General features: G+C 44.2%; 46 protein-coding genes and 4 riboswitches (2 of these 50 cut by a window edge). Of the genes, 34 read left to right on the forward strand and 12 right to left on the reverse strand.

From position 1 onward, the window contains the following. On the forward strand, positions 1 to 395 hold the 3' portion of the coding sequence (katG, locus tag FQV26_RS00320) for a catalase/peroxidase HPI (protein WP_146555389.1). Its footprint begins 1,852 nt before the window's first position; 395 of the gene's 2,247 nt are visible here — the last part of the coding sequence; the start codon falls outside the window, past its left edge; the stop codon is at positions 393 to 395. 76 nt (positions 396 to 471) lie between these two features. Here katG and solA read toward each other — a convergent pair whose 3' ends face one another. Beyond that, positions 472 to 1,614: an N-methyl-L-tryptophan oxidase gene (gene solA / locus FQV26_RS00325; RefSeq protein WP_146555390.1), complete on the reverse strand. Its 1,143-nt coding sequence runs from the start codon at positions 1,612 to 1,614 to the stop codon at positions 472 to 474. A gap of 280 nt (positions 1,615 to 1,894) precedes the next feature. Then, positions 1,895 to 1,999: riboswitch (SAM riboswitch) on the forward strand. Positions 2,000 to 2,258: 259 nt separating this feature from the next. Between solA and FQV26_RS00330 the strand changes: the two genes are divergently transcribed. From FQV26_RS00330 to FQV26_RS00395, 14 genes are all read left to right on the forward strand, one after another. Further along, complete coding sequence (locus FQV26_RS00330) at positions 2,259 to 3,074, forward strand: transporter substrate-binding domain-containing protein (protein ID WP_146555391.1); 816 nt, start codon at positions 2,259 to 2,261, stop codon at positions 3,072 to 3,074. Positions 3,075 to 3,095: 21 nt separating this feature from the next. After that, on the forward strand, positions 3,096 to 3,818 hold the full coding sequence (locus FQV26_RS00335; protein WP_146555392.1) for an amino acid ABC transporter permease: 723 nt from the start codon (positions 3,096 to 3,098) through the stop codon (positions 3,816 to 3,818). Then, the gene (locus FQV26_RS00340) at positions 3,815 to 4,555 is read left to right on the forward strand and encodes an amino acid ABC transporter ATP-binding protein (protein ID WP_146555393.1); all 741 of its coding nucleotides are present in this window, start codon (positions 3,815 to 3,817) and stop codon (positions 4,553 to 4,555) included. Before FQV26_RS00335 ends, FQV26_RS00340 begins: the two co-directional genes overlap by 4 nt. A gap of 42 nt (positions 4,556 to 4,597) precedes the next feature. Further along, positions 4,598 to 5,530, forward strand: a complete 933-nt coding sequence (gene mmuM, locus FQV26_RS00345; protein ID WP_146555394.1) for a homocysteine S-methyltransferase — start codon at positions 4,598 to 4,600, stop codon at positions 5,528 to 5,530. A gap of 122 nt (positions 5,531 to 5,652) precedes the next feature. Then, positions 5,653 to 6,438 carry a nucleotidyltransferase domain-containing protein gene (locus tag FQV26_RS00350; RefSeq protein WP_146555395.1) on the forward strand — a complete coding sequence of 262 codons (786 nt, stop codon included), beginning with the start codon at positions 5,653 to 5,655 and terminating at the stop codon, positions 6,436 to 6,438. Between the two features lie 96 nt (positions 6,439 to 6,534). Further along, a complete protein-coding gene (locus FQV26_RS00355; RefSeq protein ID WP_146555396.1) occupies positions 6,535 to 7,035 on the forward strand; it encodes an LURP-one-related/scramblase family protein in 501 nt (166 codons plus the stop codon). A gap of 239 nt (positions 7,036 to 7,274) precedes the next feature. After that, complete coding sequence (locus FQV26_RS00360; protein ID WP_146555397.1) at positions 7,275 to 7,853, forward strand: VanZ family protein; 579 nt, start codon at positions 7,275 to 7,277, stop codon at positions 7,851 to 7,853. Positions 7,854 to 7,881: 28 nt separating this feature from the next. Beyond that, positions 7,882 to 8,574 (forward strand): response regulator transcription factor, encoded by a 693-nt coding sequence (locus FQV26_RS00365; RefSeq protein WP_146555398.1) that lies wholly within the window; start codon positions 7,882 to 7,884, stop codon positions 8,572 to 8,574. After that, a complete protein-coding gene (locus tag FQV26_RS00370; protein WP_146555399.1) occupies positions 8,558 to 9,667 on the forward strand; it encodes a sensor histidine kinase in 1,110 nt (369 codons plus the stop codon). The genes FQV26_RS00365 and FQV26_RS00370 overlap by 17 nt, the downstream gene beginning before the upstream one ends. 394 nt (positions 9,668 to 10,061) lie before the next feature. Continuing rightward, positions 10,062 to 11,981 (forward strand): PTS mannitol transporter subunit IICBA, encoded by a 1,920-nt coding sequence (locus tag FQV26_RS00375; RefSeq protein WP_146555400.1) that lies wholly within the window; start codon positions 10,062 to 10,064, stop codon positions 11,979 to 11,981. Positions 11,982 to 12,077: 96 nt separating this feature from the next. Then, positions 12,078 to 14,162, forward strand: coding sequence for a BglG family transcription antiterminator (locus FQV26_RS00380; RefSeq protein WP_146555401.1), 2,085 nt, complete (start codon positions 12,078 to 12,080; stop codon positions 14,160 to 14,162). A 6-nt stretch (positions 14,163 to 14,168) separates the two neighbouring features. Beyond that, positions 14,169 to 15,317: a mannitol-1-phosphate 5-dehydrogenase gene (locus FQV26_RS00385; protein WP_146555402.1), complete on the forward strand. Its 1,149-nt coding sequence runs from the start codon at positions 14,169 to 14,171 to the stop codon at positions 15,315 to 15,317. Between the two features lie 278 nt (positions 15,318 to 15,595). Next, on the forward strand, positions 15,596 to 17,095 hold the full coding sequence (locus tag FQV26_RS00390; RefSeq protein WP_146555403.1) for a malate:quinone oxidoreductase: 1,500 nt from the start codon (positions 15,596 to 15,598) through the stop codon (positions 17,093 to 17,095). A 211-nt stretch (positions 17,096 to 17,306) separates the two neighbouring features. Then, positions 17,307 to 17,948: an O-methyltransferase gene (locus FQV26_RS00395; protein ID WP_146555404.1), complete on the forward strand. Its 642-nt coding sequence runs from the start codon at positions 17,307 to 17,309 to the stop codon at positions 17,946 to 17,948. Between the two features lie 57 nt (positions 17,949 to 18,005). Here the strand turns inward: FQV26_RS00395 and FQV26_RS00400 are convergent, their stop codons facing one another. From FQV26_RS00400 to glcT, 3 genes are all read right to left on the reverse strand, one after another. Further along, positions 18,006 to 18,548 carry an ECF transporter S component gene (locus tag FQV26_RS00400; protein ID WP_146555405.1) on the reverse strand — a complete coding sequence of 181 codons (543 nt, stop codon included), beginning with the start codon at positions 18,546 to 18,548 and terminating at the stop codon, positions 18,006 to 18,008. A 382-nt stretch (positions 18,549 to 18,930) separates the two neighbouring features. After that, positions 18,931 to 20,967, reverse strand: a complete 2,037-nt coding sequence (ptsG, locus tag FQV26_RS00405) for a glucose-specific PTS transporter subunit IIBC (protein WP_146555406.1) — start codon at positions 20,965 to 20,967, stop codon at positions 18,931 to 18,933. Positions 20,968 to 21,130: 163 nt separating this feature from the next. Continuing rightward, a complete protein-coding gene (glcT, locus tag FQV26_RS00410; RefSeq protein WP_146555407.1) occupies positions 21,131 to 21,973 on the reverse strand; it encodes a glucose PTS transporter transcription antiterminator GlcT in 843 nt (280 codons plus the stop codon). Positions 21,974 to 22,226: 253 nt separating this feature from the next. Between glcT and FQV26_RS00415 the strand changes: the two genes are divergently transcribed. Then, entirely contained in the window at positions 22,227 to 23,108 is an 882-nt protein-coding gene (locus FQV26_RS00415) for a Cof-type HAD-IIB family hydrolase (RefSeq protein ID WP_146555408.1), read from the forward strand. Positions 23,109 to 23,515: 407 nt separating this feature from the next. Then, the gene (cls, locus tag FQV26_RS00420) at positions 23,516 to 24,931 is read left to right on the forward strand and encodes a cardiolipin synthase (RefSeq protein ID WP_315898427.1); all 1,416 of its coding nucleotides are present in this window, start codon (positions 23,516 to 23,518) and stop codon (positions 24,929 to 24,931) included. Between the two features lie 97 nt (positions 24,932 to 25,028). Here cls and FQV26_RS00425 read toward each other — a convergent pair whose 3' ends face one another. After that, positions 25,029 to 26,288, reverse strand: a complete 1,260-nt coding sequence (locus FQV26_RS00425; protein WP_146555410.1) for a YeeE/YedE family protein — start codon at positions 26,286 to 26,288, stop codon at positions 25,029 to 25,031. A 280-nt stretch (positions 26,289 to 26,568) separates the two neighbouring features. On the opposite strand from FQV26_RS00425, the gene mnmH reads away from it, so the two are divergent. From mnmH to FQV26_RS00480, 11 genes are all read left to right on the forward strand, one after another. Beyond that, positions 26,569 to 27,618 carry a tRNA 2-selenouridine(34) synthase MnmH gene (mnmH, locus tag FQV26_RS00430; protein WP_146555411.1) on the forward strand — a complete coding sequence of 350 codons (1,050 nt, stop codon included), beginning with the start codon at positions 26,569 to 26,571 and terminating at the stop codon, positions 27,616 to 27,618. A gap of 190 nt (positions 27,619 to 27,808) precedes the next feature. Continuing rightward, the gene (locus FQV26_RS00435; RefSeq protein WP_146555412.1) at positions 27,809 to 30,964 is read left to right on the forward strand and encodes a DEAD/DEAH box helicase; all 3,156 of its coding nucleotides are present in this window, start codon (positions 27,809 to 27,811) and stop codon (positions 30,962 to 30,964) included. A gap of 90 nt (positions 30,965 to 31,054) precedes the next feature. Beyond that, on the forward strand, positions 31,055 to 31,669 hold the full coding sequence (locus tag FQV26_RS00440; RefSeq protein WP_146555413.1) for an NUDIX hydrolase: 615 nt from the start codon (positions 31,055 to 31,057) through the stop codon (positions 31,667 to 31,669). Between the two features lie 146 nt (positions 31,670 to 31,815). Further along, the gene (locus FQV26_RS00445; protein WP_146555414.1) at positions 31,816 to 32,889 is read left to right on the forward strand and encodes a branched-chain amino acid aminotransferase; all 1,074 of its coding nucleotides are present in this window, start codon (positions 31,816 to 31,818) and stop codon (positions 32,887 to 32,889) included. Positions 32,890 to 33,141: 252 nt separating this feature from the next. After that, positions 33,142 to 34,347, forward strand: coding sequence for a multidrug effflux MFS transporter (locus tag FQV26_RS00450; protein ID WP_146555415.1), 1,206 nt, complete (start codon positions 33,142 to 33,144; stop codon positions 34,345 to 34,347). Positions 34,348 to 34,496: 149 nt separating this feature from the next. Then, a complete protein-coding gene (locus FQV26_RS00455; protein ID WP_146555416.1) occupies positions 34,497 to 35,924 on the forward strand; it encodes an alkaline phosphatase in 1,428 nt (475 codons plus the stop codon). 37 nt (positions 35,925 to 35,961) lie between these two features. Continuing rightward, complete coding sequence (locus tag FQV26_RS00460; protein WP_146555417.1) at positions 35,962 to 36,606, forward strand: hypothetical protein; 645 nt, start codon at positions 35,962 to 35,964, stop codon at positions 36,604 to 36,606. A gap of 263 nt (positions 36,607 to 36,869) precedes the next feature. Then, positions 36,870 to 37,883 carry a hypothetical protein gene (locus FQV26_RS00465; protein WP_146555418.1) on the forward strand — a complete coding sequence of 338 codons (1,014 nt, stop codon included), beginning with the start codon at positions 36,870 to 36,872 and terminating at the stop codon, positions 37,881 to 37,883. Positions 37,884 to 38,149: 266 nt separating this feature from the next. Then, a complete protein-coding gene (locus FQV26_RS00470; protein ID WP_146555419.1) occupies positions 38,150 to 39,586 on the forward strand; it encodes a carbon starvation CstA family protein in 1,437 nt (478 codons plus the stop codon). A gap of 792 nt (positions 39,587 to 40,378) precedes the next feature. Further along, on the forward strand, positions 40,379 to 41,149 hold the full coding sequence (gene proB / locus FQV26_RS00475; protein ID WP_146555420.1) for a glutamate 5-kinase: 771 nt from the start codon (positions 40,379 to 40,381) through the stop codon (positions 41,147 to 41,149). A 28-nt stretch (positions 41,150 to 41,177) separates the two neighbouring features. Beyond that, positions 41,178 to 42,455 carry a glutamate-5-semialdehyde dehydrogenase gene (locus tag FQV26_RS00480; protein ID WP_146555421.1) on the forward strand — a complete coding sequence of 426 codons (1,278 nt, stop codon included), beginning with the start codon at positions 41,178 to 41,180 and terminating at the stop codon, positions 42,453 to 42,455. Positions 42,456 to 42,506: 51 nt separating this feature from the next. Here FQV26_RS00480 and FQV26_RS00485 read toward each other — a convergent pair whose 3' ends face one another. Continuing rightward, on the reverse strand, positions 42,507 to 42,920 hold the full coding sequence (locus FQV26_RS00485; RefSeq protein WP_146555422.1) for a DUF4395 domain-containing protein: 414 nt from the start codon (positions 42,918 to 42,920) through the stop codon (positions 42,507 to 42,509). Positions 42,921 to 43,014: 94 nt separating this feature from the next. Next, positions 43,015 to 44,373, reverse strand: a complete 1,359-nt coding sequence (mgtE, locus tag FQV26_RS00490) for a magnesium transporter (RefSeq protein ID WP_146555423.1) — start codon at positions 44,371 to 44,373, stop codon at positions 43,015 to 43,017. A 124-nt stretch (positions 44,374 to 44,497) separates the two neighbouring features. Beyond that, positions 44,498 to 44,585, forward strand: a riboswitch (cyclic di-GMP riboswitch). A gap of 45 nt (positions 44,586 to 44,630) precedes the next feature. On the opposite strand from mgtE, the gene FQV26_RS00495 reads away from it, so the two are divergent. The 4 genes from FQV26_RS00495 (at position 44,631) to FQV26_RS00510 (ending at position 48,766) form a co-directional block, all read left to right on the forward strand. Continuing rightward, positions 44,631 to 45,500, forward strand: a complete 870-nt coding sequence (locus FQV26_RS00495) for an amidase (RefSeq protein ID WP_146555424.1) — start codon at positions 44,631 to 44,633, stop codon at positions 45,498 to 45,500. A gap of 253 nt (positions 45,501 to 45,753) precedes the next feature. Further along, entirely contained in the window at positions 45,754 to 46,797 is a 1,044-nt protein-coding gene (locus tag FQV26_RS00500; protein ID WP_146555425.1) for a hypothetical protein, read from the forward strand. Then, entirely contained in the window at positions 46,794 to 48,233 is a 1,440-nt protein-coding gene (locus FQV26_RS00505) for a glycosyltransferase family 2 protein (RefSeq protein WP_146555426.1), read from the forward strand. The genes FQV26_RS00500 and FQV26_RS00505 overlap by 4 nt, the downstream gene beginning before the upstream one ends. Positions 48,234 to 48,310: 77 nt before the next feature. After that, on the forward strand, positions 48,311 to 48,766 hold the full coding sequence (locus FQV26_RS00510; RefSeq protein WP_146555427.1) for a hypothetical protein: 456 nt from the start codon (positions 48,311 to 48,313) through the stop codon (positions 48,764 to 48,766). A gap of 93 nt (positions 48,767 to 48,859) precedes the next feature. On the opposite strand, the gene FQV26_RS00515 is transcribed toward FQV26_RS00510, so the two are convergent. The 5 genes from FQV26_RS00515 to mtnW form a co-directional block, all read right to left on the reverse strand. Further along, positions 48,860 to 52,084, reverse strand: coding sequence for a hypothetical protein (locus FQV26_RS00515; protein ID WP_146555428.1), 3,225 nt, complete (start codon positions 52,082 to 52,084; stop codon positions 48,860 to 48,862). Positions 52,085 to 52,218: 134 nt separating this feature from the next. Beyond that, on the reverse strand, positions 52,219 to 52,755 hold the full coding sequence (locus tag FQV26_RS00520; protein WP_146555429.1) for a 1,2-dihydroxy-3-keto-5-methylthiopentene dioxygenase: 537 nt from the start codon (positions 52,753 to 52,755) through the stop codon (positions 52,219 to 52,221). A gap of 15 nt (positions 52,756 to 52,770) precedes the next feature. Further along, the gene (locus FQV26_RS00525) at positions 52,771 to 53,385 is read right to left on the reverse strand and encodes a methylthioribulose 1-phosphate dehydratase (RefSeq protein ID WP_146555430.1); all 615 of its coding nucleotides are present in this window, start codon (positions 53,383 to 53,385) and stop codon (positions 52,771 to 52,773) included. After that, entirely contained in the window at positions 53,382 to 54,047 is a 666-nt protein-coding gene (locus tag FQV26_RS00530; protein ID WP_146555431.1) for a 2-hydroxy-3-keto-5-methylthiopentenyl-1-phosphate phosphatase, read from the reverse strand. Before FQV26_RS00530 ends, FQV26_RS00525 begins: the two co-directional genes overlap by 4 nt. A gap of 5 nt (positions 54,048 to 54,052) precedes the next feature. Next, entirely contained in the window at positions 54,053 to 55,267 is a 1,215-nt protein-coding gene (mtnW, locus tag FQV26_RS00535) for a 2,3-diketo-5-methylthiopentyl-1-phosphate enolase (RefSeq protein ID WP_146555432.1), read from the reverse strand. Positions 55,268 to 55,340: 73 nt separating this feature from the next. Beyond that, positions 55,341 to 55,450, reverse strand: a riboswitch (SAM riboswitch). 211 nt (positions 55,451 to 55,661) lie between these two features. Further along, positions 55,662 to 55,815, forward strand: a riboswitch (SAM riboswitch). 75 nt (positions 55,816 to 55,890) lie between these two features. Here mtnW and mtnK point away from each other — a divergent pair. Both mtnK and mtnA read left to right on the forward strand, forming a co-directional pair. Continuing rightward, complete coding sequence (gene mtnK / locus FQV26_RS00540) at positions 55,891 to 57,081, forward strand: S-methyl-5-thioribose kinase (RefSeq protein ID WP_146555433.1); 1,191 nt, start codon at positions 55,891 to 55,893, stop codon at positions 57,079 to 57,081. Continuing rightward, on the forward strand, positions 57,078 to 57,671 hold the 5' portion of the coding sequence (gene mtnA, locus FQV26_RS00545; RefSeq protein ID WP_146555434.1) for an S-methyl-5-thioribose-1-phosphate isomerase. It continues 468 nt past the right edge of the window; 594 of the gene's 1,062 nt are visible here — the first part of the coding sequence; the start codon lies at positions 57,078 to 57,080; its stop codon lies beyond the right edge, outside the window. Before mtnK ends, mtnA begins: the two co-directional genes overlap by 4 nt.

Consider the following 57,671-nt stretch of genomic DNA (forward strand, 5'->3'; position numbering starts at 1 on the left):
TGCTGGATAAAGCGAACTTGCTTGGCTTAACAGCGCCGGAAATGACTGTACTAGTCGGCGGCATGCGTGCATTCGGCGCAAACCATGAAGGAGCTACAGAAGGAATCTTCACGGACAAAGTCGGTGTGCTGACGAATGATTTCTTCGTCAATTTATTGGATATGAACATCGAATGGACGCCGGTCGAGTTCAACAAATACGAAGGCAAAGACCGTGCGACAGGCGAAGTCGTTCGTACAGCAACACGTTTTGACTTAGTATTCGGCTCGAATGCGATCCTTCGTGCAATCGTCGAAGTATATGCACAAGATGACAACAAAGAGAAATTCGTTCGTGATTTCATCAAAGCATGGAACAAAGTGATGAATGCCGATCGTTTTAATTTAGTAAATTAATAAGAAAAATCCTGGTCAGCTTATTATGCTGACCAGGATTTTTCTATGGCATGAAGTTGGATGATCTCACTGTAGCCTATAAGCCGAATCTCTTGAGAGAGAAGATGGAAATATCAAATTCGCTCTCTCCTGTTACAGCCATTTGGCTCAACACTTCTCCCATCACACTTCCGAACTTAAAGCCGTGTCCAGAAAAGCCGCAGGCAAAAATGACCTGACTGTTTTCTGGATGAAAATCGATGATAAAATCATTGTCACTTGAAAGTGTATATAAGCAAGTTTTCCCCTGCTTCAATGAGCCGTTAGCACGTGGCATATAGAGTTCGAGGCCTTGTCTCAAGTCCCCTTCATCCGTATCGTATAAGCCGAAATTCTGCGTCAGCAGGCCAGGTTCAATGGCATGTCCACCGTCTGATCTGCCGATTTTTATCCCTGAACCGTCAATGCTCGGAAACCCGTAATATTTCTTGCCGCTGTCTTCCGCATAGAAGGACGGGAAGTTGGCAGCGTCGTAAAGTTCGGAAGGTGACTCAAACCAACCGACCGCTTTACGGGTCGGCTGAATAGGCAGGTTTAAATCAGGCAACAGCTTTGCTGCCCAGGCACCTGCAGTGACGATTATTTTCTTGGCGTAAAATGTCGTATGCTCAGTTGAGATTTTTATCCCTTTCTCGTTGTTGGAATCAATGTGCTGCACAGGTGTGTTTGTTACAAGATGTGCGCCATGCTCAACCGCTTTTTCTTTATATGCCCGGATAGCATTTTCGCTGTAGATGATTCCCGATTCCTTTTCAAAACAGCCGACAAAGTGCTCCGGCACAGAAAATCCGGGCCATCTTTCGTTGATTTCATTGCCGCTCATTATCTCTAACGGAAGGTCATGCTTTTCAGCAGCAACTATCGTTTCTTGTAGAAAAGGAGATTCTTTTGGGCCAAAGCCGACAATACCGGTTTTTTCGAAAATTTTGTAGCCGGTTTGCTGTTGCAGCTCTTCCCACAGTTGCTGGGCGCGCTTCACTAACGTAACGTATTGCCTGCCTTCGCCATAGGCATGGCGGATCAAGCGGGTGTCCCCGTGGTGGCTGCCGCTGCTATGCGGGGGATCGAAGGCATCAATCAATACCGTCTTTATCTCTTGTTGAGCCAGAAAAGCGCCGGCAGCCATTCCCATTGTTCCGGCACCAATTATTGCGACATCATAAACAGCATTTTTTGTCATTTTTTTCGCTCCGATCCTCGTTTACATAAAGCCGATCTTAATGGCCCAGTTAAAATACTAATGAATTATTAATTGATGGTATGGAAGATTTGCAAGATTGTCAATCGTTCATGAAGCGTGATGCATATTAGGACAGTTGCGCAAATGAATTTTGAAGGCATTCTGTTTGAAATCCTTAAATTTCAACCAAAATTAATTGTGTAATTCTGATTTTATAAAAAAATGTGTTTGACAGGAGAGGCAATGTCAAATACTATCGTTAATATGAAAAAAATTAAATAACTTATCAAGAGAGACTGAGGGACAGGCCCTGTGAAGTCCAGCAACCATCATTTTTATGAGAGGTGCTAATTCCTGCAGAGTGTTTTATTCTGAGAGATAAGAATTCGACTAAAACCTCTTTCCCATCGAAAGAGGATTTTTTTATATCTAAAGGGAAATTATGTTATCACTTAAATCGGAATTTGAAAGAAAGGGGATTCGCCATCATCTGAATAAAATTGAACTGAAGTTCTGTAGATTGATTTGCATAGCAGTTGAAACAGCGCAGGACTTTTCTTTTGTTTATTCAGCAAGAAAGACCATCCGTCATTGCTTTATACATAAATGGACTTGCGACTCTCTATCTAAAAAGGAGCTTGAAAATGAAAAGAAAAAATTATTTAGTGGGATCATGGGTTTTATCATTAGGGGTAATTGCAGCATTAAGCGGCTGTTCATCAGAAGAAGCAACAGGTGCTGCAGGTGACCAGGTAGTAATGGTCGGAACACAGAATGATTACCCGCCTTTTGCCTATGCAGATGACACTAATGAATTGACAGGATACGACGTCGAAGTTGTAAAAGCAATCGATGAAAAATTAGAGGGCTACACATTCGAATTTGTTGCCGTTCCTTGGGACAGCATGTTTCTGGCACTGGAGTCCAACAAGATCCAAGCAATAGCAGATCAAGTGGCGAAAACACCGGAGCGCCAGGAAAAGTATTTGTTTACTGATGAATCTTATTTTGCAGCTGAAACGGTGATTGCTGTGAAAACCGGCAGAGAAGACATACAGACCGTGGAAGATTTAGAAGGGAAGACAGTCGGTGCTTTGGCGGGAGATTCTTATACCTTGTTGCTGGAGGAATATAACGAAACAGCAGACACGCCGATTGAATTGAAATACAGCGAAAGCGGCAATCCGTCAGAGATTTTGCAGGACGTACAAAATGGCCGTGTCGATGCTTACGTAAATGATCCGATTATGATGAATGCGGTGCTGGAAAAAAATGATTTAGGCGTCGAAATTGTGGGACAGCCTTTGGTCAATGATGATATGGGCATTGTATTGAAAAATGGAGATAAGGGCGAAGAGCTGAAAGCATTAATCGACCCTATATTGGAAGAGCTTAAGCAAGACGGTACTTTAGGTGAACTGTCGATCAAATGGACTGGCGGAGACTATATCCCCGAATAGGTTTGTGGAAGGAAAGAAAAAATGGAAAATCTACTGGACATTAATTTTTTAATAGAAAGCTTTCCTGCTATTATCTCACGGCTTCCCATTACCATTGGGATAGCTGTAGGCTCATTGATCTTGAGTTTAGTGATCGGGGTTTTCACAGCATTGATCAAAATATACAAGGTTCCGGTATTAAGTATGGTTTCATCTCTCTACATTTCGTTTGTCAGAGGAACTCCTTTACTGGTTCAAATCTACCTCGTATTTTATGGCATCCCTAAGATCATTTATTATCTGCAGATTGAATACGGCTGGCTGTTATCAGCAGACGTCAACAGCATCCCGCCGGAAGTATATGCCTTGCTGGCATTTTCCATCAATTTGGGTGCATATCTGTCAGAGACAATCCGGTCTGCCATCGAATCGGTTGATCGTGGACAATTCGAAGCTGCAAAAGCGATCGGGATGAAGCCAACGCAAATGATGCTCCAAATTATTTTCCCGCAGGCTTTGGCAGTAGCTATACCGAACCTTGGGAATATGTTCATCAGTACAATTAAAGACACGTCTCTTGTTTTCATTATTGGCGTTGTGGATATTATGGGACAAGCCAAAATTCTTGGCTCCCGCGGCTTGGCATTCTTTGAAGTGTATATTGCGGTATCCATTGTCTACTGGATACTGTGCATTGTAGTAGAAAGATTGCTGGTCACAATTGAGAAGCGGGCGCGCAGATATGAAAGAGGGATTGCTTCATGATCAAACTGGAAAATATTCATAAATATTATGATAAGCAACATGTGCTGAAAGGCATTAGCCTCAATGTCAACAAAGGCGAGGTGGTTTCTATTCTGGGACCAAGCGGCTCCGGCAAATCAACCCTTTTGCGCTGCATCAATTTTCTCGAACAGCCGACCAGTGGAATCGTTGAAATCGGCGGCAAAAGAGTAGACGTTGAATCAGCCAGCAAGTCGGATATTTTTGCTTTGAGAACTTCGACCGGGATGGTTTTTCAACAATATAACCTGTTTAAGAATTTAACCGTGCTGCAAAATGTAATGATCGGTTTGACCAGCGTCAAGCAACTGAAAAAGGACGAAGCCAAAAAGAAAAGCCTGGAAATTCTTGAGCGGGTGGGATTATCGAATCGGTTAAGCCATTATCCGGCTCAATTATCGGGCGGGCAGCAGCAACGGGTCGGAATCGCTCGGGCACTGGCTCTCAACCCGGAAGTTTTGCTGTTCGATGAACCGACTTCATCTCTAGATCCTGAGCTGGTAGATGAAGTTTTAGCGACAATCAGAAGTGTAGCAGATACGGGGAAAACGATGTTTATTGTGACCCATGAGCTTAATTTTGCGCGTGAAATCTCTGACCGCGTCATTTTCATGGAAGACGGGGTTGTTATCGAAGAGGGAACGGCTGAGCAGCTTTTCAATCACCCTAAAGTGGAAAGAACAAAGCAATTTTTAAGCAAAGCGACCCGAAACAGTTAATAGATGATGAGATGAGCTTGGATTTGGAAAGGATGTTTTGGAATGAACCCGATTGAAGAGATTTTGAACCGTTTTCCTATCGTCATTCTTGACGGGGCAATGGCTACAGAACTTGAGAGTTACGGCTGCGATTTGAATGATCGTCTATGGTCTGCAAAAATTCTGATGGAAAATCCGGAATTGATCAAAAAAGTGCATCTGGATTACTTCCAGGCAGGCGCCGATTGTGCAATCACTGCGAGCTACCAGGCGACGATCGAAGGGTATAAAGAAAGAGGGCTTACAGAAGAGGAAGCCGTTGAGTTGATCGGGAAATCTGTTCAACTGGCAGCAGAGGCGCGTGATGAATTTTGGGCACAGTTGGACGATAAATCGCACAGACCGAAACCATTGGTTGCCGCCTCTGTCGGGCCATATGGCGCTTTTCTTTCGGATGGCTCTGAATATCGCGGAGATTACTCGTTAAGTGAAGATGACCTCATTGCCTTTCATAAAGAGCGGATCGGGGTTCTGGTCAGAGCAGGTGCAGACATTCTGGCGTGTGAAACCATTCCATGCCTTAAAGAAGCGAAAGCAATCGTCAAGGTGTTAGAAGAATTTCCAGAAGTCTATGCCTGGTTCAGTTTCAGCGCGAAGGATGAGCACCAAATAAGCGACGGAGAAAAAATCTCGAACTGTGCGGAGTGGCTGGATGAACAACCGCAAGCAGCAGCAATCGGCGTCAATTGTTCAGCACCTCATATTATCGAATCATTGATTAAAGAAGTAAAAAGCCGAACGGCCAAACCAATCATTGTTTATCCGAATTCAGGCGAAGAATACGATCCGACAAGCAAGACATGGGGAGAAGGGTCTTCAGCGAATCAGTTCACCTCAAATACACGACGGTGGCACGAAGCAGGTGCCCAGATCATCGGAGGATGCTGCAGAACCACCCCAGAGGACATTACAGCCATCGCAGCATGGGCACGTTGATATAAGAGCATTCAGAGAGATCAGCAGCCTTAGGGAAGGCCTGATCTTTTTTTATTGATGAAGTTTCAATTTTTCCTAATAACCGATAAAATTAACTGCAAAGCTTGTAAAGGGGAATGGCCATGAATGAAATCATCCGAAAGAAATTGTTGGACATAGAAGAAAAATTCCATGTGAAGATTTTGTATGCTGTGGAATCCGGAAGTCGGGCATGGGGATTTCCTTCAAAAGACAGTGATTACGATGTCAGGTTTATTTATATTCAATCACCGGAATGGTACCTCTCGATCGATCCTCAAGGCATTGGGGCAAAGAGGGACGTCATTGAAGAACCCATCAACGATTTGCTGGATATCAGCGGCTGGGAAATCACGAAAGCCCTGCGCCTTTTCAGAAAAAGCAATCCGCCGCTTTTGGAATGGCTGCGAAGCGACATCATTTATTATCAAAAATACTCTTTTGTCGATAAAATACGTTCTTTGGAGTCAGATGTATTTTATCCGAATTCGATGATGTACCATTATTTGAATATGGCAAAAAACAATTACCGCGAGTACCTGCAAGGCCCGGAAGTGAAAATCAAAAAATATTTTTATGTCATTCGGCCAATTCTGGCATGCAATTGGATCGAGAAATACAACACGACACCGCCAATCAGCTTCAATGAATTGTTGGAAGACATCATCCCCAAAGGCGAATTGAAAAATGAAGTGGAACATCTTTTAAAACGGAAACTAAGAGGAGAAGAGTTGGATCTTGAATCCCGTATTGCCATCATCAATGATTTTATAGAAAACGAAATGGAACGGCTTGAGGCATATGTCAAATCGCTTGAAGCCGAAGCGAAGGATCCGACAACACTATTGGATCATTTATTCAGAGAGACCTTGCAGGAAACTTGGACATGATGTGCTGAGCTTAGCCGCAGAAGGAACAAGCGGATTTACATTCAACTGATTTTATTCTATTCCGATTCTCACTTTCGTATAAAGGAGACGATAACGATGAAACAGCTCTACATAAAGCAACGGGTATTCAGTTTAAGCGGCAAATTTACAGTGAAGGATCAGGAGCAGAATGACGTTTATTATGTGGAAGGCAGCTTCATGCAAATTCCCAAGACCTTCTCCATCATGAATATAAAGAGAGATGAAGTTGCGCTCATTACCAAAAAGACCTTCAGTTTCCTGCCGAAGTTTTTTGTTGAAGTCAATGGCCAGGAGCGCTTGACGATCAAAAAGGAATTTTCCATATTCAAGGCACGCTATACGATTGACGGCACCGGCATCGAAATCCGTGGAAACTGGTGGGATATGAATTTTCAACTGTTGCAGCACGGAGAAGTTATCGGCCAGGTGAGCAAAGTTTGGTTCAGCTGGGGCGACAGTTACAAAGTGGAGATTCTGGATGAAGAGATGGAGGCAGTCGTCATTGCCGTTGTTGTGGCAATTGACTGCGTGAAAGCCGATCAGGCGGCAGCTGCTTCTTCTGGGGGCTCTGTGTAGTTTATAGTTGGCTGGCGAAATTGAGTTTCATCTATTAAAAAAATATCCTAAAAAGAAGCAATTCCTTGGCCATTGTATGGCTGCCGGAATTGCTTCTTTTTGATTGATCCATATTTAAAAATCATTTCTCTTTTCTTAAGAAAAACTTTAAACATGTTGCTTATACTTTACTTATCCCTGGAAGAAAGGCTTACTGTCCCAAAAATTAAAAGAAATAATGATTATTAGGAGGAAGAAAAATGAATGATTCAATCATCTTTACCATCAATTCTACTTATATCCTGTTGCCGGCGTTTTTACTTTTTCTCATCTACTTGCTTGTTGCCACCTTTTTAAAAAAGAACTACGCTTTAGGCCAATTTACGCTCATGCTGTCTTTCGCCGTTTATTTTTTAACGATGATGCATTTGGTCTTTTTCCCAATTGAAGTAAATCTCGGTGAATATCGAAACCAGACCCCGTGGTACAAATCCACTAACTTTATACCGGTCTTGACGATCGATGTGAAGACCTTTGTGTTGAACATCATCATGCTGATGCCATTTGGCATGTATTTGCCTTTTTTGAGCCGGAAAATCCGGTCTGTTAAACAGGCATCCCGGCTCGGGTTTTATGTTAGCTTATCTTTTGAGCTCACTCAATTAGTTATCCGAATTTTGCTCGGAAGTGGGAGAAGTACCGATATCAATGATTTGATTGCGAATACATTAGGGGCTGTGATAGGGTTTCTACTAATAAGGCAAATATTAAGAATTTCGCAGGCTCAAACTGTTTTTCACAAATTCAGCTTGGAAAAAAGGGCCGGACTGAATCGGTAGGCTAGATGATAAAGAGGAGGAAGCAAGCGTGAGTCAAACTGTTTTAATTGTTGACGATGACCGTGATATTGCAAGGCTGGCAGAGATCTATTTGCGGAATGAAGGGTATGATGTTCTGCAGGCACAGGATGGATTAGAGGCATTGGCAGTCATCGGACAGGCTTCTATAGATTTGATTGTTCTGGATGTGATGATGCCGCGTATGGACGGTTTAGAGTTTTGCCGGCAGGTGCGGGCAACCAGCCAGGTGCCGATTCTCATGCTCAGTGCCAAAGTGCAGGACATGGACAAAATCACCGGACTGATGACAGGTGCGGATGATTATATGACCAAACCGTTTAATCCTCTGGAATTGAATGCTCGTGTAAAAGGATTGCTGCGGCGAGCCAGCTACATTCCACTAGACAAGGAACAAGGGAGCATCCAGATCAATTCCTGGGAAATCGACAAAAAGGGCCACAGGGTCAGTGTACATGGCAAGGAAATCAAATTGACTTCCAGCGAATTTGATATCTTTTATTTATTGGCTAAAAACCAAGGCACCGTTTTTAGTTCAGAAGAAATTTTCAAGCGTCTGTGGCAGGAAGACAGTATGGGATCAAATAAAACAGTTATGGTGCACATAAAGAATCTTCGGGATAAGATGCACGCAGCCAGTCCTGGGGAAGCTCTGATTCAAACTGTTTGGGGAGTAGGCTACAAAATTGAAAAAAGTCATTAAGTTTCTTCCATTATGGAAATTGCTTCTGTATATCGTCCTGGCAGTCTTACTGACGGCCGTAACCGCTCAAGTCCTTATTTTTGCGCTGTATTTTCTGGAAACCCAATCTTCCCGCCTCGAAGATTTTATCGAGCTGAGCAGCTCTTTTGGTTTGATGCCTGTCATCCTATTATGTTTTCTGCCATTCGCTCTATTCTTATACTTTTTTTATCTTTTTGAGCGGCAAAGATATATGGAAAGTCGGATCAAGAACATGATGAAAGAAATGGAAAACATCGCAAAAGGGCAATTTGATCATGAACTGACAATTGAAGATGAAGGTGTGATAGGGGAATTAGCGGGAAAAGTGAATCGGATCATTCTGCAACTAGAAGAAGCGAAAGCCGAGCAAAAAAAGGCCGCTGAGATCAAGAACGATTTGATCACCAATGTCGCCCATGACCTTCGTTCACCCTTAACTTCAATTGTCGGCTATTTGGATTTGATCAACGAAGACCGGTATAAAAGTGAAGTAGAGCTCAGGTATTATATCCAGATCATCCATCAGAAATCTCATAAGTTGAACCAATTGCTGAATGATTTATTCGAGTATACATTAGTACAGAATAAAGAAGCGCTGGTCAATGAAGTGCCGATCAACCTTGAGGAAATGCTAAACCAATTGGCCGTTCAGTTCCAGTTCCAGCTGAAAGAGGCAGGAATGGAGGTGCGTCATCAATTTTCGTTGACTGACGTTCCAGTTGTAATAGGGGAAGGGACCAAGCTGGCCAGAGTATTTGAAAACCTCATTCAAAACGCCATCCGGTATGGCAAAGAAGGGAAGTATATTGACCTCTCGGTAAAAGAATCGGAAAAACACATCGAAATCGAAATCGCTAACTACGGTCAAGCCATTCCAAGCGTTGATTTGCCTTACCTATTTGAACGGTTCTATAGAGTCGAAAAATCACGCTCCCAGTATACGGGCGGTTCAGGATTGGGCCTAGCTATCGTAAAAAGCATTGTGGAATTGCATGGCGGACAAATCGAAGCAGAAAGCTCATTAGGCCGAACCGCTTTTGTGGTAACACTCCCTAAAAAAAGCCTTGAGTAGGAGGGATTTCAATGCATATTTTCAAGGGGAAGAATGGCACGGCTTTAGCCCTATTATAGGGTTGTGCTCCATTCAGTTCCGACTGCATTCTTTTCCCTGATCTCTCCCAAAATAGCAGTAAAAACAATAAATAAGGCTGTCCTTTCGTCATGCTTTCTGGCGAATGGACGGTCTTTTTCTGTAAAACAACAGCCTTGTCACGACGAGCCCGACAAAGTTGACTTTCCTTGTTGTTGAATGCGCTTCCATTAGAAGCTTAAGATAAAGAGACATCAGAGAGATATGAAGCAAAACAGAAGAGGCCTCCTTCAGGCAGTGAAGCTGGTTTGCGGAATAGCGACATTGAAAATCTTATATATAGCTTAACAAATTATATTCCAAAGGAGAGGATCACATGAACGAATCAACAATGAAGGTGCGGATACAAAAGTTCGGCAACTTTCTGAGCTCCATGGTTTTACCGAATATCGGTGCATTTATTGCATGGGGATTGATTACAGCACTATTCATCCCAACTGGATTTATCCCGAATGAAAATCTTGCATCGCTAGTGGGGCCAATGGTTACCTATATGCTGCCGCTTCTGATCGGTTACACAGGAGGCCGGCTGATTTACGACCAGCGGGGTGGAGTCGTCGGAACCATCGCGACAATGGGTGTCATTATCGGGGCTCCCGATACCCCAATGTTCTTGGGTGCCATGATTATGGGACCGCTCGGAGCTTACGTCATCAAGAAATTTGATCAACTGATCGAAGGGAAAGTGCGGACCGGTTTTGAAATGCTGGTCAATAACTTTTCTGCTGGTATTTTAGGTGGAGCATTAGCAATTTTTGCGTTTTTGGGTATCGGACCAGCTGTCAGCGGGTTTACATCGGTTCTGGTTTCAGGCGTAGACTGGTTATTGGCTGCTGGATTATTGCCATTGACCAGCATTTTGATTGAACCTGCTAAGATTCTCTTCTTGAACAACGCCATCAATCACGGCGTACTGACGCCAATCGGTTTGGAGCAGGTACAGCAAGCAGGCAAATCGATCCTGTTCCTGCTGGAAGCAAATCCAGGACCAGGGCTTGGTGTGCTGCTAGGCTTTATGCTGTTTGGAAAAGGCATTGCGAAGCAATCAGCTCCAGGCGCAGCGATCATTCACTTCCTCGGAGGAATTCATGAAATTTATTTCCCTTATGTCCTGATGAAGCCGATGTTATTGCTGGCTGTCATTTTCGGGGGGATGAGCGGGGTCTTTACGCTTGTCTTAATGGGTGGCGGACTGGTTGCTCCTGCATCACCGGGAAGCATCTTGGCAATTGCTGCTGTTACACCGCCTGAAGGAATGGCTTACGTGGCCAACTTTGCTGCAGTCTTTGTGGCAACGGCCGTGTCATTCGTCATTTCAGCAGTGGTATTAAAATCAAGTAAACAAACGGATGAAGATATGGAAGAAGCAACGAAGAAAATGGAACAAATGAAAGGGAAAAAGAGTTCTATTTCCCGGGAAATAACATCACCAGCAGGAACTGCAAGCGGCGTATTCCCGGCGAATGTTCAAAAAATCGTTTTTGCCTGCGATGCGGGTATGGGCTCAAGTGCAATGGGTGCTTCTCTTCTCCGGAAGAAAGTTAAGGAAGCAGGACTGGATGTTACGGTAACAAATACCGCAATCAGTACGATTCCATCCGATTCCCAAATCGTTATCACACAGGAAAAATTAACGCCGCGTGCCGAAAACAAAGTGCCGGATGCTTACCATATTTCGGTTGATAACTTCTTATCAAGTCCGGAATACGATAAGTTGATTGGCCGTTTGCAAAATGGGGTGACGGGTGAACAACATGAGCTTGTCGAAGAAAGCGAAGCAGTCGTCCCTCAAGCTCCCCATGCAGAAGACGACCAGATGCTGCTGGAGGAAAACGTCTTTATCGGACAAAAATTCCGCACAAAAGAAGAGGCAATCCGATTTGCAGGACAGGCATTGGTCAAAGGCGGATATGTCGAAGAGTCTTATGTGGATGAAATGATAAAACGGGAAGAAATTACCACCACCTACATGGGCAATAATGTCGCAATCCCACACGGAACGGAAAAAGCGAAAAAATCGGTTCTGAAATCGGGCTTTACTGTTGTTCAGGTGCCGAATGGAGTAGACTTTAATGGAGAAAGTGCAAAAATGATCTTTGGTATTGCCGGCAAGGATGGCACACATTTGGACATCCTTTCAGGAATCGCCATGATATGCTCTGAACAGGACAATGTAGACCAGCTGATCAATGCAAAATCTGCTAAGGAATTAGTGGCCATACTTAACAGCAATTAAATAAGCAGCAACAGAAAGGCGGGGATTCCTGCCTTTTTGTTCTATTTACATTTCCTTGTCCTAATGAAGGCATTAAAAGTGAAATGGGTGAAATGAATGTTTATCACGTTTAGAGAAAAGTCCATTATCGAGTTAATCGTCAGAACTTCCGGAAAGCATACCGTTCACTCGTTGTCTTCTTATCTGGATGTCAGTGCCCGGACCATCCAACGGGATTTGAAATCAGTGGGAAAGATGCTCAAGCAGTTCGAATTGACAGTTGAGCGTACAGCAAATGAAGGGCTTTTTATTGCGGGGAAAAACGAGCAAGTTTATCGATTGATACAGAATTTGACCACTGTCACGCCAGCAGATGAAACGCCGGAAGAAAGAAAGTTAAAGCTGCTGGTTATTTTATTGCACGATGGTCCTTTTTTTAAAAAGCAGGTGCTTGCGGGTCAATTGGGAATCAGCACTGCAACTTTGACAACTTATTTAGATGATTTGACCGAGTGGCTGCGAAAATATTCAATTGATTTGTCCAGAACAAGAGGTGTCGGCGTAGAAGTGGATGGCGGGGAAGCCAATAAACGGTATGCGCTGGGCAGTTATATTCTGGCTTATTTCTATGAAGAGATAATCGAGAGTTTGTATTTTCTCCAACAGGGAAAAAATCAAGAAGAGGCAATTCTTGGCTATTTTTCACCGCAGTACCTGGCAATGATTGATCAATTGATCGATCAAAAAATAAACAAAGAACAAACCAGATTGGCAGATAGTGATTATATCGGATTGGTCGTCTACAGTTGCCTGACCCTGCAGCGTACAGAAGCGGGATTTCTATTGGAAGAATCTTATGCGGCCAGTGCTACTGGCAGCGAATACCGGTTGATGGAGAATATTTGCAGCGAGTTGCAGGAGCAGCTTTCGGTTCAGCTGACTTCGGCAGACGTGCATTTTTTATCGGTGATTCTGAAAGCTTCGAAAGTGCAGACGGCTGACTTGGTTTATTATGACAGTGTGCTGCTGGGACGTTTGATCAAAAACCTGATCCGTGACGTTTCTGCGCAACTGCATGTAGACCTGAGCGGTGATTTTTCACTTTATCAGGGACTGCTTGCGCACATGGGTCCTTCCATTTTCCGTTTGCATCAAAAACTCGAATCTTTTAATCCGTTGACGGATGAAATCAAACGGAAATACCCGGTGTTGTTCATGGCGGTAAAACAGGGATTGGAAAATGAGTTCAAGGAGCTGGACTTTTCAGCGGATGAGACGGCTTTTATTGTATTGCATTTTGGCTCAGCTTTGCTGATGAACGAAGAAAAGGTGCAAATCGATGCGGTTGTCATTTGCCCGACCGGTATCGGAACTTCCAAGATGCTGGCGAGCCGAATTCAAAAAGAGCTGCCTGAAATCAATTCAGTAGAAATTCTATCGATCAATGAATTTCAAGCAGCGCATTTTCAAGACTACGATCTGGTCATTTCAACGATCAGGCTCCCCGTCACAGAAGTCGATTACATTATGGTGAGTCCGCTGCTCAGCGACAGAGATATCGGATATATCGAAAGCTATCTGCAAAATAACGTTGAGAAAATCATCAGCAAAAAGCAATACTTGAATCCTGAAAATCCCCGCGAAGCTGCAGCTGCAGCCGATCGGCCCAATATACAAAACGTACTGCGGGAAATAAAAGAAGTGCAGGGCAGTATGGACGCAATTTTGACTCACTTCAAGGTAATCAACAAGCACCTTGCCACGGATCATTGGGAAGTTTTGCAGGAAGTGATTGAACAGGCGAATAGAGATGGGCTTGTTTCGGATGTGGCTGCCGCTTTGCATGAACTGAAAGAGCGTGAGAAGAAAGGCGGGTTGGGAATTCCCGATACCAATATGGCTCTCTTCCATTGCCGGGACGAGTCTGTTCAAGAGCTGCTGTTCCAGGTAATTCATGTGGATAGCCCTCTTATGGTGAAAGGCATGGATGGCAAAAGGATGCAGATGAAAAATCTGCTGCTGATGCTGGCGCCGGTTACACTGACTGCCAGGGAGCAGGAAATTCTCAGTTTGATCAGCACCAGCTTGATTGAAAGTGATGTATCCATGATGATTTTTTCGTCTTCCAACGAGAAAGTGATCCGGCAGAAATTAGAAGATATTTTCTTTGACTATCTACAAAATAATTTGATAAAGGAATGATGATCAGTGAAACAAACCATTCATTTTGGAGCAGGAAACATTGGCAGAGGGTTTATCGGAGCTTTATTTTCCGAATCGGGTTACCACGTAAAATTTGTGGACGTTGCAGAACAGGTCATCAATAAACTGAATGAAGAGAAAACCTATCAAGTGAAATTAGCTCAGCCAGAAGAAGAAACCATTACAATTGAAAACGTTTCAGGCATCAATAATAGGACGCATGAAAATGAGGTCATCGACGCCATTCAACAGGCGACTTATTTAACCACGGCAATCGGCCCGAATATTTTGCCGAGAATCGCGCCGCTAATTGCCCGAGGCCTGGCTAAACGGGTAACTGCCACAGACGAAAAGCTGTATGTTATCGCTTGTGAAAATCAGATTGGAGCGACCGATATTCTGAAGCAGCATATACTGGATAACCTTGACGAAAATACAAAAAGCCAGCTGGAAGGAAAAATTTATTTCTTTAATTCAGCGGTCGACCGCATTGTTCCCATCCAAGATCAAAGTTCGCTTGATGTACTGGTTGAGCCATACTTTGAGTGGGTTGTGGAGACGACAGAAGACATCCCGCCGGTGACCGGCATGAAAATGGTCGAAGACTTGGCACCTTTCATTGAGCGCAAATTGTTCACAGTGAACACGGGGCATGCAGTCATCGCCTATTTGGGGTATCTGGCAGGAAAATCGACGATCGATGAAACTTTGGGTGATGAAGAGATTGTTGACCAGGTCAGAGAGACGCTGAAGGAGACCGGCGCTTATTTGGTCAAAGAATATGGACTCGACGAAGAAGAGCATCTGACGTATATCAATAAGAACATTGAGCGTTTCAAAAATGCTTATCTGAATGACGGTGTTACAAGAGTGGGACGTGCCCCTATCCGCAAATTGGGCCCCGAAGACCGATTGATCCGTCCAGCAACCCAGGCGCAAAAAGCAGGATTGCCTTACACCAACCTCGCTAAGGCAATTGCAGCGGCGCTATCGTTCGATTTCCCAGAAGACGAAGAAGCGATGGAAATCCAGGAGATGATTCGAAAAGGCGGTCCTGCAGCTGTTCTGAAGACAGTCAGCAATCTGCCTGAAGACAGTGATATTACAGTCGAAGTGATTCGCCAGTATGAGGCTTTGCAAAGCCAGAAAAGCTGATTGAAATGAAGAAGGAACTGAAGTTAAGGAGCAGACACTGTTGAAAAAGTGTCTGCTTTTTTCGCGTGTTCATTCCGCAAATAGGCGTCTTTCTTTTGCAGCGGCTCCAAGTGAGGTATAATGGACAGGCAAAAGCAGATAGGTACACTTAGGAAATATGATATAATTATTAAATTGAGGCAGAAACGGTGCGTTTTCGGTTGAACCTGGCTTTTTGTATTATTTGATCAGGAGCAAGCTGCACCTATTTGCAAATATACGGGATAAGGAAGGTTATAATGGACAACCAACAGAAAAGAAGAAACGTCATCTTAATCGGTGCCGGCGTCATGAGCGCGACTTTAGGATCTATGTTGAAAGAGCTGGCACCAGACTGGAACATTAAAGTGTTTGAAAAACTTGAAAAAGCAGGATCCGAGAGTTCCAACGAATGGAACAATGCGGGAACTGGACACGCTGCACTTTGCGAGCTTAACTATACACCGCAGCAGCCTGATGGCTCTGTTGATATCAAAAAAGCGATCAGCATCAACGAACAATTCCAGCTTTCAAGACAGTTCTGGTCTTTCCTTGTTGAAAATAAACGCATCAGCAATCCACAGGATTTTATCATGTCGATTCCCCATATGAGTATGGTACAAGGAGAAGACAATGTCCGATTCTTGAACAAGCGGTTTGAAGCCTTGTCGACAAGTCCTTTATTCAAGGGAATGGAATATACGACGGATCCTGCAAAATTGAAACAATGGATTCCACTTATCATGGAAGGCCGTACTTCAACTGACGCGATTGCGGCTACAAAAATCGATTCCGGGACTGACGTTAACTTCGGTGCGTTAACGGAAATGATGTTTGATCACTTGAAAGAACAGCAAGTGGAGATGAATTACAAACATGCAGTCAAAGACATTAAACGCAGCAGCGACGGCATGTGGGAAGTAAAAGTGCAGGATTTGGAAAACGATAAAATCGAATACCACAGCGCTGACTTTGTTTTCATCGGCGGCGGCGGCGGAAGCTTGCCGTTACTGCAAAAAACAGGGATTCCAGAATCCAAGCACATCGGCGGATTCCCGGTAAGTGGGATGTTCCTGGTCTGCAACGATCCTGAAATCGTCGAGAAGCATCATGCAAAAGTATACGGAAAAGCGAAAGTCGGAGCTCCTCCGATGTCAGTGCCGCATTTGGACACGCGCTTTATCGACAATAAGAAATCGTTATTGTTCGGACCATTTGCTGGATTTTCTCCGAAGTTCCTGAAAACCGGATCGAATATGGATTTGATCGGATCTGTAAAACCGAACAATGTCTTCACGATGCTTGCTGCGGGAGCAAAAGAAATGTCATTGACGAAATACCTTGTCCAACAGGTCTTGCTGTCCAATGAAAAACGCGTGGAAGAATTGCGCGAATTTATCCCGACAGCCAAACTTGAGGACTGGGATGTAGTTGTAGCGGGCCAGCGTGTGCAGGTCATCAAAGATACAGATAAAGGCAAAGGAACATTGCAGTTCGGCACAGAAGTGGTTACAGCTGCCGACGGTTCGATTGCTGCCTTGCTGGGGGCTTCTCCAGGTGCATCTACGGCTGTTCATGCGATGCTCGAAATCTTCAAAAAATGCTTCCCGGGTGAAGTAGGCGGCTGGGAACCGAAAATCAAAGAAATGATTCCGTCTTACGGAGTTTCATTGTCTGAAAACCCAGAGCTTTTTGAAGAAATTCACGCTTCAACAGCAAAAACACTTCAATTGGACGAAAAAAGCCCAGTAGGAATATAAACGCCGTAAAGTATTTAATTTATTCAGAGCTCTTCTCATTGATTCCGATGAGAAGGGCTTTTTTTATTGACAGGACTGTATAAGCTTGTATACAGTCTGAACAAAGGATTTTAGAAGCAACCAGAAGGATCAGCCGACAGAGAAAAAGACAGTTGCCGGGATAGCCGTGAATGAAAAAGCCCTGCCAAGTGACGAAAAGGAGTTGTTGAAGATGAAGAAAACCAATAACTATATCGATGCTGTATTTACAGATGAGGATCCGCTGTTGAAAGAGGTCATCTCTTCCATTGAAGAAAATGGCATGCCTTCGATTTCAGTTTCTCCCTCATCAGGCAAGTTTTTAACGATGCTGGTATCGATCTCAAGCGCCTCCAATGTATTGGAGATTGGGGCTCTTGGAGGCTATAGCGGTATTTGTCTGGCCAGAGGATTCGCCGGTAAAGAAGAGAAATTAATTTCTCTTGAGCTCGAAGAGAAGTATGCAGAACTGGCACACAGCAATTTAACAAAAGCAGGTTTCGGCGATCAAGTTTCCTACATGACCGGAGAGGCTTTAGAGAGTCTGAAAAAGCTGAAAGATGAAAATCGAAAGTTTGATTTTTTCTTTATCGATGCAGACAAAGAGAACTATGAGAACTATTTGAACGACTGTCTCAAGCTGGCAGAACCCGGTGCCTTGATTGTGGCGGACAATGTACTTGCACGGGGAACAGTAGCCGATGATGCGGCCGGAGTCAGCCGCCATACAGACGTGATGAAAGCATTTAATCTACTCGTGGCTAATCATCCTCAACTGGAGTCTTTGTTGATTCCGATTGGGGATGGACTGACTTTATCAAAAGTAAAAAAATGAAAAAGAAGCATGTCTGACGTTCAGACATGCTTCTTTTTGGGTAAATCTATAGAAATTTTATTTGAAAAACGGTGTTTTTTTCAAGGCGATGGCAACTGGAATTGCGATAATCAATCCAACGGTGTTTTGAACGAGATTGCCGGGAATCGAAGCGGCCGGAATGATCCAGCTGCTGAAGATGATGGCTTCTCCGATGTAGTAGATAGCAACCATAAAAGGAATCGAAATAACGGCTGCTAAAATATTGAACGCTGTGCTGCCGCCTTTTCTGCCGCCTGACCAGGCGATCTTTCCAACCAGGTAACCCTGCAAACCACGTGCCACTATGGTGATCGGCGCCCACAAGGTCCAGCCGGAAACTAAATCAAACAGGCCCATACCGACTGCTCCTGCAATCAGCCCTTTCTTAGGGCCGAATAGAATCGCGATAATGAAAAGCATAGCTGTGCCGAGGTGGACAAGCCCGCCATTTGCAGCAATCGGAAGACGGATATTCAACAATAAAGTAGCAACAAAGACAAGTGCAATGGCCATGGAAGTTAAAATCAAATCAAAAGTGCGGGAATTAGCCGCAGGTGAGTAGCTGGTTGTTTTTTGCATCGTCGGTAACCTTCCTATCTGTTCTTTTTCAGATAAGATTAGCAGAGGTGTGGACTAGTTAAAAGCGTCAATTCCGAACAAAACTTAGGGGTCAGTTTGACTTTTTCGTTTTTACAAGCCACTTAAAACAAGTGAGATTGAAAAAACACTTCAAGCGGACAATTTTGGATATACAAGATGTGGGCCGTATAGTAGCACCACAGGACGTAACTGGTTTCCGGAAATTCTATAGAAATTTTGTTTTTTCTTCATACCAGAAGTAGCAATTCAAGGTCCATAACTTCACCTGTCACTGTCTTCTTACTAAATTATTTATAAAGCAAAGCCCGGCTGTATATGGAAAGTTCCATATGCAGCCGGGCTATTAGTTGAGATCTTTAAATCAAACTACAGGTTCTCCATGAACAATTTCCATGATGTTTCTATCCGTAGCTTTGACAGCGCCGGCTTTGCTGAGTTTGATTGCTTGTCCTTCTTCAAGGTTCGTGAATACGACAGGCGTAATGATTGATGCCGCATGTTCAGCAATGTAATCCAAGTCCATTTCCATGAGAAGCTGTCCTTGTTCTACCAGATCGCCTTGTTCAATATGTGAAGTAAAGCCTTCGCCTTTCAGATGGACCGTATCAATACCGATATGGATCAGTATTTCCGTCCCGTTATCAGCCGCGATGCCAATGGCATGTTTGGTAGGGAAGACTGTCACAACTTTTCCGTTTACTGGAGAAAAGACTTTTCCTTCTGTCGGTTTGATTGCAAAACCGTCGCCAACCATTTTGCCGGAGAATACCTGATCAGGTACTTCTGAAATCGGCAGGAGTTCACCGGTAATCGGGCTATTGAATTCCAATGGCGTAGCTGCTGCACCAGAATTTTCAGTTGGGGCCGCTGTTTTTTCAGCTGGTCGTGGTGCTTTTCCATTGATAATGTCCTGCATTTGTCCACGCAGGCTATCCGATACAGGTCCGAAAATGGCTTGGATGTTATTGCCGACTTCCATGACACCAGAAGCGCCAAGTTTTTTCAATCTGTTTTTATCGACATTGCCTTTATCGGCAACGCTGACACGCAAGCGTGTAATACAAGCATCAAGATGCGTAATGTTTTCTTGTCCGCCCATAGCTGCAAGAATTTCGTATGGCAAGTCGCCGACTTCACCTGTTTCTTCGTCGCCTTCTTCATCTGCTTCACGCCCAGGCGTCATCAAATTGAATTTCTGAATAGCAAAACGGAAACCGAAGTAGTAGATGACCGAGAAGACAAGACCGACCACAATGACCCAGAACCATTCAGTTCTGCCAGGCAGTACCCCGAAGAGCAGGAAATCAATCAGTCCACCGGAGAATGTCATCCCGATTTTGACATTAAGTATGTGCATTGTCATGAACGACAGACCTGCGAAAACCGCATGGATACCGAACAATACAGGAGCTACAAACAAGAAAGAGAACTCAAGAGGTTCTGTGATTCCCGTAAGGAACGAAGTCAAAGCACCTGAAAGCATGATGCCTCCGACAATTTTCTTTTTCTCCGGGCGTGCACAATGGTAGATCGCAAGTGCCGCAGCCGGAAGGCCAAACATCATGAATGGGAATTTACCGGTCATGAATGTTCCAGCAGTAAAGTCAACACCATCCTGCAATTGAGCGAAGAAGATGCGTTGGTCACCGCGGACGATTTCGCCTGCCGCGTTTGTATATTGGCCGAATTCAAACCAAAACGGCGAGTAGAAGATATGATGCAGACCGAAAGGAATCAATGAACGTTCAATGGTTCCGAATACAAATGCTGCAAGCGTACGGTTCGTTTCCAACATGAAGTGGGAAAGTGCATTTAAACCGGTTTGCGCAAATGGCCAAACCATGAACATAACAATTCCAAGAAAAACAGCAGAGAATGCAGTGACGATTGGAACGAAACGCTTTCCTGCAAAGAAGCCTAAAAACTGCGGCAACTGGATGTTGAAGAATTTATTGTACATAAAGGCAGCTAGTACACCGACGATAATACCGCCGAATACACCTGTTTGAAGCGTCGGAATTCCCAATACATTGGCGTATGCCGGGTCAGTGGTCATCTCAAGGGTAATTCCACCGAACGCTTTCATCGTGACGTTCATGATCAAGTAACCGATGATTGCAGCGAGGCCCGCTACTCCATCACCACCGGCAAGACCGATTGCGACACCTACAGCAAACAGTAAGGGCAAGTTATCGAAAATAACGCCGCCGGCTTCCGCCATAACGAATAATAATGACTGAATCCAGTCAGCTCCCATAAACGGAACCGCTTCCAAAAATGATTCTTGTGCAAAACTTGTACCGAAAGCCAATAGAATACCGGCAGCAGGTAAGAGTGCAACCGGCAGCATAAGTGCTTTACCGACTTTTTGCAAAGTACCGAACAGATTGAATGACATGTAATTTCCTCCTAGGTAGTTCGAATATGAAACAGGCCAATTGAAGACACAAAAAAGGCATGAGCAAGAAAAGGAAAAAGTCGATAAAAGGACAGTTTTGTCCTGTTGGTCAACTTTTGCATCTTTTCATACTCATGCCTGATCGAATCAGTAACACGTATGGTCAGAATTTATGTGTCAAGCGCTGCAGATGAATGGTCAAATACATGACTTCTGCTTCATCTACGGGCTTATTCAATTGGTTTTGCATGACTTTAATGAGCTTCCAAGCAAGATTATAGCACACGGGATATTCACTTTTCAACATAGCCGCCAATTTATTTTCTTCTCCCAGCGGAGCTCCTTTATCGGCGCGGTCGATGGCGCGGTGAAGGTGCTGAATGAGGCGGTGGTAATCGATATTGTCTTTTTCCAATTGGATGTCCAGGTTGTCTTCAATGATTTTCACCATTTTTGAAAGCAAGGCATGGTACCGGTTGATATCGCGCAGAGATTTATCGGTAACAGCACTATGGACATGGAGGGCGATAAAGCCCACTTCGCCTTCCGGAAATGAAACCCCGGTCCGCTCCTCTACTTTTTGGACGACATCTTTGGCTACCAGGTATTCTTTCGGATACAGCGATTCGATTTCAAATAAAAAAGGATTGGAAAATTGAATTCCTTTTTTAGCCCGGTTAATGGCAAATGCAATATGGTCTGTCAGGGCGACGTGGATGTGTTCGTTTAATTCCTTGCCCATTTTTTCCTCAATGAAAAGAAGCAGCTCGTGGATGAAGGCGATCAGTTTCTCTTCAATATAAGGAAGCAGGTTGACGTATTGCTCCATTTCTTTTTCGTCTTGCAGCAAAAATGTTTTGTCTGCTTCGTCAAAAGGAACGGAATCTCCCTTTTTTCTATTAAAGCCAAGGCCATTGCCGATCAATACGACTTCTTTATACGTATCATTATGGGCAATGACGACATTATTATTCAATATTTTTTGAATGGTCAAAATCTGTTTCATTTGAGCCTCCATCTGCTGCCGGATTTTATTGCCGGACTGACCACTATGAATAAACGATTTTACTGGGCCATTTAGCGTAGCATTCATTTGCCATGAAGAAAATCTGAGAATTCTTCTTTGGCTTATTCTAACATTTCTCATCACTCTGTAATAGTTATTAATGCCTCTAGCAATAGGGATTCATTGAGTTTAAAAAAAGCAACGCGTATACTGAGTCTAGATCAATTGGATTTAATCATCAGGAGGTAATCGAGTGGCAATCAACCCTAAAGCCGTCTTTTTGGATATGGACGGGACCATTTTAAATCATATGAACAAAGTAAGCATGGAGACAAAAGAAGTTATAGATGAACTGCGAAGCGAAGGGATCTTCGTTTTTGTAGCGACTGGCAGATCTGCTGATGAAGTGGCAGAAATGCTTCCGGAAGGATTTGCTGTGGACGGCATCATCACCGCAAACGGCATGGCCGGTTACATCGGAGAAGAAGTAGTATTTGAGCATGCGCTGCCGATGGAGTTGGTGGAAACCGTGTTATCGAAAGCGCGGGAACGCAAAATTTATTATGAGCTTTTCCCGCACAGAAAACCACGGTTGGTGCTGGAGCGGGATCGAGCGTTTGTTGAAGCGGCCGTTCGGGATCCAAAGCCCGAGTCCGTACAGATCAATGAATGGATTTCACGCCAAAAAGCGATTGAAGAAGAAATTGAGTGGACAGATGAAATAACGGAAACCCACTTTTCCAAGTTTTATTTCTTCGCCAGAACGCGTAAGGAAATCAATGATTGGAAAATCGAACTGAAGCAGCTGCAAAAAGACATGAAGTTTACAATGACCCCGTCTTCTCCGCATAACGCTGAAGTGATGGTCGCTGACGTCAGCAAAGCATCGGGAATCGAACAGATGCTGGAGCGGTTCGGCTTGACCGGCTGCGAAACCTTGGCGATTGGAGACAGCGATAACGACGTTAAGATGTTCGAATACGTCAGCTATGCGGTTGCCATGGAAAATGCACATGACCACATCAAAGCTTTGGTGGATGAAGTAACTGAGTTTAACTGCGATGAAAATGGTGTTTATCATTATTTGAAATCAAAGGTATTGGCTAGTATCGATACGAAAGCGTCAAAAGCTTAGGGTGATAAGAAAATTAAAGAATCTTCGTTTATGTGTATTAAGCATATGCGGAGGTTCTTTATCTGTTTTATACAGTTAGTTACTTTTTGAAATCTGCTCATCTTCGCAAAGTTGGATGAGGAGGGCTATCATAACCAGTAATGCACAAGAAACCCATGAGGAATTTGTTTGGCAAATCTTATTCATGGAAATAAGTAAAGAATAAAAGAATTTCTCTTGTTTGGCTGTTGAAGTAACACAATTCAAACACTGAAAGAAAACGAACTTTTCAACGCCTGCTTCTAACTTTTCCTCTATTAATGCACTGACAAAAAATAAAGAGATAAAACAAATGAAGGGAGGCGGTCATTATTTCTTCCGACTGGTGGATTTCTTTTCAATGGTGGAACACAGTCAGCAACTTGTTCTTGCTGACAAACACCGTGTTGGCTTTTTTTATTCTGTTCAGTGAACGGAAAAGAGCCACTTCCAAATGGGCTTGGATTATGACCTTGTTTTTCCTTCCGTTTGTTGGATTCCTGCTATACCTGTTATTTGGTTTGCCGCATAACAAAAGGAAAGGGAAACACGCCACTGCTTATTCAAACCCTGAAATCCGAGATCTTTCAAAAGGGCAGCTAGCAGAAATTGATCAAGGCTCTTTCGAGTTTCCTTCAGTGGTCGCTGAAGAATGGCAAGCTTTAATCCGACTGAATGCAAAAAGTAAAATGGCACCGCTCACTCATAACAACCGCCTCCGCATTTATACTGATGGCAAGCGGAAATTTGATGCATTGATTAAAGATATCGAAAAAGCCGAGAATCATATTCATCTTGAATATTACCTTTTGAAGAACGACGAAATTGGCAATCGCCTGCTTGATTTGCTGATAGAAAAAGCAAGCCATGGCCTTGAAGTTCTCGTTCTTTACGACGACCTTGGATCAAAATCACTGCCCAACAATTTTTTTAAGGAGTTTTTTCGGTCGGGCGGAAAAGCTGCTGCCTCGCTGCCTTCCAGATTGCCCTTTACGAATCCGCGGCTTAATTACCGTAACCATAGGAAAATCGCCATCATAGACGGAAAAATGGGCTATATCGGCGGATTTAATATTGGAGATGAGTATCTGGGGAGAAACGGGCAGTTCGGTTATTGGCGGGACACGCATCTGCGAATTGAAGGAACGGCTGTTCATTTTTTGCAGCATCAGTTTTTAACTGACTGGAACCAGGCGACTCAAGAACATCCTGTTTTCTACGACGAGCGTTATTTTCCTTCTGCAGAGACGATCGAAGGAGCGGCGATGCAAATTGTAGCAAGCGGACCAGATGAACCGGTCGATCAAATAAAAAATGGCTTTTTAAAGATGATTGCCCAGGCGCGTAAATCCGTGTATATTCAGACGCCTTACTTGGTCCCGGATTTAGCCATTCTAGATGTAATTCGTACGGCGTCATTGAGCGGCGTAGATGTCCGGATCATGATTCCCAGTAAAGCGGACCATTTATTCATCCACAGTGCCAGTCTATCCTATGCCAAAAATCTATTGGACGCTGGAGCAAAGATATATGCCTATGGAAACGGGTTTCTGCATGCTAAAACCGTAGTAGTGGATGGCATGATTTTTTCAGTGGGGTCTGCCAATATGGATATTCGCAGTTTTTCATTGAATTTCGAAGCAAATGCCTTTATCTATGATGCAGAGAGTGCAGAAGAAATGATCCGCATCTTCTTTTCGGATGTAACACTCTCTCAGGAGATCACGTCAGAATACTTTGAAAACCTATCGCTTTTCAAACGCTTCAAACTGCAGATTGCAAGGCTGCTTGCGCCTATTTTGTAAGGGAATTGGAAGTCTGCTCATAGACATCAAATAAATTCACAGAAAAAAACAGGCTATCGAGGATTTCTCAATAGCCTGTTTTTTCTATGATCTTTAATCAGCAAACTGAATCATTGGATTTAGGCACTGACAATCCGAACAATGGACGAAGGTACAAGGCAACAAATGTTCCAGCCAATGCCAGGATGCCCCAAATATACCCATGGAGGCTGAATGATGCAATGCCGCCGAAGTAAGCGCCTATGTTACAGCCGAATGCCAAACGGGCACCATAGCCCATCAACAGTCCGCCAATGACAGAAGCGAAGAAATTGCCCGTTTTCACTTTCGTGAACTTGAACAAGCCACCGGCTGCTGAAGCAAGGAATGCGCCGATGATGACGCCGAAGTTTAGAACCGTAGTGGAATCAGCAAAAATCGATGATTCGAGCATCGCTGCATTGGCGCCTTGCCAATAACCCCAGCTCGCGACATCAACCCCGAATAATGAAGCAATTTTTGAGCCCCAAAGAGCAAATGCAGAAGTAATGCCCCAAGGTGTTCCGCGAACCATCAATGTCAATGCATTCAACACAGCAAGAACAATTGCTGCAGCGAACAAAGGCCACGAGCCGCGGAAAATCCGTTTCCATCCAGTTGCGGAAGGGAGAGGCGCCATTTTTGGAGCGTTTCTCTTTTTCTCAATGGCCAAACTGATCAATGCAATCAACCCGAAAATCACAATCGATACTAACCAGGCGCCGCCATAACCGAGGCCAGTAGACGTTGCCAGAGAAATCGGTTCGAACGCTGGCATGTCTTCAGTCCAGAAAGGCAAGTGGTAAGCGCCAATGGTCGTTCCGATAATGAAGAACAGCAAGGTCACGAACATGACTGTCCGTCCTCCGCCAATTGCATACAAAGTGCCTGACGCACAACCGCCGCCAAGCTGCATGCCGATACCGAAGATGAAAGCACCAACTACCAAGCTGACGCCTACTGGTGAAACGTAACCGGCAACTCCGGTTCCGAAAAACGAATAGCCATATGCTAAAATCGGTGCAAACAAGGTGACAGCAACTGCGAGCATCAGCATATGCGACCGCATGGCCTGTCCGTTGCCGACAGATGCCAGACGCCGGAACGCAGAAGTGAAACCAAAACGTGCGTGGAATAATGTGTAGCCAAGCAATAGTCCAATGACCAGCAGGACGGGCTGTGCAATATGTTGAGTAGCCAGTAAATAAATCATCAATAGAGCCGCAACGACCAATCCGCCGACAATCAATGAAACCTGGGGACTGTTTAACGCTGTATCTTTTCGTACAACCGGATCTTTTGCATCGTTGACCGGCTGAACTCTTGTTACTGAAGTCATGAAATCATCCTTTTCTGAGTGAGTTAGTCGGGAATACTTGGTTATCATAATGCTTGAACCCTGCAGTGTCAATGAAATAAGCTCCAAAATAGCTAAGATAGAAAGCCTAACAAACATCTTGTAAGCTTTTCTGAAACTAGTTTTAGTTACTATCCTTTTTATATTTTCAACGAAAAAGACCCAAGATAAGTGACAAATAAACGCTTAACAACGAAAACTATGCCGCATGGGTGTATACTTGTAAAATAAGTAAAACAAGTGCGTGTTTGGAGGAAAACGGATGTTTAGCGATATTGCAGTAGATGAACTGATCCCTTTGAGTGAAAAGAATAAAATGGTGCTCATAGATGTGAGGTCACCATCCGAATATAAGAATTTCTCAATCCCAAACAGCATCAATATTCCTTTTTTCGATGATGCAGAGCGTGCGGAAATTGGCACTCTCTATAAACAGGTAAGTGTCGCAGCCGCCAAAGAGCGCGGCCTTGAAATCATATCAGCAAAGCTGCCCGAGTTTGTCCGGGAGTTTAGAGAGATCGAAGGCAATAAAACGGTATTCTGCTGGCGGGGAGGCATGCGCAGCCGGACAACAGCTACTTTGCTGTCACTGATGGATGTCCATGTTAACCGCCTGCAGGGTGGAATCCGGGAATACCGAAGATGGGTCCTCACGCAGCTCGAGCAACCCGAAGCTCCTTTTAAAGCCTATGTATTGAACGGCCTGACGGGCACAGGCAAAACAAGAATCTTGAAAGCACTTGAAAAACAGGGATATCCCGTCATCGATCTCGAAGGAATGGCTAACCACAAAGGTTCCATTTTCGGTCATATCGGTGTGGAACCCCATAACCAAAAAATATTTGATGCACTGTTTGTCCAGCAATTTCGGGAACTTGAAAAGGCGCCGTTTGTGCTGTTTGAAGCCGAAAGTGCACGAATCGGCAAAGTGGTCATCCCGAACTGGGTAACGGAACTGAAGGCCAACAGCGTCCAGCTCATCATCGACATGCCGATGGAGGAAAGAATCAAAGAAATCATCGAAGATTACCGTCCTGTGGAATATCAGGATGAGTGTATAGCGGCGTTCCAGCGGATTAAGACACGCATGCCATTGGATATTTCTAAGCGGATTGAAGAAGACTTGGAGACAGGTGAATTCTCATCTGCGGTACGCCTGTTGCTGGAGTATTACTACGATTCGCGTTATAAACATACCGGCCTTCAATATCCGGATCAGCAAAAGAAAGTGCTGCAGGTCCGAAACCTGGAAGAAGCCATCGAGGCCATCAAACAGCAGATTCCGGATATCGAGACGTCTCCGGCAATCTAATATAAGTAGTTCAACTAGTAAATTACAAAAAATCCCCTCAACTCTCTTGTTGAAGGGATTTTCTTCAGTTATTGAAGATGCCAAAGTGGTGAAGTTGATTAGCACCACCCAGTTAGAGATAATGGAAAGAGAATCTAGATTCTTCAAAACTGTCTACGGTATTCAGGCATCTCAGAAAGGGACTGGCCTCATGAACTTTTCACTTAATGAAACAAAAATAAAAAAATTATGCGGTCAGGCTGCCTATAAAAAGGGCCGGACCTTTCTTCAAGCCGGCAAAATTCAGTTGATGCCCGATCCGGCCGACGACCGGCTCATAAAAGGCAGCATCACCGGACGCAACGAATTCCATGTTAGCGTCAAGCAGGAACAGAGCGGAGAAGTTTTGGCTTCCTGCAGCTGTCCACCAGTCGGTTTTGTGACCACCTATTGCCATCATATTGCGGGTGTCCTGCTGGCAATTGATGACATGCAGCAGCGTGAAAACCCTGCTGCCAAGATGCTGGATTTGTTTGCGCGGCAAACCGCTGGAACAAAAGGCAGACCCCGGTATTTCGATAAGCGGCAGAGCTTTCAAGTGGAATTTAGCTTCCTGCCAGTCTTATTGGATAAAGCGGGCTATGTGTTTGGATTGAGGATAGCAGGGGGAACAGAAGAGCTGAAACCGATTTCGGATATTGTTGAATTTCTGAATGCGGTGAAAAGGGAGGAGCCGTACAGCGAATCTCCAGGCGTTCATTATTCGCCTCAAGACCATCGCCTGCAGGATGAAACCGAAAAGGTCCTCGATTATTTGTCGAAAACTCTTGTTTCAGCAGATGGCAGCGAACAAGAAGCCGGTCTGCTGGTCATTGCAGCTTCTGACTGGGAGCGGCTGCTGCCTTTAGTGCAAGTTGCCCCTAAGGTCAAACTTGTGGGTACAGGGCGAGTTACAGAGGGTCTTCGCATTGAAAAAGAATTGCCCTTGTCTTTCCATTTTGATGAAAGCCGCTTTGGCGGCTTCCGATTGGATGTCGAAGGGCTGGAGGAAGTATTGATTTTAAAAGCTTACGAAATGGCCATTGCAGATGGAGCCCTTGTCCATTTGGCTGAAGAAGATACAAGGCGTCTAGCAGAATTAAAGGAATTGCTGCCAGGTTCCATCGACCAGCTGCTTATTTCAGCAGAGGAAATGGATCATTTCATGGCCACAGTAGTACCGGGGCTGGAGCGTTTAGGGAAAGTGCATATCGCGGACGCAGTAGCGGAACGGCTGGTGGAAACACCACTCCGCGCCAAGCTGTTTCTCGATCGCATTAAGCACCGGCTGTTAGCCGGGGTGGAATTCCATTATGGCCATTTGGTGATTAATCCGTGTGAAGAGCCGGAGGAAGAATTCCGCCATTACCCCGGTATCCGCAGGCAGCGCCAGCAAGAGCAAAAAATCTTGCGAATTATGAAAGACAGCGCATTTACACAAACCGATGGCGGTTATTATATGCAGGATGAGGATTCAGAATATCATTTTCTCTATCACGTCATTCCGGTACTGGAAGAGCTGATGCAGATTTATGCAACAACTGCTGTGAAGCTGCGCGTGCAAAAAAACTATGGCGGCCCGAAAGTGAGAGTCGAGATTAGTGAACGCACCGACTGGCTGGACTTCCGCTTCGATATGCAGGACATCCCGGAGACGGAAATCAAGAAAATTTTGAAGGCGCTTGAAGAAAAACGGTCTTATTACCGCATCCCTAACGGTACGTTAATGTCCTTGGAGACTTCGGAGTTTATGGATTTGAGTGACTTTCTGCGTGAATTGGATATCACTTCCGAGAATTTTGGCCGTGAGGAAATCCGTATTCCATTGATACATGGCCTTCACTTGGCCGCTTCACTAGACGAGGGACAGCTGCTCGATCCAAGTGCCAGTTTTGTGGATTTGTTGCAGAATCTGAGTCGTCCCGAAGAACTGAGCACTGACCTGCCGGAAAGTCTGGAGGGGGTACTCCGTGATTACCAGGAAGCGGGTTTTCGCTGGCTGAAACTGCTCGCCAAGTACAAATTTGGCGGCATTTTGGCTGATGACATGGGGCTTGGCAAAACGCTGCAAAGCATCGCGTTTATTGTTTCCGTACTGCCGGATATCCGCAAACAAAAGCAGCCTGTTCTGGTGGTCGCTCCGTCATCGCTTGTCTACAACTGGCTGAACGAAATGGCTAAATTTGCGCCAAGCGTCAAAGTCCAAATCATTGATGGCAATAAAGCACAAAGAACCTCGCTGATTAAACAGACACAAGGTGTGGATGTCATCATCACTTCATACCCTTCCTTGCGTATGGACCAGGTACTGTACCGGGATCGAAGCTTCCATAGCTTGTTTTTGGATGAAGCACAGGCCTTCAAGAACCCGGTTACCCAAACAGCGAAAGCGGTCAGAGGAATTCAAGCGGATTACCGGTTTGCGCTTACCGGGACACCGATTGAAAACTCTCTCGATGAGTTATGGTCGATTTTCAATGTTGTGTTTCCTGAATTGTTGCCAAACCGGAGGCTGTTCAGCGAAATGAGACGGGACAGCATCAAAAAACGGGTACGTCCATTCATTCTGCGCCGCATCAAAAGTGAAGTTCTAACCGAGCTTCCTGATAAAGTGGAGACCATCCATTTATCAGAGCTGCAAAAAGAACAAAAGAAATTATACGCTGCTTATTTAGCCGAATTAAAGCAGGATGCGTTTAAGCATTTAAACAAAGACAGTTTTCAAAAAAACCGAATCCGAATATTGGCTGGCCTTACGAGACTGCGCCAATTATGCTGCCATCCCGCACTTTTCGTGGAAGGCTACGAAGGGGGATCAGCTAAATTTGATCAGCTGATGGAGCTCGTGGAGGAATGTCGGCTGTCCGGACGGCGCGTGCTGGTATTTTCCCAGTTTACTCAAATGCTTGGCATCATCGGCCATCAATTGGCAAGAGAAGGGGTCCCTTACTTCTACCTGGATGGCCAGACAGCCCCGATGGAACGCGTGGACTTGTGCCGCCGTTTTAATGAAGGACAAGGAGATTTGTTTTTAATATCCTTAAAAGCTGGCGGGACAGGCTTGAATTTGACGGGGGCCGATACGGTCATCCTGTACGATCTTTGGTGGAATCCGGCTGTCGAACAGCAAGCCGCAGACCGCGCCCACCGCATGGGGCAGGAAAAGGAAGTGCGAGTGATCCGGCTGGTAGCCAAAGGGACCATCGAGGAAAAAATAAATGAACTGCAGATGAAAAAGAAGAACCTAATCGATGACGTCATCCAATCGGGTGAAGAACCGTTGAAGGCAATGTCTGCAGAGGACATCCGGGAGATTTTAACGATGTAAGCTGCTGTTTCATTCACAAAATGTCTGCTCCGAAAAGGAATTATTAGGCAGGGTTTGGTAAAATGGGTGAAAGAGAGCTGAGGTGTTGATATGGATCCAAAAAGTATGTTGGAAAAAGTGAAAAATCGGGTTCCTGATGTACTGGGAAACAAGGATTTTTCAAAATACGCAATTCTTTTGCCCCTTATCGAAAAAGATGGAGAAACTCATGTCCTCTTTGAAGTGCGCTCCTACGAACTGAGAAATCAGCCGGGTGAAATCTGTTTTCCAGGAGGCAGAATTGATTTTCAGGACCAAACGGAAGAAGATACGGCGGTTCGTGAAACAATGGAGGAATTAGGGATTGAAAGAGCTGAAATCTCGAATATTTTTCCATTGGATTATATTGTTTCACCTTTCGGCATGATCGTGTACACGTTTGCCGGAGTCATCGATCCAGAGGCTGTATTCGATCCAAATCCGCCGGAAGTTGACAGCATCTTTACAGTGCCTTTGTCCTTTTTCCTGGAAAAAGAACCAAAAGTTTATCGCATCAATTTTGATATTCAACCAGAGGAAAGTTTCCCTTATGATTTGATTGCTGGAGGGGAAAACTACAACTGGCGTACCCGTCAAGTCGATGAGTATTTTTATATTTATGGAGACAAGGTAATTTGGGGATTGACGGCCAAAATTCTGGCACACTTTATTGAGATCATTCGTTGAATGGTCTTTTTGTTTTGAGAAAGAGCGGGTCTTTTATCGCAATTTCGGAATTGTGCCAGAGAGGTGCTTTTAAAGGCGCAAGTAAACGTGTATAATTATTCATATGACTGATAATTAAAATTATTTTTACAAAAGGAGTCCTGACGATGACTACATATCAACTTGAGGTTATTGAAAATACCAGCAAAAAAGAAAAGCCGGTGAAAGACCAGGTACCATTCGGGACTACTTTTACAGATCATATGTATGTCTTGGAATACGAAACAGAAAAAGGATGGTACGATCCGAAAATTGTTCCCTACGGACCGATCAGTTTAGATCCGGCAGCGATGATTTTCCATTATGGCCAAACGGTTTTTGAAGGCATGAAAGCATATCACACAGAAGACGGCCGCATTTTGCTGTTCCGTCCGGAGAAAAACTTCGAGCGTTTGAATCTTTCAAGTGAGCGCTTGAGTATCCCGCCAATTGATGAAGAACAGGCGTTGGAGCATTTGACGCAGTTGATCAAGCTCGAAAAAGAATGGGTTCCGAAAACGCCGGGTACGTCGTTGTATATCCGTCCGTATATCATCTCAACAGATGCCAATCTTGCTGTTGGACCATCTCAAACGTATAAATACATGGTTATCCTCTCGCCAGTAGGCTCTTATTTCCCAGGGGGGCTTCATCCGGTTGTTATTCATGTAGAAGATAAATTTACCCGCGCGGTAAAAGGCGGAACTGGTATGGCCAAAACAGCAGGCAACTACTCGTCGGGCTACCAGGCGCAAGCCAATGCCAAAAAAGAAGGAAATGCGGATGTCTTATGGCTCGATGGCGTCGAGAAGAAATACATTGAAGAAGTTGGCAGCATGAACATCTTTTTCAAAATTAACGGAGAAGTGGTAACGCCTGAGTTGAATGGCAGCATTCTAAAAGGCATCACCCGCATGTCCATCATTGAATTGCTGGGTACATGGGGAATTACCGTAACAGAAAAACGCGTTTCCATTGATGAGCTGTATGAAGCCTACGAAGCAGGACATGTGGAAGAGGTCTTTGGAACGGGGACAGCTGCGGTCATTTCTCCAGTCGGTGAACTTAACTGGAAAGGCAAGAAAATGATCATCAACAACCACGAAATCGGGGAATTGTCGCAAAAATTATATGACACGATTACAGGCATCCAGACAGGAAAAATTGAAGATACACTGGGCTGGACCGTGGAAGTAAAATAAGAAAACCTGCTTTTTTCGATCTATAGCATTTCTTAGGCCCGTTGCCTGGTTATCCTTTTGGGTAGCTAGTTGCAACGGGCTTTTAGCTATGCGCTGTACGGATCGTTTATAAAAAGTAATACGTCAGTACACAAATAAAGAAAAGCAAAGACTTTTATGATATGGTAGAAAACAGCAATTTTACTCTTCGCAAGAAATTTAGAATGGGAAGAAGAAGCATATTTTTATGATAGAAAAGAGGGTGTAAGAGTATTGGAAAAGTTGACTGGCTTTAAACGCGTCCACTTCATTTTACTAATGGGGGCGTTGACTTCTTTGATTCCGTTTACGATTGATATGTATTTGCCGGCTTTCCCGATTTTGGCTTCGGTCTATGAAACGAATGCTACCTCGGTTCAGCTGAGCTTGACTGCTTGTTTGCTTGGCCTCGCACTGGGCCAATTGGTCACGGGTGCACTCAGTGATGTACAGGGCCGGCGAAAACCGCTGATCATTTCCCTAGTGGCCTATGTTTTGGCTTCTGTGGCTTGTGTATTTGCTCCGAATATATACATATTTGTACTTCTGCGTTTTGTACAGGGCTTTGCGGCTTCCGGGGGACTGGTTATTTCCCGGGCAATCGTCCGAGATGTCAGCAACGGGGCAGAATTGACCCGGCTATTCGCCTTATTAATGGTTGTTAACAACCTAGTTCCTTTGTTGGCGCCTTCGGTCGGCAGCGGTGTCTTGTTGTTTGCGGACTGGAGAGGCATTTTCCTTGTATTGTCGTTATTGGGAATTGTCCTCCTGCTGTTTTCTTCTTTCCGTCTGAAGGAAACTCTGCCTCCTGAGAGACGTGTCGCAAGCAATCTGGGGACGACATTCAGCAACTTTGCAGGAATTTTAAAGAATCGTCAGTTTACGGGCTATGCTTTAGCGCAAGGTTTTTTGATTGGTGGAGTTTTCGCCTATGTTTCAGGGACACCGTTCATCTATCAGAATGTTTACGGCGTATCACCTCAAGTATTCAGCCTTCTTTTCGGCATGAACGGCATCGGACTGATTTTTGGCAGTTATGCGGTTGGCCGCTTCTCTCATGTCTGGTCTGAAAAACGTTTCCTGGAAACCGCTTTATACAGTGCCACTGCTGCTGGTGCTATTTTATTGATTGTGGTTTTATTAAATGGACCGTTATTGGCTGTCGTTATTCCGATCTTCTTCTTTATCACGTCGATCGGCGTGGTGGGAACGGCCGCTTTTACACTTGCTATGGAAAGCCAGGGCCATGTAGCAGGCAGCGCTTCCGCTTTGTTGGGGTTATTGCCTTTTATCTTGGGTGCTGCGACTGCACCGTTGGTAGGGATTGCTGGAGAAAATACAGCAGTTCCAATGGGTGTTGTCATATTCACGATGTGTTCGATTGCCTTGCTGGCATACCTGTTACTGGCGAAGAATTCAACTGAATCAACGATAAATTAAAATAAAGCCCAGAAATTGCTCTGGGCTTTTTGTAATGAGTAAAAATACCTAATTCTGGAATTTTACAAAAGCTAAATAAAACTCTAATCTAAGCTTAACAATCGCATCATATACTTAGTATGTTAATCAAATTATTGGAGGGTAAATCAATGATACATAAAAACTTAAAAACAAAAATTATTCCAATTGCTTTAGCTTCAACAATAGCTTTGGCGGGTATAACTTCTTTTAATCTGTCAGTTGAAGCTCATGCTCCCGGCAACAATCAGGGAAAAGCTCCTGAACACAGTCAAAGCAAAGGCAAAGGAAGCGATAAAGATAAGGTGAAGAATGTCATTTTCTTAATTGGTGATGGAGTGGGCACATCGTATACATCCGCTTACCGGTATCTGCAGGACGATGCATCCACTAAGCTGGTTGAGGAAATGTCATTCGATTCTTATTTGGTCGGACAACAATCGACTTATCCAGAAGATCCAGAACAAAACATCACGGATTCTGCTTCAGCAGCTACAGCTATGGCAGCCGGTATTAAAACCTACAATAATGCGATTGCTGTCGATAACGATGAAAGTGAAGTGAAGACAGTTCTGGAAGCCGCCAAAGAAAAAGGTAAAGCCACAGGATTGGTCGCAACTTCTGAAATCACACATGCTACTCCAGCATCATTTGGTGCTCATGATATCGCACGGAAAAACATGAACGCGATAGCGGATGATTACTACGACGAATTAATCAATGGTGAACATAAAGTCGATGTTCTACTAGGCGGAGGAACCGACTTGTTCGAACGAACAGACCGCAACCTGACAGAAGAGTTTCAGAAAGATGGCTACAGCTATATTACAGACCGTGATGAATTATTAAGCAACAATGACGAGCAGGTGCTTGGATTGTTCGCACCAGCCGGTCTCCCGAAAATGATTGATCGTGACGACAGCACACCTTCATTGGCAGAGATGACTGAATCAGCTATCGACCGCTTGTCAGAAGATGAAGAGGGGTTCTTCCTTATGGTGGAAGGCAGCCAGGTCGACTGGGCGGGACATGACAACGATATTGTTGCCGCAATGAGCGAAATGGAAGACTACGATAAAGCCTTCCAGGCAGCCATTAAATTTGCTGAAGAAGATGGCAATACGCTAGTTGTTGCAACAGCTGACCATTCGACAGGAGGTTTCTCCATCGGAGCGGATGGCATCTATAATTGGTTCGGAGAGCCGATCAAAGCCGCAAAACGCACACCGGATTTCATGGCTCAACAAATTGTTGACGGCGCTGACGTGGAAGAAACTTTGATCGAGTATATCGACCTTGAACTGACAACTGAAGAAATCGCGACTGTGAAAAAAGCGGCAGAGGGCGGCGAGTTAATAGACATTGACAACTCCATCGAAAAGATTTTTGATGAGCGCTCACATACAGGTTGGACAACAGGCGGCCATACAGGAGAAGATGTTCCTGTTTATGCGCATGGTCCAGCAAGTGATAAATTTGCAGGACAGCTCGACAATACCGATCACGCAAAAATAATTTTCGACTTATTGAATGCAAAAGTAGAAATTCACGATAATTAAGTAATGCAATAAACCAGTAATGAAATGAGGAACTGACATGAAAAAAACCGTTTATTTGTTTGCGCTCTCCGCATTATTGCTTAGTGGGTGTACTGAACAGACAGACTCTACGGTGATTGCTTCTGGAGCTACTGAACAAAATGATATACCTGAATACTACGAAGACTATGTTCTGAGTCCGCAAGTGACGGATGACCGTACGCTGCAGGAGGCTGGTCAAAGCAAGCAAGATGCAAAAGGAGAAGCGACAGTAAAAGCGGTGAACATGGACAGTGAAACTTACGAGGTGGGGCCAGTGGAGTTGAAGGTAGCAGAATCAAAAACTCTTCAGTTAAGGCCGGATTATAGCCTGATTGACTTTTTCCACTCCTATACGCATGACCAGGAGTTTGAAATTGTGAAAATGTTCGTGGAAATCACCAACACTTCTGAAGAACCAGTGTATTTTGCTCCAGTAGCTTTATTGGATACCGATGCGGGGGAAATGAAGCTTTGGGAAGACGATATTTACTTGGAGGAATTAAACGGTGAACTTGCCGCAGGCGAAACCAAGCAGGGCAATATCGGATTTATCGTTGAAAACAGTGACTTTGATTTGGTGAAAATTACCACAAGCGATGTATTCGACGACCAAGACATTAAAATTGCTGAGGCAGGAAAATTCAACATCGAATTAGAATAACAGAGGATACAGAAGTTTAGCAGACCCATTGTTAAGGGTCTGTTTTTTGCTTTTTTCTTTTAAGCATAAAGTTAATGGGAAGAATGAGGAGAAATATATTTTTTTAGTGAAACTAACGGTGTATGATAGACACAGTCAACAACGATAGACGAAAAATTCAGATAATAGCGGACTGAAATATCTGTTGCTAAAGATGGCCGTGAGATGAGAGCGGGTCAAAAAACCACAGCTGCTGTATAGCTTATTAAAAGGAGCGATTCACCATGAAGTTGGTTGACCTTTATATCAGGGAAGTGACAAGGAGGCTTCCGGAAAAAAAGCGCATCGCAGTTGCGGAGGAGCTGCAGTCGATGATTGAAAAAAGGCTGCCGATGGAATACACGGAACAGGACGTTAAAAATGCGCTTTCTGAACTTGGCCACCCAGCTGTTTTGGCCAGTCGCTATGCGGAGCGGCCCATATATTTGATCGGTCCCCGGTATTATGATCTTTATCTTCAATTACTGAAGCTAATTATTCCGATTGCATCTGCTGTGACGGTCGTAATCATCCTTATCGTCACGGCTGTGTCAGGTCCCGGCGAGCAATCGGTTTTTGGCATCATCGCGGATTTGATCGGAGCCATCATTTCTGGAATCATCAGCACAGTGATTCAAGTCATTTTCTGGGTGACGTTGATTTTGGCAATTGTTGAACGAACCGAGCATTCTAAATCCCAAAGACCCTTATCGCTGAATTTCGAAGAATGGACACCGGATGATTTGAAGGAATATCCGGAACGGCCGCACATGTTAAAGGAAAAAAAGATTCCAAAGAGCCAAGTATTCGGCAGCCTGATCTGGACAGCTATCTGGACAACGGTTTATTTCAATGCAGATAAGCTGTTGGGGATTTATCAAGAGGGACAGCAGGGGGGATTGGAATTTACTACGCCGATCTTCAACCAGCAGGTTCTTGTCTCTTATTGGCCATTGATTGTCCTGGTCATCGTCTTGGAAATCACATTGGCAGCCTATCAATGGCGGGCCATACAGTGGACCAATAAACTGGCGCTTTTCAATGCGTTTGTACAGACCACATCTGTTTTGGTGTTTATCCTCGTCTTCACCAATCCCAATCTGATCAACGCCGCGTTTCGCCAATGGCTTTTAAGTATATTTGGCGATACGTCTGCCCTTAATTGGGTGCTGGGCAGCATCGTAGTGGTGGTCATCATTTCTTCACTGATAGACGCTGTTCAAGGAATCCGAAAAGCAAGAATGCAAATAAAGCGATAAGCATACAGGAAAAGCTTTCCTGTATGCTTTTTTATGTCAAAAATTGATTGAAGTATAGTGATTTTATTCATTTGTTTCTTTAAATGTTATTCAAGTATGTGAAAAATATCTTTTATGGGTACATAAAATCAGTGATACTAGTTTATTGACATTTGATATAGTTATTTTACAGTATATTTGTTTTTTTCTAAATATTATGTTTATATATTGAAAAATCATGGTATCATGATTTATGCTTATAACACGACATCAGGAGGAAACGTCATATGATTACATTTATCGGAGCGCTGGTTCTACTTATTTTAGGATATGTATTTTATTCAAAGTTCATTGAGCGGGTATTTGGAGTTGATGACAATACGCCGACTCCAGCTTATTCCAAAACAGATAAATTGGACTTTATGCCGATGAGCTGGTGGAAAGGCAATCTGATTCAATTATTAAATATTGCCGGTCTAGGGCCTATATACGGAGCCGTTGCGGGAGCATTGTACGGCCCGGTTGCTTTTGTCTGGATTGTCATTGGCTGTATTTTTGCAGGAGGGGTGCATGATTACTTCTCGGGTGTCATGTCCATGCGTCACGGAGGTGCACAATTTCCAACTCTAGTTGGAAAGTATTTGGGCAAAAACGCCAAAGTATTTATCAACGGCCTTTCATTGGTGTTGATGCTTCTGGTGACTGCAGCCTTTACAGCAGGTCCTGCCCAATTGATTGCTCAAATTACGCCAATTAACTTTATGACTGCATTAGTACTTATTTTCTTCTATTTTATCCTGGCGACTATTTTGCCGATCAATAAAGTAATTGGACGCATTTACCCTTTGCTTGGCGGTATTTTATTGTTTATGGCAGTTGCGGTTGCGGTTGCCTTAATCTTCTCGGGAAAACCGATGCCGAATCTTACTTTTGCCAACCTGCATCCGGGTGAGCTGCCGATTTGGCCGCTATTGATGGTGACCATTTCGTGTGGAGCGATTTCAGGGTTCCACTGTACACAAAGTCCGATCATTGCACGTACTATGAAAAAAGAAACAGATGGCCGTAAGATTTTTTACGGAGCTATGATCATCGAAGGCATCATCGCCTTGATCTGGGCTGCAGCCGGTATGACTTTCTTCAATGGCACGGAAGGACTTGGCGCAGCACTCGCTGCTGGAGGACCATCTGGTGTCGTTAACGAAATCTCGATTTCCTTGCTTGGTACGATGGGTGGATTGCTGGCTATTTTCGGTGTCATCATCCTGCCGATTACAACTGGTGATACGGCGCTTCGTTCTTCGCGGATGATCTTGACAGATATCCTCGCGAAGTTTGTGAACATGGAAGGAAAAGTGAAGGTTTTGCTGGTAACCGTTCCACTGGCGATTCCCACTTTCTATATGGCGACAATCGACTATACCTTCCTTTGGCGGTATGTCGGCTGGACAAATCAGCTGGTAGCTACATTCATGCTATGGACTGCAGCCGTCTATTTACTGAAAAACTTCAAGTTCCACTGGGTGGCAGGAGTTCCTGCAATTTTCATGACAGCCGTCGTGTCCATGTATATCTTCTATGCACCCGAAGGCTTGAATATGGATTATCAAGTCTCAGCAATTATCGGAGCCTGCATCACTTTAGTTGTGCTATTGTGGTACGTGGCCCAAATTATGAAATACAGAAGCTTAAAGCAATTGCAGGCGGATTATCGCCCGCTGTAATAACAAGAAGTAATCCCGCCGGACATATTGGCGGGATTACTTCTTGTTTATAAGAATGTGAAATTTATTGAGAGGTAAGCTGCAGCATTAATTAAAAATGAAAATTCAAACCTTGAATGTCAAAAGAAAGAACGTATATTTTTCCAGCCACCGGAAATGGATAAAGCCTTCAAGTGATGGATGACATGGAGCGCTGCCTCAAAATAAACGACAAGATAAAGCATGGAGCTGACCCTCCATGCTTTTTTCTTTTAGTCGAAATAATTTTTTCCAGAGGAAAAGCGATTTTTTATACAACTTCAAGTGAGAAAATGTATTGTTTTATATACCTTTAGTAGAAAAAAGGGCTTCTTTGCACAGTGTTAAGCAAAACTCGGACTTGGCTTTGCATTCCTGCTTAATGCCCGAGCGCGGTTACAAAGAAACGAAAACTGTGTTAAGCTAGCAATTCAATCAAAAATTCGAATTTTCATTTTAAATCGAAAAGTCGGAATTGACTGTTCCTTCGATTGGATCGGAAGCACAGCTTATTTCGGCAAAGCAACATAAAGTACTTTTCAAGTTAATGTATAAATATACATATTAACTGTATGTGAAATCTTATTAAAGCTAATTATACGGTAAAATTTTATTTATTGAATTGACTTAAAATGCAATTCAGTGCATAATAACTCTATTAAAGAGATTCGATAAAACAATTGAAGAGAACAGAGTCACGGAGGCATGGTTCTTCCGCTTTTGAATGAAATGGAAGAATTTTTTTTATTTATCAAAATCGGGTGGTGACTGCACGTGGAGAAGAAAAGAATCGTTGTGAAAATAGGCAGCAGCTCTTTGACAGATGAATGTGGTAAATTGTCAATTGAAAAGCTGCGTGAGCATGTGGATGCACTGGCTCGCTTAAAAGAAGAGGGACATGAAGTAATATTGATATCGTCTGGAGCAGTCGCTGCAGGATGTACCAGCATGGGCTATTTATCGCGTCCGGATACAGTGGTTGATAAGCAGTCAGCGGCGGCCGTAGGCCAAAGCCTTCTGCTGCAGGCCTATGCGGATGAATGCAAAAAACACACTATTGTAGCGGCACAACTGTTATTAACAAAAGATCTCTATAAAAATGCCAATGCCACTATTTCAAAGTTACTGGAACGAAACGTTCTGCCGATCATCAATGAGAATGATTCGGTTTCAGTGAAAGAGCTGACGTTTGGAGACAATGATATGCTGTCAGCTTTAGTAAGTGGGCTTGTCCATGCGGACTTCCTAATTATATTGACGGACATTAACGGCATTTATCAAGACAATCCAAGAACCAATCCTCAGGCTCAGAAATATCTCCATCTCAACGAAATCCCAGATGAATTAGTGGAAGCTACATCTTCTGCCGGCTCTGACGTTGGCACTGGCGGTATGAAATCAAAAGTTGAGGCAGCCCGAACGGCGTTGGCTTTAGGGGTGCAGGTATTTATCGGTTCCGGAACAGGCAGCGAGAAACTGGTCGATATATTCCAAGGAAAAGGCGATGGAACCTATATTGGCGTGAAAACAAAAATGGGTGTTTGAGTAACGAAAATCGAAAGGGGAATCGTGAATGACCGAACTTCTTCAAGAACAGCAAACCGAGAAAAGTGAACTAATTCTAAAAGCGAAACAAGCGAAACAGGCTTCAAGGGTATTGGCAAAGTCCACAACCAAGCAAAAAAACAATGCTTTGCGTTTGATTTCAGCTCAATTGCTGGAAGAACAATCTTATATTCTGGAAGAGAACAGCAAGGACGTGGAAATCGGACGCCAAAATGGAATGAGTGACTCCTTGGTAGATCGTCTGCAGCTGGATCAAGCGCGGTTAAAAGACATGGCAGATGCCTTGATCCAATTGACGAAACTGGCAGACCCTGTCGGTGAAGTGCTGGAAAAATGGGAGCGGCCGAATGGCTTAACCATGTCTAAAATACGCGTACCTTTAGGGGTTGTCGGCATGATTTACGAAGCGCGCCCGAATGTTACGGTGGATGCCTCCAGCTTATGCCTGAAAACTGGCAATGCGGTGGTATTGCGCGGCAGTTCTACAGCGATCCATTCAAATAAAGCGATTGTTGCTGTTATCCACCGAGCACTTGAGAAAAGTGAACTACCGATTGAATCAGTTCAATTATTGGAAGATACGAGCAGGGAAGCAGCTTCTCATATGTTCAAGCTCAATGAATACTTGGATGTGCTGATTCCCCGCGGAGGCGCTAAGCTGATTCAAACGGTCGTCCAAAACTCAACCGTACCGGTACTCGAGACAGGGGCAGGAAATTGCCATATCTATATTGATGAAACAGCGGATGTTAAAATGGCCATAGCAATTGCGCTAAATGCCAAAATACAACGTCCTTCAGTGTGTAATTCCTGTGAAAGCATTCTGGTTCATAAAGCGTGGGCGGAGAAGCACTTACCTGAGTTGATGGAAGCCCTGCAGGATCAGCAGGTACAAATTCATGGAGACGAGTCCACACAGAAACTCTCCTCTATGGTGATACCTGCAGAAGAGGCAGATTGGGAAATGGAATACTTAGGTCTGGAAGTGGCAATGAAAACAGTCGATGATGTGAGCGAAGCGATTCAACACATCAATACTTACGGCACCAAGCATTCAGAAGCTATTATTTCATCCAGTTCGGAAAGTGTTGATCAATTCTTTATGGAAATTGATGCTGCAGCAGTCTATCATAATGCATCCACCCGCTTCACAGACGGTTTTGAATTTGGATTTGGTGCTGAGATCGGTATCAGTACGCAGAAACTCCATGCGCGAGGACCTATGGGTCTACCGGCTCTGACATCGACTAAATATATCGTACGCGGAAATGGGCAAATAAAATAAAAAGTTTGGAACAAAGAGAAAAGGACCGGAAGCAAACTGCTTCCGGTCCTTTTATGCCTGCGCTTTGGTTCTGTTATGCTTCCACATCATATAGCGATACCGGACAGTACAGCCAATACAATAGCCCATTAATGCAACTCCTGCTGCGATAATGACCATGCCACTAAAGGCATACCCTAACAGCTGAATGCCGAAAGCGAAAGAAAGAAGCGATAGCCCCAAACAGATTGTCGCAATCCATTGATTGAAAAGCTGCTGATTCTTATCTTCCTGTTGATAACTGGCGATCGGTTTTTTCAGAAAGCGGCGGCTGAATTGGATGACGGGATTTTTCTTGGTGATCAAGGTATAAATGCCAACTGCGAATGGCAACAGCAGAATGGCGGGATGGAGTAATAATCCTGCTAGTGCAGATACGACGATAAAAATTTGGTTGATCTGGACAAGGGGTTTAGGAATGGTCACGGACTCTCCTCCTTCGATTATCCCTTATTATACTTAGTAACTTACTAGGGATAAAGAAACCTGCTTGAAAAAAGGATAAACAAGAGCAACCCTTTTATAAAAGCTGAGAAATGAACAGTGTGGCCATACCAAAATAAATGAGCAAGGACAGAATGTCGTTGATCGTCGTGATTAAAGGACCCGATGCAACAGCAGGATCAATATTGAGTCGGTACAGAATAAGAGGAATAATAGTTCCGGCTAAAGTTCCGATAATTAAAGTCATCAATAGAGAACCGCCGACCACAATACCCAATACAAAGTTGCCTTGCCATATATATGCAATCAATAGGATGAGTACTGAACAAATGACGCCGATAATAATACCAACCCATAATTCCCTGACAATCAGTTTAATGGTCTGTTTGAAATCAAGCTTTTGGGAAGCTAATCCACGAACCACCACAGATAGTGATTGCGTACCGGTGTTTCCTGTCATCCCCGCAATCATCGGCATAAAGAAAGTCAGTGCTACAACGGTCTGCAGCGTTTCTTCAAAGCGGCTGATGATGCCGCCGGAAAACAAGCCGATGAACAGCAGAAGGATTAGCCAAGGCAAACGCCGGTAAGCGGCAATCAAAGCAGGCGTATTGAAATCAATTGATTTACCAGAAGCTGATAATTTTTCAATATCTTCATTCGCTTCCTGCATAACCACATCGATCACATCGTCGACGGTTAATACACCGACAAGTCTATTGTCTTTTTCAACAATCGGCAACGTAACAAAATCATAGCGGCTGATCAATTGAGCAGCATCTTCCTGATCCGTTAGTACATCGGCTTTAACAACCCGATTGTACATCACTTCTTCAATTTGATCATCTAAATTTCCAAGAATCAAATCCTTATAAGATACAACGCCTACCAATTTTTTGTCTTCATCTACAACATACAGATAGTTGAGGTATTCTGCCAATTCCGCAAAATCTTTAATCTTATCAACAGCTTCCCGAATCGTGTAATGGCGCGGAATCCATACATACCGGTTATTCATCAAGCGACCGGCCGTTTCAGGAGGATAAGTCATCGTGTTTTGTACAAACCTGGAGTCGTCCTGGTTAATTTGCAGCAATAGTTCTTCAATGCGTTCGGGTTCCAGATCATCCAACAAGAGCGCCAGATCATCGTTATCCATACGATCAAGGACTTTTGCTGATTTTTCGAGACCTAGTTTTTGAAGGATATCAATTTGTTCATCCTTAGGAAGTTCCTGCATCAATTCGGTCAATTGCCGAATGCTTAAATAGAGAAGGAACTTATTGCGGTGCTTTTCCGGCAGGTGTCGATACTGGATAGCCATGTCGTATGGCTGAAGTTCATCCAGGATATCCTGGAACTCAATAATTTTTCCTTCTTTTAAGGCTTTTATCAAAGCCAATGTAATTTCGTCTTCGCGCAGCGCTATAGACATATAGTTCACTCCTTTTATACAGGAAATACAGAAATCCTCTTGTTGATTATTGCGTTAAAACTTTAATTTGAAAAGGGTAAAAAAGGGGTAGTAATATTGTATTATTTGACATATAATAATAAAAATCTGAAAAAGGCAAACTTCACCGAAAGGGAAGGACGCAAAGCCATGAGCCTAACCGTTGAAAAACGCAAGGTTGTCAGGTTGCCTGGTCTCGTTCTGTGAGCCACGGCTGCAGAATGGGAGGATACGGAAAAATGAAAAAATTGATGATGGCGGGTGTATTGTTGTTGTTTATGCTGACACAAAATGGTTTTAATGCCCAAGCAGCTGAAGTGGATGTTAAAGCGACCTGGTTATGGAATCCTTGGATGATCTACAGTGATGAAGCAGGTACACTTGCTTTTTTGGAAAGTAAAGATGTGAATAAGGTTTATGTACAGATTGATGCAGAGATTCCAGCCGGTGTTTACGAGAGCTTTATCGAAAAAGCGGGAGCCTTAGGTATAGCCATCTACGCTTTAGATGGAGCGCCTGACTGGGTAGCACCGAAAGGCTTTACCAAACAGGATCGGTTAATGGCTTGGCTATCAAGCTACCAAAAAGGGGCTGCGCCGGCTCAAAAATTCGCTGGAGTACACCTGGATGTGGAACCTTATCTTTACAGCGGCTGGAACACCAACCGGGCAACGACTGTAAAAGCTTACCAAACTCTTTTAACGAAAGCAAAATCCAGCACAGCTGCGTTGAACCTGCCATTGGAAGCGGATCTGCCTTTCTGGTTCGATGAAATTTCCTATAGCAACACTTATGGCAAAGGGATTCTTGCTGAATGGGTAATCGCCAATACACAAAGCGTCACTCTTATGGCGTATCGGGATTCGGCAGTCCTGATCAATGAACTTGTGAAAAATGAAGTAGCATACGGAGAAAAGTACGGGAAAAAAGTAGTGGTTGGTGTTGAAACCGGTCAAACTGATGAAGGCGATGCGATCACTTTCTATGAAGAGGGCGAAGCTTTCATGAATAACGAATTAGCAGCAGTTTCCCAACACTATTCTGCAGCAAAAGGATTTGGCGGAATTGCTATCCATCATGTGGATAGCTGGAAAACGATGGCTCCATGAAGAGAAACTTCATTATAACTAGAAATTTCTATTGAATTTTATCTGGAGCATTCAAGCTTTAACGGTCAGTGGAACAATAGAAAGGAATTAGCAAGGTTGGCCAATTTGGCCAACCTTGCTGTTTTTTCTTTCAGCTGAATACAATAAATATGATACAATATCCTAAATTATCAACTTTGTTGGATTTTAATGGGATTTTATGTATGCGAAAAGAGGCTGCGGAAGGTACCAGTGAAAAAAGGAGATTTGTTCAATGATTGAAATTTTTATATGGGTGGTTTTCGGTTTACTGGGCATTCAATTGCTGATTTTGGCATTGCTTATGGGATGGAAAGCAAAAAATCTTGCTCTTGAAAACAAAATAGAAAAAGAGGTGGCAATCTTAAAACCTCAATTACGGCAATACATAGAAGGTAAACTCTCCACTGAGCCTGCTTTGCCTGCTGGCAAAAGTCGCTTTAAGCTGATTGAGATCATACTGGATGAACTATCAGCTGATAATTTTCAGGAAGAGCAGAAAGCGACAATTAATTTATTGGCAGAAAAGCATTTAGCTGATCATTACCGCCGCGCCCTGAAAAAAGGAGCATGGGCAGAGCGTGTCAATGCGCTGTATTTTATCGAGGACTTCGGACTTTTTTCATTGAAGGAAGATGTTTATCGGCATTTCAGGACAATTAGCAAAAGGGATGAAGAGTTTCGTCAATGCATCCGTGTCTGTGCCGCTTTGCAGGAGGAACGGCTGATGGATGCGGCTATTGAGAGCAAAGATCTATCATTCGGCATGATCAAGGAACTGCTGTACCGACTGGATGAGGATTTACTGAAATTAACGCTGGAACGGATTCAATCCAAAGAGGACATTTCAGAAAACATGCTTTATGCCTTCATCGCATTCAGCGGAGAACATCATATTGACATGCTCTTTCCGTTTGTCGAAAAGAAATTGCGGGATGACCGTAAAGAAGTTCGCCTGAAGGCCATGAGCAGCTTATGTCTTTACAAAAAAATGACGGATCCTGCTATTCTTTCCGAATTCTTTGATTCAAAATATTGGCAAGAGCGGATGTATGCAGCCAAGCTGACAGGTGCCTGCCGTTTTGAGCAGTACAAACCTCATTTGGTCTATCTGTTGTCGGACAATGTATGGTGGGTCCGTTTTGCAGGAGCTGAAAATCTCAAAGTCTTCAAAGGCGGCAACAATGTGCTTAAGCAGGTGGCAGCTGACCATGCGGATGCGTATGCCAGGGATATCGCTAGACATATGCTGACAAGGGAAGGCGGGGACCTTACATGAGTGGAAATGGAATTACACTAGTCATTGAAATTATTTCCTGGGCAATAATTGGCTATATGATTGCAGCCGGGGCCATTTACTTAGTGCTTTTTCTTGTGGCCAGCCCGAAAATAAGCAAAGAGAAAAAACTGAATCGGCATGAGCAGATTGAGGAAATGTCGATCAATAAAGACACCTATCCTATTTCTATACTTGTTCCGGCTTATAACGAGGAGGCCGGGGTAGTCAGTACAGTTCGGTCATTATTGAGCTTGAATTACCCGCAATATGAAATTATCGTCGTCAACGATGGTTCTACAGATACAACGAGTGAAAAAGTAATGTCCCAATTCAAGATGGAACCGATAGAATTGGCTATCCGAACGTATTTCAAAACTGGAGAAATTAAAAAGGCCTACCGTTCAACGCTTCACGCCAATTTATTTTTGATCGAAAAAGAAAATGGCGGCAAGGCCGATGCCCTGAATGCCGGAGTGAACTTCTCAAGGTATCCTTATTTCGCGGCAATTGATGGTGATTCGATTCTGGAGCAGGATGCGTTGCTCAAAACCATGAAACCGATTGTTGATTCCAGTGGCATGGTGACTGCAACAGGAGGAACGGTCAGAATCGCCAATGGCTGCAAAATCAATCGCGGTGTCATCGAAAAAGTGGCATTGCCAAAGAGGCCCTTGGAAGTCATGCAAATCATTGAGTACTTCCGGGCGTTTCTCATCGGACGCCTTGGCTTTAGCCGAGTCAACATTCTGCTGATTATATCAGGTGCGTTCGGGGTCTTTGAAAAAAGCCGGGTCATCAAAGTTGGCGGTTATAAAACCGATACCGTAGGAGAAGATATGGAATTGATTGTTCGCTTGCACCGCTCCATTAAAGATGAAAAATCCAAGCAGCGGATCGAATACATTCAGGATCCTGTTTGTTGGACGGAAGCTCCAAGTACCATAGCTTCCTTGCGTGCGCAGCGGATCCGCTGGCAAAGAGGTCTAGCAGAAACTTTATGGACACATCGCGGAATGATGCTCAACCCAAAATACAGAGGAATTGGCTTATTTTCGATGCCCTACTATGTCTTAATTGAGCTGTTAAGTGCTGTCTTTGAAGTGACCGGCTATTTTATTATCATCGGTGGCCTCGCGTTCTCCTTTATCGAGACCGATATCGCGCTCGTCATGCTGCTGGTGATGGTGCTGTACGGATCCCTGCTTTCTGCACTCGCTGTCCTGCTGGAAGAGTGGACGTACCACAAATACCCAACGGTCAAAAGCATCCTTGTCCTTTATGCCTATGCATTGACAGAAACATTCTGGTACCGGATCCTGATGAATTTCTGGCGGGTGCAGGGCTTGTTCTACGCATTCAAGAAAAAATCCGTATGGGGAGACATGGAGCGTAAAGGTGTTTTCTCGGATGACGAACCAGAAGAAGGAAGTCTGTAAAAGGCTTCCTTCTTTTTTTATAAATCTGAAGCTTATCATGTAATAAAAAATATCAATTGAGAAAGAAGTGGAAAGCCATGGAGCGAATAAAAATGGGTGCTTGGGTAATTGAGGTTGATATGGACAAAACATTGGATTTTTATACTGACTATCATTTAATCACGGAAGATTGCACATGTGATTATTGCGCTAATTATGTTTTAGCCTGTACTGATTTTCCTTCAACGTATAAAGGAGTTTTTGATTCACTTGGCATTGATCCACGTAAAGAAGGCGAGATCTCTCACTACATGGAAAAGGACAATGGAACACATTTGTACGGAGTCTTTTATCATATTGTCGGCAGAATAATTAAAGGCCCTCAATTATGGGTGCCCACTCAAAAAGGCAGTGAGGTATCTTCGCCGCATTTCGCTACGTATCACGGTATAGAGTTAGGCTTCAGTGAAGATTTAATGCTATTGCCGGAAGGATTTCCTGAGCCAGCGATTCAATTTGAAATGGAGGTTACTATCCCATGGCTGTTAAGCTAGTGCAATTCAATGAAGTGGGTGGTTTTATAACTTAGAATTAACCAAAATTCCAATGAAAAAGCCCGACACGGAATCAACCGTGTCGGGCTTGTTTTATTCTGTCTGTCCAAAAGTCTTTTGAAGAGTATAATACGATTCCTTCAGACGCTCTTCGGATTTTGGCAATCCCCAGGTTTCCCAGGAGTACTGAGCCGCTTGAGCGGCATCGAAGGTTTCAACGGCTTTTCCATTTGGATCGGTTAGGCTTGCTGTAACACCTAACCCTTCAATCGTTTTGGAAGCTTCTATGCCTTCTTTCTGTAGATCGCCCAGAAATTCTCGTTTTGCCGGATCTTTTGCGTTCAGCAGCATCCAGGGAATTCGGATCTCCATAATCCCCGTCTCTTTGTCGTAATAATAATCGTTCAGAGAGTCATAGTCTTCGTGCTCGGGGTTAGCAATCCCGAATCGCAGGATTCCCGTTTCGTAAGCATCGAACGGATGAACTTCACCGTTATCTGGACGTACAAATTCCTTGTTCAAGGCCAGACGGATTGGGTGGAAAGTCGATTCAATTTTCTCTTCTGCCGGAATCATTTTCAAGACATTATGATAATCATAATAGAAGCTGTCGTAATCGCCAGCCACCAACAAACGTGCCTTTTCCAGTCCTTCCACTTTCAGATGGAAATCAGCAAGAAACTCTTCTTTCTTCAAAGCATCAACTGCAATGCCGCTATCTTCCCGGACACTGAAATAAAGATTGAAGTCCTGTTCGCTCCACCAGTTTGCGTCAGTTGAATCGAATTGGACTTTGACGTATACATACCGCTCATCGGAATCCATTGTGAGGGTTTTGAGCGCTCCATCTTTCTTTTCATAAAGAGTGTCGCCGTCTGTCCAGTCATCTTCGCCATCGACTTTTACTTTATGGCGGTCAAAGCTTAGCAGACCAAATTGCTGCTCGTTGGTCTGAGCATTGGACCAGAATGGCCGTTCGTCCGGATTGTCGTAATCCATCGTATTCCAAGTACGCTTGAACCACTCATCCTGCCAAGTGAAGACCATCCCACCCAACATACCTTCTTCAATTATGTCTTCATACAGATGGCTGACGATTTCCCCTTGTTGTTGCTCGGAAATGAATCCTTGATTCCAACCGAAGGGATTTTCGTGGGTCATTCCGCGTGAAGCCGGAACGCCGAACTCGGCGATAAGGATAGGCATATCATGTGATTCCTGCAAATCATGCAAGTAGCCGGCATAGTTGTTGAATTCACCACGATGGTCGACGTATTCGGTATAGCGCTCTTCCAGATTCAAGAAATCAGGGTAATAAGGATAGACATGGTAGGATGCAAACGTGCCGACTGTATCCGCAATGCCTTTTGTTTTAATGTGATTTGGATCGACTGTAGCTAAGTCTTCCAGGTAACTTGGTTCTGCCGGATGTTCAAGGTTGTCGGTCGTTACCCAGTTTGTAAAGCTTAAGGGACGCATACTCTCGTGTTCTTTCATTTCATAGGCGGCAAGATGGTCCAGCTGCTGTGCAAGCCAATGCTCCATCGGATTGGCCTCTTCTGTATATACATAAGTGCCTTTATAATCCCCCAGTTTTGGGTAATCGATTCCCATCTGATAAACGGTTTCTGGGTTCCATTCGATTCCAATCATCCAACCGATAACATAAGGGGAGATATCGGCTTCATAGGTGCCGTGAGAATGACCAGGTTTCTGGTCTACGACTGCATCACCGTGTATGACATCCACAATTGTTTCGATTTCAGCTTGGAAACTCCCGGTGATTTCAGGAGTAAAGGCATCCAGAGTCTCAATCAATGGTTCTTCGTCAATCCAGACACCATGATACAGGTAAAGCGGTTCTTTTGCGGTGGCATTATGAGCAGCAAATGCTTCATAGAATGCTGGTGGATGAAGCGTATAGACGCGGATGGCATTGGCGTTCATTTCATCTATTTGCTGAAACCAACGTTCGTACTCTTCACGCGTAATTGCTGCTTCACCTGGAAACGTTCCCGGCTTAGCCATTCCCATATTAACTCCCTTAATGGTAAAGGGCTGCCATTTGCCGTCCTGGTAGACTTCAAATGCCTGTCCATTTACACGTGAAGGATAAGCAATGCCTTCCGCTTCAGCGAGAATGGCAGCAGGGGGTGTTTTTTCATTGCCATTGCCAGTTTCCACCGCGACTGTTTTGTTTTCTGTGTTGGCCAGGATGGTTTCCATCATCGGGACATAAGTCTGCCAATAAAAACTCTTCTCAGCATCGAGCGACTCCATGGAAAGGAAAGACCGGAGTTTCGAAAAGCCGGAATAGCGGTAGAAGCTCGGGGTGTCGTCAATATCAACAAAATCTCCTGCAAAATAATAAAGGTCAGCTTCAGATTTAGATTGATGGAAAAGAGCTGGAAAGTTCTCAGGAATGCCAGCATCTTCTAACTTTTTGCTCCCGGCATCTTGGAGATCCCATTGGTAGTTGGCCAGAATTTCAGTGCCTGCAGCAGCCTGGTTAATATCAAACCAATAACCGAAAGAAGGGCTGTCTGTTAAACCAAAATGCTCTTTGCCTTGTTCTGAATAGGCAAGGCGGATTCCGCCGCTGCCCACTTCGCCATCCTCTTCGGAAAGAACCACGATTTCACCTGTGGCATCGTTAACCAGAACAAATCCAGCACCTTCAAAGTCCCAGTTCACATCATTTTTTTCATAGTTGTCAACGATCCATTGAGGAACTTCGCCATCAGAGGAATGAAGATCTGCAAAATAGCGCCCGCTCCAGCCGCTCCATTCCAATCCCAGAAACTCATTCATATCCTGGGCGACATCTTTCGGAGTAGGGGAGGCAAATGTATTAAACTCGACAATCAAGTCCGTTCCTTGAGACTGAACCTGCTGTTTAATGGTCTGCCATTCACTCATATCGAGTCCCCCGGCAATCATAGAGGAACTTCCTGGTTTTTTTTCGGAAGATTGCCAAGGAAGATCTTCTTCATAGACACCGTAGGAATCAGCCAAGTAAATAAGGTCGGTTCCAGACAAGTCTTCAGGCAAATCACGGATCGTGTAGCTTTTCGCTTTTTCGTCCGGCACAAATCCATAATAATGCTCATCCGCTTTGTACACATCTCCAGATTCAGTAACATAACGATGATGGTTCAACAACCACGTCAGCCCTATATGCTCTCTGAAACTTTCTGTGGGAACGGTCTTATCAATAATCGCAATGTTTACTATTTTTTCTTCCTTAAAAAACCAAATGATAATAGGGAGTACAAGTAAAATGACCACTGCCAATAAAGGCAGAAGCGTCTTCTTCATTAAAATCACTCTTTTCCATTTACAAAATATAACTCAAAAGACATTATAGCTTAAATATCATAAAAATTAGAAAAAAATTACCTATTTTTTAAAAATAAAAAAGACCCGAATGGTTCGGGTCTTTTCTGCAATTATTAGTTTTGCACATTGCTTTCTTCTTGATAAACCGGTACCCAGCCTTCGGTTGTAACGAAGATGCGGATTGCTACAACTTTGCGGTCATCAGCTAGAGTGAAGTAATGTGTGATATTTTCAGGAACCGAAATCAAGTCGCCCGGTGTCAGGTGAACTTCAAAAAAGCGTTCGTCTTTTCCTTGAATGATGAAGACTCCATGCCCGCTAACGATATAGCGGACTTCGTCGTCCGTATGGATATGTTTGCGCTGGAAGTTTTTCAGCAGCTCGTCCAATTTCGGATTGGAATCAGACAAAGAAATAATGTCTGCTGCCTGGTAGCCGCGGCGTTCTGAAATGTCATCGATTTCCGTTTTAAAGGCTTGAAGAATTTCGTCTTTTTCTTCATCGCTTAAATCAAACTTTTCGCGAAGAGGCTCTGGTAATTTGTTGATGTCCCAATGCTCATAAACTACTTCTTGCTGCTCCAGGAATGCCGCCACTTCGTTTTGTGCTTCAATCGTTTCGTTTGTTCCTTGAATTTTGATAATCGCCATTTAAATCTTCCTCTCTTATTTTGAGTGTAGTTGCAACGCTAATTGGTATTGAAATAAAAACTCACTGGCTTCAAGCAGTTTTTTCGCTTCAAAGCCGTTTTTTCCCCAAACGGTGATGCCGTGGTTGCGGATTAGTACCGCCCCTTTATCAGCAGTAATATAAGGTTCAAAGGCTTTAGCAAGTCTCGGGATATCGGCGTGGTTAGGAATGATGGGAATAGTCAGTACCGCGTCTTCTTCCCATAACCCAAAGGCCTTGATCAGTTCCTGTCCCTGGAAATCAATTTTTCCAGCGTCTCCATATAGTTCAGAAATGACATTGTTGGCGACTGTATGAACGTGGAGACTGCAGCCAGCCTGAGTTTTTCCATAGATTGCGCAGTGCAATAAAGTCTCAGCAGACGGTTTCAACGATGTTTCGGCTGCTGGCTGTCCATTAGCATCAACAAGCAGAAAGTCTTCATCGGTGCGTTTTTTCTTATCTTTTCCGCTGGCGGTAACGAGAAATTCGAGCGGTTCATCCGCCACTTTGATGGCGAGATTCCCGCTGGTTCCCATAAACCAATCGCGAACTGCCAATTCATCTTTTACATCCGCCAATTCCAGCCATTTTTCACGTAATGCTGTCATGACTTCACTCCTATATATTCATCGACAATCGCAATCACTTCGTGGAAAGTTTCAAACGGTTCGTAATCGATGCCGGCCTCTTGGCATTTTTCAGCCAACAAATCCCGCGCGATGACGAAATCCGCTTCTTTTGCAGCTTCCCAGTCGCTGATGGAATCTCCAATGACAATACTTTTTGCATCAGCACCTAAAAGATCCCGGATGACGGATGGTTTACAGCATCCACAACCTTGGCTGTTGCACTTTTCGTCGCAGCCATGGGGGAATTCCAAGTTGATGACATCACTTGAAAAGTCCGCACTGTTGCAATAAATGCCATCAAAAGGCCCGAAAGGTTCAAGCAGCGGATAGACAAAAAAGTCGATTCCGCCACTGACAATGTACAGTGAAAGCTCCTGTTTTTTTGTATAAGCGACAAAGTCGCTGAAGCCTTCTCGTATTTCCGCCTGTTCCAAAACATAGGAAATGATTTCGTCTTTTGCCGAAACCGGAAGAAGGGAAAACATTTTCGCAACACCCTCACGTATGGAGATGGATTGGTCAAGGATCTGGTCTTTTACCAGTTCCCAGCTAGGCGGATTAAATTCTTTCATAATGGCAATGATGTTGTCATTGGCTGTTACAGTACCATCAAAATCGCAAAAAATAATCGGTTTGTTCAATCTGTTCACCCCCACAGCTCAAGAGCAGTTTGTAGTTCTTCGTGTTGTTTGGCGGCATCCTGCAAAGTTTCTCCCTGCAACACAGCATCGATCGCCTGTCTGAAAGCACGGCCGCCGCCTGCTGCTCCAGCCGGATGTCCATGGACACCGCCGCCGGCATTAATGACACTGTCAATTTCGTAATCAGCCAGCAGCAAAGGTACAAGCCCCGGGTGGATACCGGCAGAAGGAACCGGGAAGCTCCGTTTTAGTGGACTGTCTTTTGTCAGCTCTTTGCCAAGTGCAAGAGCCGCTGATTTTTCCAAAGCGACACTGCCGTAAGGGGAAGGAAACAGTGAAAAATCAGCGCCTGCATAGCGAATCAGTTTTCCAAGAGCCAGCGGAGTGGCAAGACCATAGAAGGCTGAAGAAGTGAAGGCGCCGCTGAAAGCAGGGTGTGCCATTAGCGGCAAAGCGATTTCATCATCTTCCGCCAGTTCCTGCAGCACATCCATACCGTATGCATGAACGTTGAACAACAAAGCATCGGCCCCTAGTTCGCGCGCTCTTCGTGCCTTGCCTCGCAATTCGGAAGTTCTGCCTGACAGGTTTACTGCATAAAGCGTACGGTGGCCTGTTTCTTCGTAGACATTCTGCAGCACTTCTTTACCGGTAGTAATCCGTTTTTCAAATGGAGTCAGCGGGTTATCGAATAAAATTTCATCATCTTTGACCAGATCTACACCGCCTAAAGCTTGTTCACGCAATTGATCAGCCAGAAAATCCAAGTCACGGCCGATGACACCTTTGAAAATACTCATGAGGAGCGGCCTTCCGGTTACACCGAGTGTATTCCGAATTTCTTCAATACCGAAACGGGGTCCAGGAAAATGGCTGAGCAGATCATGGCTGAAATCCAGATCCAATAGCTTCACTTCGCCATCCAGAGACAGCTTGCCGAAAACCGTAGTTAAGATGGCCGGCAAATCCGCTGAAAAATTAACGCTTGGGTAGGCAATCGCAACTTCCGCTCTTATTAAATCCGGCTTCAGTGGATGCGGATGTTCTTCGAATTCATCTATGGAAACGACATTTCCTTTATGATGTTTTAACTGTTCCTGTTCAAGCAAAGGCAAATCAGTCCAGGAACCGATTGTCAGGCCAAGGGCAATGCCTTCCGCTTTTTTCTCGAACGAACCGGGCTTTCCGTACAATTGATAACTAGCAGTCAAGATGCTCATCTATTCCACACTCCCATGCAAATTAAAAAATAAAAACCTCTTCAAATAAGAAGAGGTTAAGGACTTTAACAACTTCTTATTTCTCAGCCATCCGTTCTGGCTGCAAGAATTAGCACCGTGTCCGTAGTTGGACCGGTTGCCGGGTATCGTAGGGCTTGTCCCTCCACCTGCTCTGAATAAGAAAGGTATGAAATTTGATAAGTCAGTTTTATAGGTTCAATCCAAAATAGTTAAGTCAATTCACTAACAGTAAAGTAATTCTGATTATTTCATGTGCACAGAAATCTGTCAACTCCATTGTCATAAAATTGATTTTAATAGAAAAATGCGTTGACAGTTAATTCTGAATCGTGATAGGATTCTCTTCATAAACTTAATAATAATACAAGTAGTACTCTTATCAAGAGCTGGCAGAGGGATTTTGGCCCAATGACGCCCAGCAACCGACTGTAATACCGTTGTGAGACGGGGCGCATTTGCGCCAGGATGAAAATCCTGCAAGGCACGGTGCTAATTCCATCAGAAATTTATTTTCTGAAAGATAAGAGGCATGGAATCTATTATTCTGGCCTCTTTCTTCTAGAAAGAGGCTTTTTATATTGCACATGAAAGGAAGAATAACTATGACTCTTACGGCTCCAAGCACCTATAAAGCATTAACTGAAGCAACAGCTATCGCCTTAGCAAAAGCTGTCCATACATTTGATCCTGCAGCCCATTTAACTTGCCGGGAAATCGGTGAAGGGAATTTGAATTATGTTTTTCAAATTGAAGATGCGAAAACCGGCGAGCGATTGATTATCAAGCAGGCCTTGCCGTACGCCAAGGTCGTCGGTGAAAGCTGGCCGCTGACATTGAAGCGAGCGACGATCGAAGCCAATGTTCTGAGAAAGCACGGAGAGTTTGTCCCTTCCTTGGTACCAGCTGTCTATGCAACTGACGAAGCGCTGGCAATTACCGTGATGGAAGATTTGTCTCATTTGGTTATTGCGCGTGAAGGCTTGATCGAGGGACAGAATTTCCCTAGACTGTCACAGGATATCGGCGAATACCTGGCCGAGACTTTATTCCATACATCAGATTACGGCTTACATCCTTTTGAGAAAAAGAAACTGGCTGCTGAGTTTTCCAATCCAGAACTCTGTAAAATCACGGAAGACCTCATCTTCACTGATCCTTTCTTCGACATGGATACGAATGATTACGAATCGCAGCTCCAGTCTGCTGTAGAAGCGATTTGGAATGACCGGAAACTTCAGCTTGAAGTGGCAAAATTGAAGAAAAGCTTTTTAACCGAAGCGGAAGCTTTGCTGCATGGCGACCTGCACACAGGCAGTATTTTTGCGAGCCAAACGGAAACCAAGGTAATCGATCCCGAGTTCGGTTTTTACGGACCCATCGGATTTGATGTCGGTTTGTTCCTGGCGAACCTTGTTTTTCAGTCGATCACGCGAGAAGGTGAAGAGCGTCAGGTGATTGTGGATCAGATTGAAAAGACATGGGAAGTTTTCGCTTCCCGCTTCACTGAGCTATGGACAACGCAGAGCGTTGAATCGTTCAAAGAAACAGAAGGCTATTTGGAGTATGTACTAGGAAAAGTGCTGACAGATGCAGTCGGTTTTGCAGGCTGCGAATTGATCCGCCGGACGATTGGCTTGGCGCATGTCAAAGACCTGGACAGCATTGAAGATACCGAAAAACGAATCAATTCCAAAGGAAAGACGCTGGAAACTGGACGGAAATTGATTTTACAGCGTCAGCAAACAGCATCGATCAATGATGTACTGCGAATTATAGAGGAGGCACATAAATGAGCATTCCATTGTCCATTAAATGGGATGGCCAGCAGTTGACCATTCTCGACCAGCAGAAACTGCCGCATACGATCGAATACGTAACGCTTGAAACCGTGGAAGACGTCTATGAAGCCATTTTTTCACTGAAAGTTCGTGGTGCTCCGGCAATCGGCATTACTGCGGCATACGGATTGGCTATCGGCGCTCAGCGGCATAACACGGATTCGCTGGAAGCTTTCCAGCAATATGTGGAAAAAGACGCAGCGTATTTGAATGCTTCAAGACCGACCGCCGTTAACCTTGGCTGGGCGCTCAGCCGTTTAAAAGACAAGCTCCGAGAAACGGAGAACGTAAAACAAGCCAAACTTTTGCTGCTGGCAGAAGCAGTTAAAGTCCACAGCGAAGATGAAGAATCCTGCCGTCGAATCGGCGAGCATGCGCTGGTATTGCTTCAAGGTCAAACAAAGGTGATGACCATCTGCAACGCCGGATCCATTGCTACCGCCAAATACGGCACAGCCTTAGCGCCATTTCATCTCGGCAGCGAACGCGGCCGCCAGTTTGAAGTATACGCATGCGAAACACGGCCCGTTTATCAAGGGGCGCGT

This window comes from Planococcus sp. CPCC 101016, from assembly GCF_007859295.1.
Lineage (GTDB): Bacteria > Bacillota > Bacilli > Bacillales_A > Planococcaceae > Planococcus.

Coding starts and splice junctions, on each gene's coding strand:
- mnmH (WP_146555411.1), top strand. CDS start 26,569: ATGTTTAGCGATATTGCAGTAGATGAACTGATCCCTTTGAGTGAAAAG.
- FQV26_RS00525 (WP_146555430.1), bottom strand. CDS start 53,385: ATGACAGCATTACGTGAAAAATGGCTGGAATTGGCGGATGTAAAAGAT.
- mtnW (WP_146555432.1), bottom strand. CDS start 55,267: ATGAGCATCTTGACTGCTAGTTATCAATTGTACGGAAAGCCCGGTTCG.
- FQV26_RS00440 (WP_146555413.1), top strand. CDS start 31,055: ATGGATCCAAAAAGTATGTTGGAAAAAGTGAAAAATCGGGTTCCTGAT.
- mmuM (WP_146555394.1), top strand. CDS start 4,598: ATGAACCCGATTGAAGAGATTTTGAACCGTTTTCCTATCGTCATTCTT.
- FQV26_RS00465 (WP_146555418.1), top strand. CDS start 36,870: ATGAAGTTGGTTGACCTTTATATCAGGGAAGTGACAAGGAGGCTTCCG.
- FQV26_RS00445 (WP_146555414.1), top strand. CDS start 31,816: ATGACTACATATCAACTTGAGGTTATTGAAAATACCAGCAAAAAAGAA.
- glcT (WP_146555407.1), bottom strand. CDS start 21,973: ATGAAACAGATTTTGACCATTCAAAAAATATTGAATAATAATGTCGTC.
- FQV26_RS00360 (WP_146555397.1), top strand. CDS start 7,275: ATGAATGATTCAATCATCTTTACCATCAATTCTACTTATATCCTGTTG.
- FQV26_RS00390 (WP_146555403.1), top strand. CDS start 15,596: ATGGACAACCAACAGAAAAGAAGAAACGTCATCTTAATCGGTGCCGGC.
- FQV26_RS00480 (WP_146555421.1), top strand. CDS start 41,178: ATGACCGAACTTCTTCAAGAACAGCAAACCGAGAAAAGTGAACTAATT.
- FQV26_RS00470 (WP_146555419.1), top strand. CDS start 38,150: ATGATTACATTTATCGGAGCGCTGGTTCTACTTATTTTAGGATATGTA.
- mgtE (WP_146555423.1), bottom strand. CDS start 44,373: ATGTCTATAGCGCTGCGCGAAGACGAAATTACATTGGCTTTGATAAAA.
- FQV26_RS00400 (WP_146555405.1), bottom strand. CDS start 18,548: ATGCAAAAAACAACCAGCTACTCACCTGCGGCTAATTCCCGCACTTTT.
- FQV26_RS00460 (WP_146555417.1), top strand. CDS start 35,962: ATGAAAAAAACCGTTTATTTGTTTGCGCTCTCCGCATTATTGCTTAGT.
- FQV26_RS00350 (WP_146555395.1), top strand. CDS start 5,653: ATGAATGAAATCATCCGAAAGAAATTGTTGGACATAGAAGAAAAATTC.
- FQV26_RS00510 (WP_146555427.1), top strand. CDS start 48,311: ATGGAGCGAATAAAAATGGGTGCTTGGGTAATTGAGGTTGATATGGAC.
- FQV26_RS00455 (WP_146555416.1), top strand. CDS start 34,497: ATGATACATAAAAACTTAAAAACAAAAATTATTCCAATTGCTTTAGCT.
- FQV26_RS00500 (WP_146555425.1), top strand. CDS start 45,754: ATGATTGAAATTTTTATATGGGTGGTTTTCGGTTTACTGGGCATTCAA.
- FQV26_RS00425 (WP_146555410.1), bottom strand. CDS start 26,288: ATGACTTCAGTAACAAGAGTTCAGCCGGTCAACGATGCAAAAGATCCG.
- mtnK (WP_146555433.1), top strand. CDS start 55,891: ATGACTCTTACGGCTCCAAGCACCTATAAAGCATTAACTGAAGCAACA.
- FQV26_RS00520 (WP_146555429.1), bottom strand. CDS start 52,755: ATGGCGATTATCAAAATTCAAGGAACAAACGAAACGATTGAAGCACAA.
- FQV26_RS00335 (WP_146555392.1), top strand. CDS start 3,096: ATGGAAAATCTACTGGACATTAATTTTTTAATAGAAAGCTTTCCTGCT.
- FQV26_RS00355 (WP_146555396.1), top strand. CDS start 6,535: ATGAAACAGCTCTACATAAAGCAACGGGTATTCAGTTTAAGCGGCAAA.
- ptsG (WP_146555406.1), bottom strand. CDS start 20,967: ATGTCATTCAATCTGTTCGGTACTTTGCAAAAAGTCGGTAAAGCACTT.
- FQV26_RS00340 (WP_146555393.1), top strand. CDS start 3,815: ATGATCAAACTGGAAAATATTCATAAATATTATGATAAGCAACATGTG.
- FQV26_RS00435 (WP_146555412.1), top strand. CDS start 27,809: ATGAACTTTTCACTTAATGAAACAAAAATAAAAAAATTATGCGGTCAG.
- FQV26_RS00495 (WP_146555424.1), top strand. CDS start 44,631: ATGAAAAAATTGATGATGGCGGGTGTATTGTTGTTGTTTATGCTGACA.
- FQV26_RS00515 (WP_146555428.1), bottom strand. CDS start 52,084: ATGAAGAAGACGCTTCTGCCTTTATTGGCAGTGGTCATTTTACTTGTA.
- FQV26_RS00330 (WP_146555391.1), top strand. CDS start 2,259: ATGAAAAGAAAAAATTATTTAGTGGGATCATGGGTTTTATCATTAGGG.
- FQV26_RS00375 (WP_146555400.1), top strand. CDS start 10,062: ATGAACGAATCAACAATGAAGGTGCGGATACAAAAGTTCGGCAACTTT.
- FQV26_RS00395 (WP_146555404.1), top strand. CDS start 17,307: ATGAAGAAAACCAATAACTATATCGATGCTGTATTTACAGATGAGGAT.
- solA (WP_146555390.1), bottom strand. CDS start 1,614: ATGACAAAAAATGCTGTTTATGATGTCGCAATAATTGGTGCCGGAACA.
- FQV26_RS00505 (WP_146555426.1), top strand. CDS start 46,794: ATGAGTGGAAATGGAATTACACTAGTCATTGAAATTATTTCCTGGGCA.
- FQV26_RS00380 (WP_146555401.1), top strand. CDS start 12,078: ATGTTTATCACGTTTAGAGAAAAGTCCATTATCGAGTTAATCGTCAGA.